54 protein-coding genes (1 of these 54 only partly in view) are annotated in these 55,202 nt (G+C 72.4%); 24 read left to right on the top strand and 30 right to left on the bottom strand.

The window, feature by feature from the left end:
• The 3 genes from ACFWPQ_RS24760 to ACFWPQ_RS24750 form a co-directional block, all read right to left on the bottom strand.
• Positions 1-3,093 carry the start of an SDR family NAD(P)-dependent oxidoreductase gene (locus ACFWPQ_RS24760; RefSeq protein WP_384038652.1) on the bottom strand. Its footprint begins 3,897 nt before the window's first position, so the window shows 3,093 of its 6,990 coding nt (coding positions 1-3,093); its start codon is at positions 3,091-3,093; the stop codon falls past the left edge of the window.
• A 529-nt stretch (positions 3,094-3,622) separates the two neighbouring features.
• Positions 3,623-6,103: a beta-glucosidase gene (locus ACFWPQ_RS24755; RefSeq protein WP_384038649.1), complete on the bottom strand. Its 2,481-nt coding sequence runs from the start codon at positions 6,101-6,103 to the stop codon at positions 3,623-3,625.
• Between the two features lie 633 nt (positions 6,104-6,736).
• On the bottom strand, positions 6,737-8,572 hold the full coding sequence (locus tag ACFWPQ_RS24750) for a ricin-type beta-trefoil lectin domain protein (RefSeq protein ID WP_384038646.1): 1,836 nt from the start codon (positions 8,570-8,572) through the stop codon (positions 6,737-6,739).
• Between the two features lie 423 nt (positions 8,573-8,995).
• Here ACFWPQ_RS24750 and galU point away from each other — a divergent pair, with 423 nt between their 5' ends.
• Positions 8,996-9,943 (top strand): UTP--glucose-1-phosphate uridylyltransferase GalU, encoded by a 948-nt coding sequence (gene galU, locus ACFWPQ_RS24745; RefSeq protein WP_384038643.1) that lies wholly within the window; start codon positions 8,996-8,998, stop codon positions 9,941-9,943.
• Positions 9,944-10,010: 67 nt separating this feature from the next.
• Here galU and ACFWPQ_RS24740 read toward each other — a convergent pair whose 3' ends face one another.
• On the bottom strand, positions 10,011-10,448 hold the full coding sequence (locus ACFWPQ_RS24740; protein WP_384038879.1) for a DUF4442 domain-containing protein: 438 nt from the start codon (positions 10,446-10,448) through the stop codon (positions 10,011-10,013).
• Between the two features lie 157 nt (positions 10,449-10,605).
• On the opposite strand from ACFWPQ_RS24740, the gene ACFWPQ_RS24735 reads away from it, so the two are divergent.
• Together ACFWPQ_RS24735 and ACFWPQ_RS24730 are read left to right on the top strand one after the other, a co-directional pair.
• A complete protein-coding gene (locus ACFWPQ_RS24735; protein ID WP_384038640.1) occupies positions 10,606-11,631 on the top strand; it encodes a hypothetical protein in 1,026 nt (341 codons plus the stop codon).
• A gap of 99 nt (positions 11,632-11,730) precedes the next feature.
• A complete protein-coding gene (locus ACFWPQ_RS24730) occupies positions 11,731-13,041 on the top strand; it encodes an MFS transporter (protein WP_384038637.1) in 1,311 nt (436 codons plus the stop codon).
• Here the strand turns inward: ACFWPQ_RS24730 and ACFWPQ_RS24725 are convergent.
• The 3 genes from ACFWPQ_RS24725 to ACFWPQ_RS24715 all read right to left on the bottom strand — a co-directional run bounded on the left by ACFWPQ_RS24725 (position 13,003) and on the right by ACFWPQ_RS24715 (position 15,448).
• Complete coding sequence (locus tag ACFWPQ_RS24725) at positions 13,003-13,848, bottom strand: spermidine synthase (protein ID WP_384038634.1); 846 nt, start codon at positions 13,846-13,848, stop codon at positions 13,003-13,005. The two genes, ACFWPQ_RS24730 and ACFWPQ_RS24725, sit on opposite strands and share 39 nt — an antisense overlap.
• A 147-nt stretch (positions 13,849-13,995) precedes the next feature.
• A complete protein-coding gene (gene tuf, locus ACFWPQ_RS24720) occupies positions 13,996-15,165 on the bottom strand; it encodes an elongation factor Tu (protein WP_361299449.1) in 1,170 nt (389 codons plus the stop codon).
• Positions 15,166-15,280: 115 nt separating this feature from the next.
• On the bottom strand, positions 15,281-15,448 hold the full coding sequence (locus ACFWPQ_RS24715) for a hypothetical protein (protein ID WP_361299625.1): 168 nt from the start codon (positions 15,446-15,448) through the stop codon (positions 15,281-15,283).
• A gap of 51 nt (positions 15,449-15,499) precedes the next feature.
• Between ACFWPQ_RS24715 and ACFWPQ_RS24710 the strand changes: the two genes are divergently transcribed.
• Complete coding sequence (locus tag ACFWPQ_RS24710) at positions 15,500-16,261, top strand: TVP38/TMEM64 family protein (RefSeq protein WP_384038629.1); 762 nt, start codon at positions 15,500-15,502, stop codon at positions 16,259-16,261.
• A 127-nt stretch (positions 16,262-16,388) separates the two neighbouring features.
• Here the strand turns inward: ACFWPQ_RS24710 and ACFWPQ_RS24705 are convergent, their stop codons facing one another.
• On the bottom strand, positions 16,389-17,561 hold the full coding sequence (locus ACFWPQ_RS24705) for a thiolase family protein (RefSeq protein ID WP_384038623.1): 1,173 nt from the start codon (positions 17,559-17,561) through the stop codon (positions 16,389-16,391).
• 115 nt (positions 17,562-17,676) lie between these two features.
• On the opposite strand from ACFWPQ_RS24705, the gene ACFWPQ_RS24700 reads away from it, so the two are divergent.
• Positions 17,677-18,147 carry a winged helix-turn-helix transcriptional regulator gene (locus ACFWPQ_RS24700; protein WP_384038620.1) on the top strand — a complete coding sequence of 157 codons (471 nt, stop codon included), beginning with the start codon at positions 17,677-17,679 and terminating at the stop codon, positions 18,145-18,147.
• A 124-nt stretch (positions 18,148-18,271) separates the two neighbouring features.
• Here the strand turns inward: ACFWPQ_RS24700 and ACFWPQ_RS24695 are convergent, their stop codons facing one another.
• Together ACFWPQ_RS24695 and ACFWPQ_RS24690 are read right to left on the bottom strand one after the other, a co-directional pair.
• Positions 18,272-19,201, bottom strand: coding sequence for a PmoA family protein (locus ACFWPQ_RS24695; RefSeq protein ID WP_384038617.1), 930 nt, complete (start codon positions 19,199-19,201; stop codon positions 18,272-18,274).
• Entirely contained in the window at positions 19,198-20,355 is a 1,158-nt protein-coding gene (locus ACFWPQ_RS24690) for a Gfo/Idh/MocA family protein (protein WP_384038614.1), read from the bottom strand. The genes ACFWPQ_RS24695 and ACFWPQ_RS24690 overlap by 4 nt, the downstream gene beginning before the upstream one ends.
• Before the next feature lie 299 nt (positions 20,356-20,654).
• On the opposite strand from ACFWPQ_RS24690, the gene ACFWPQ_RS24685 reads away from it, so the two are divergent.
• Positions 20,655-21,530: an undecaprenyl-diphosphate phosphatase gene (locus ACFWPQ_RS24685; RefSeq protein WP_384038611.1), complete on the top strand. Its 876-nt coding sequence runs from the start codon at positions 20,655-20,657 to the stop codon at positions 21,528-21,530.
• A 33-nt stretch (positions 21,531-21,563) separates the two neighbouring features.
• Here the strand turns inward: ACFWPQ_RS24685 and ACFWPQ_RS24680 are convergent, their stop codons facing one another.
• Together ACFWPQ_RS24680 and ACFWPQ_RS24675 are read right to left on the bottom strand one after the other, a co-directional pair.
• Positions 21,564-21,986: a DUF4440 domain-containing protein gene (locus ACFWPQ_RS24680; protein ID WP_384038608.1), complete on the bottom strand. Its 423-nt coding sequence runs from the start codon at positions 21,984-21,986 to the stop codon at positions 21,564-21,566.
• A gap of 53 nt (positions 21,987-22,039) precedes the next feature.
• Complete coding sequence (locus ACFWPQ_RS24675) at positions 22,040-22,747, bottom strand: alpha/beta fold hydrolase (RefSeq protein WP_384038605.1); 708 nt, start codon at positions 22,745-22,747, stop codon at positions 22,040-22,042.
• Between the two features lie 134 nt (positions 22,748-22,881).
• Between ACFWPQ_RS24675 and ACFWPQ_RS24670 the strand changes: the two genes are divergently transcribed.
• Together ACFWPQ_RS24670 and ACFWPQ_RS24665 are read left to right on the top strand one after the other, a co-directional pair.
• On the top strand, positions 22,882-23,706 hold the full coding sequence (locus tag ACFWPQ_RS24670) for a helix-turn-helix domain-containing protein (protein ID WP_384038602.1): 825 nt from the start codon (positions 22,882-22,884) through the stop codon (positions 23,704-23,706).
• A 304-nt stretch (positions 23,707-24,010) separates the two neighbouring features.
• Complete coding sequence (locus ACFWPQ_RS24665) at positions 24,011-24,190, top strand: hypothetical protein (protein ID WP_089105573.1); 180 nt, start codon at positions 24,011-24,013, stop codon at positions 24,188-24,190.
• 11 nt (positions 24,191-24,201) lie between these two features.
• Here the strand turns inward: ACFWPQ_RS24665 and ACFWPQ_RS24660 are convergent, their stop codons facing one another.
• Both ACFWPQ_RS24660 and ACFWPQ_RS24655 read right to left on the bottom strand, forming a co-directional pair.
• The gene (locus tag ACFWPQ_RS24660; RefSeq protein ID WP_384038599.1) at positions 24,202-24,942 is read right to left on the bottom strand and encodes an SDR family oxidoreductase; all 741 of its coding nucleotides are present in this window, start codon (positions 24,940-24,942) and stop codon (positions 24,202-24,204) included.
• An 89-nt stretch (positions 24,943-25,031) separates the two neighbouring features.
• A complete protein-coding gene (locus tag ACFWPQ_RS24655) occupies positions 25,032-25,475 on the bottom strand; it encodes a DUF4291 family protein (RefSeq protein ID WP_384038597.1) in 444 nt (147 codons plus the stop codon).
• Between the two features lie 204 nt (positions 25,476-25,679).
• Here ACFWPQ_RS24655 and ACFWPQ_RS24650 point away from each other — a divergent pair, with 204 nt between their 5' ends.
• From ACFWPQ_RS24650 to lnt, 3 genes are all read left to right on the top strand, one after another.
• Positions 25,680-26,348 carry a hypothetical protein gene (locus tag ACFWPQ_RS24650; RefSeq protein ID WP_384038595.1) on the top strand — a complete coding sequence of 223 codons (669 nt, stop codon included), beginning with the start codon at positions 25,680-25,682 and terminating at the stop codon, positions 26,346-26,348.
• Between the two features lie 91 nt (positions 26,349-26,439).
• Positions 26,440-26,925, top strand: coding sequence for a nuclear transport factor 2 family protein (locus ACFWPQ_RS24645; RefSeq protein WP_361299495.1), 486 nt, complete (start codon positions 26,440-26,442; stop codon positions 26,923-26,925).
• Between the two features lie 76 nt (positions 26,926-27,001).
• Complete coding sequence (gene lnt / locus ACFWPQ_RS24640; RefSeq protein WP_384038591.1) at positions 27,002-28,576, top strand: apolipoprotein N-acyltransferase; 1,575 nt, start codon at positions 27,002-27,004, stop codon at positions 28,574-28,576.
• Here lnt and ACFWPQ_RS24635 read toward each other — a convergent pair.
• Positions 28,494-29,405 carry a Gfo/Idh/MocA family protein gene (locus ACFWPQ_RS24635; RefSeq protein WP_384038588.1) on the bottom strand — a complete coding sequence of 304 codons (912 nt, stop codon included), beginning with the start codon at positions 29,403-29,405 and terminating at the stop codon, positions 28,494-28,496. The genes lnt and ACFWPQ_RS24635 overlap by 83 nt on opposite strands.
• A 122-nt stretch (positions 29,406-29,527) precedes the next feature.
• Here ACFWPQ_RS24635 and ACFWPQ_RS24630 point away from each other — a divergent pair, with 122 nt between their 5' ends.
• Both ACFWPQ_RS24630 and ACFWPQ_RS24625 read left to right on the top strand, forming a co-directional pair.
• Complete coding sequence (locus tag ACFWPQ_RS24630; protein ID WP_384038585.1) at positions 29,528-30,040, top strand: DinB family protein; 513 nt, start codon at positions 29,528-29,530, stop codon at positions 30,038-30,040.
• A gap of 112 nt (positions 30,041-30,152) precedes the next feature.
• Positions 30,153-30,626, top strand: a complete 474-nt coding sequence (locus ACFWPQ_RS24625; RefSeq protein WP_384038582.1) for a hypothetical protein — start codon at positions 30,153-30,155, stop codon at positions 30,624-30,626.
• Positions 30,627-30,689: 63 nt separating this feature from the next.
• On the opposite strand, the gene ACFWPQ_RS24620 is transcribed toward ACFWPQ_RS24625, so the two are convergent.
• The 7 genes from ACFWPQ_RS24620 to ACFWPQ_RS24590 all read right to left on the bottom strand — a co-directional run bounded on the left by ACFWPQ_RS24620 (position 30,690) and on the right by ACFWPQ_RS24590 (position 36,927).
• A complete protein-coding gene (locus tag ACFWPQ_RS24620) occupies positions 30,690-31,211 on the bottom strand; it encodes a hypothetical protein (protein ID WP_384038579.1) in 522 nt (173 codons plus the stop codon).
• Positions 31,212-31,455: 244 nt separating this feature from the next.
• Positions 31,456-32,142 (bottom strand): uracil-DNA glycosylase, encoded by a 687-nt coding sequence (gene ung, locus ACFWPQ_RS24615; RefSeq protein ID WP_384038576.1) that lies wholly within the window; start codon positions 32,140-32,142, stop codon positions 31,456-31,458.
• A 93-nt stretch (positions 32,143-32,235) separates the two neighbouring features.
• Complete coding sequence (locus ACFWPQ_RS24610; RefSeq protein ID WP_384038573.1) at positions 32,236-33,813, bottom strand: ABC transporter substrate-binding protein; 1,578 nt, start codon at positions 33,811-33,813, stop codon at positions 32,236-32,238.
• A 211-nt stretch (positions 33,814-34,024) separates the two neighbouring features.
• Positions 34,025-34,786: an SDR family oxidoreductase gene (locus ACFWPQ_RS24605; protein WP_361299520.1), complete on the bottom strand. Its 762-nt coding sequence runs from the start codon at positions 34,784-34,786 to the stop codon at positions 34,025-34,027.
• A 31-nt stretch (positions 34,787-34,817) separates the two neighbouring features.
• Positions 34,818-35,579 carry a 3-oxoacyl-ACP reductase FabG gene (gene fabG, locus ACFWPQ_RS24600; RefSeq protein ID WP_384038570.1) on the bottom strand — a complete coding sequence of 254 codons (762 nt, stop codon included), beginning with the start codon at positions 35,577-35,579 and terminating at the stop codon, positions 34,818-34,820.
• A gap of 137 nt (positions 35,580-35,716) precedes the next feature.
• Complete coding sequence (locus ACFWPQ_RS24595; RefSeq protein ID WP_361299523.1) at positions 35,717-36,166, bottom strand: DUF3037 domain-containing protein; 450 nt, start codon at positions 36,164-36,166, stop codon at positions 35,717-35,719.
• Positions 36,163-36,927 carry a HipA family kinase gene (locus ACFWPQ_RS24590; RefSeq protein WP_384038567.1) on the bottom strand — a complete coding sequence of 255 codons (765 nt, stop codon included), beginning with the start codon at positions 36,925-36,927 and terminating at the stop codon, positions 36,163-36,165. Before ACFWPQ_RS24590 ends, ACFWPQ_RS24595 begins: the two co-directional genes overlap by 4 nt.
• 261 nt (positions 36,928-37,188) lie before the next feature.
• Between ACFWPQ_RS24590 and ACFWPQ_RS24585 the strand changes: the two genes are divergently transcribed.
• The 3 genes from ACFWPQ_RS24585 to ACFWPQ_RS24575 all read left to right on the top strand — a co-directional run bounded on the left by ACFWPQ_RS24585 (position 37,189) and on the right by ACFWPQ_RS24575 (position 39,637).
• Positions 37,189-38,118, top strand: coding sequence for an SDR family NAD(P)-dependent oxidoreductase (locus ACFWPQ_RS24585; protein WP_384038564.1), 930 nt, complete (start codon positions 37,189-37,191; stop codon positions 38,116-38,118).
• Entirely contained in the window at positions 38,115-38,915 is an 801-nt protein-coding gene (locus ACFWPQ_RS24580) for a helix-turn-helix transcriptional regulator (RefSeq protein ID WP_384038561.1), read from the top strand. The genes ACFWPQ_RS24585 and ACFWPQ_RS24580 overlap by 4 nt, the downstream gene beginning before the upstream one ends.
• A 230-nt stretch (positions 38,916-39,145) precedes the next feature.
• Positions 39,146-39,637 carry a Rieske (2Fe-2S) protein gene (locus ACFWPQ_RS24575; protein WP_384038558.1) on the top strand — a complete coding sequence of 164 codons (492 nt, stop codon included), beginning with the start codon at positions 39,146-39,148 and terminating at the stop codon, positions 39,635-39,637.
• Between the two features lie 3 nt (positions 39,638-39,640).
• Here the strand turns inward: ACFWPQ_RS24575 and ACFWPQ_RS24570 are convergent, their stop codons facing one another.
• A complete protein-coding gene (locus tag ACFWPQ_RS24570) occupies positions 39,641-40,288 on the bottom strand; it encodes a cysteine hydrolase (protein ID WP_384038555.1) in 648 nt (215 codons plus the stop codon).
• 81 nt (positions 40,289-40,369) lie between these two features.
• On the opposite strand from ACFWPQ_RS24570, the gene ACFWPQ_RS24565 reads away from it, so the two are divergent.
• On the top strand, positions 40,370-40,837 hold the full coding sequence (locus ACFWPQ_RS24565; RefSeq protein ID WP_384038552.1) for a pyridoxamine 5'-phosphate oxidase family protein: 468 nt from the start codon (positions 40,370-40,372) through the stop codon (positions 40,835-40,837).
• A gap of 31 nt (positions 40,838-40,868) precedes the next feature.
• On the opposite strand, the gene ACFWPQ_RS24560 is transcribed toward ACFWPQ_RS24565, so the two are convergent.
• Positions 40,869-41,771 carry a LysR family transcriptional regulator gene (locus ACFWPQ_RS24560; RefSeq protein WP_384038549.1) on the bottom strand — a complete coding sequence of 301 codons (903 nt, stop codon included), beginning with the start codon at positions 41,769-41,771 and terminating at the stop codon, positions 40,869-40,871.
• A gap of 74 nt (positions 41,772-41,845) precedes the next feature.
• Here ACFWPQ_RS24560 and ACFWPQ_RS24555 point away from each other — a divergent pair, with 74 nt between their 5' ends.
• Positions 41,846-42,805, top strand: a complete 960-nt coding sequence (locus ACFWPQ_RS24555; RefSeq protein WP_384038547.1) for a DMT family transporter — start codon at positions 41,846-41,848, stop codon at positions 42,803-42,805.
• Positions 42,806-42,916: 111 nt separating this feature from the next.
• On the opposite strand, the gene ACFWPQ_RS24550 is transcribed toward ACFWPQ_RS24555, so the two are convergent.
• The gene (locus ACFWPQ_RS24550; RefSeq protein ID WP_384038544.1) at positions 42,917-44,248 is read right to left on the bottom strand and encodes an aminotransferase class I/II-fold pyridoxal phosphate-dependent enzyme; all 1,332 of its coding nucleotides are present in this window, start codon (positions 44,246-44,248) and stop codon (positions 42,917-42,919) included.
• Positions 44,249-44,284: 36 nt separating this feature from the next.
• Between ACFWPQ_RS24550 and ACFWPQ_RS24545 the strand changes: the two genes are divergently transcribed.
• Complete coding sequence (locus ACFWPQ_RS24545) at positions 44,285-44,974, top strand: pyridoxamine 5'-phosphate oxidase family protein (RefSeq protein ID WP_384038541.1); 690 nt, start codon at positions 44,285-44,287, stop codon at positions 44,972-44,974.
• Between the two features lie 96 nt (positions 44,975-45,070).
• On the opposite strand, the gene ACFWPQ_RS24540 is transcribed toward ACFWPQ_RS24545, so the two are convergent.
• On the bottom strand, positions 45,071-46,057 hold the full coding sequence (locus ACFWPQ_RS24540; RefSeq protein WP_384038538.1) for a DMT family transporter: 987 nt from the start codon (positions 46,055-46,057) through the stop codon (positions 45,071-45,073).
• 52 nt (positions 46,058-46,109) lie between these two features.
• The gene (locus ACFWPQ_RS24535) at positions 46,110-46,718 is read right to left on the bottom strand and encodes a Clp protease N-terminal domain-containing protein (RefSeq protein WP_384038536.1); all 609 of its coding nucleotides are present in this window, start codon (positions 46,716-46,718) and stop codon (positions 46,110-46,112) included.
• A gap of 200 nt (positions 46,719-46,918) precedes the next feature.
• Here ACFWPQ_RS24535 and ACFWPQ_RS24530 point away from each other — a divergent pair, with 200 nt between their 5' ends.
• The gene (locus ACFWPQ_RS24530) at positions 46,919-47,113 is read left to right on the top strand and encodes a hypothetical protein (RefSeq protein ID WP_361299562.1); all 195 of its coding nucleotides are present in this window, start codon (positions 46,919-46,921) and stop codon (positions 47,111-47,113) included.
• Between the two features lie 123 nt (positions 47,114-47,236).
• Positions 47,237-47,665, top strand: coding sequence for an SRPBCC family protein (locus ACFWPQ_RS24525; protein WP_089105600.1), 429 nt, complete (start codon positions 47,237-47,239; stop codon positions 47,663-47,665).
• A 79-nt stretch (positions 47,666-47,744) separates the two neighbouring features.
• Here the strand turns inward: ACFWPQ_RS24525 and ACFWPQ_RS24520 are convergent, their stop codons facing one another.
• Positions 47,745-48,380, bottom strand: a complete 636-nt coding sequence (locus ACFWPQ_RS24520; protein ID WP_384038532.1) for a PadR family transcriptional regulator — start codon at positions 48,378-48,380, stop codon at positions 47,745-47,747.
• Between the two features lie 165 nt (positions 48,381-48,545).
• Between ACFWPQ_RS24520 and argG the strand changes: the two genes are divergently transcribed.
• Complete coding sequence (argG, locus tag ACFWPQ_RS24515; RefSeq protein ID WP_384038529.1) at positions 48,546-49,994, top strand: argininosuccinate synthase; 1,449 nt, start codon at positions 48,546-48,548, stop codon at positions 49,992-49,994.
• Between the two features lie 337 nt (positions 49,995-50,331).
• Positions 50,332-51,144 carry a PhzF family phenazine biosynthesis protein gene (locus ACFWPQ_RS24510; RefSeq protein ID WP_384038526.1) on the top strand — a complete coding sequence of 271 codons (813 nt, stop codon included), beginning with the start codon at positions 50,332-50,334 and terminating at the stop codon, positions 51,142-51,144.
• Here ACFWPQ_RS24510 and ACFWPQ_RS24505 read toward each other — a convergent pair.
• Together ACFWPQ_RS24505 and ACFWPQ_RS24500 are read right to left on the bottom strand one after the other, a co-directional pair.
• A complete protein-coding gene (locus ACFWPQ_RS24505; protein WP_384038523.1) occupies positions 51,134-51,934 on the bottom strand; it encodes a CPBP family intramembrane glutamic endopeptidase in 801 nt (266 codons plus the stop codon). The genes ACFWPQ_RS24510 and ACFWPQ_RS24505 overlap by 11 nt on opposite strands.
• Before the next feature lie 209 nt (positions 51,935-52,143).
• Positions 52,144-53,664 carry a glutamate--cysteine ligase gene (locus tag ACFWPQ_RS24500; RefSeq protein ID WP_384038520.1) on the bottom strand — a complete coding sequence of 507 codons (1,521 nt, stop codon included), beginning with the start codon at positions 53,662-53,664 and terminating at the stop codon, positions 52,144-52,146.
• 556 nt (positions 53,665-54,220) lie between these two features.
• Between ACFWPQ_RS24500 and ACFWPQ_RS24495 the strand changes: the two genes are divergently transcribed.
• Entirely contained in the window at positions 54,221-54,805 is a 585-nt protein-coding gene (locus ACFWPQ_RS24495) for a hypothetical protein (RefSeq protein WP_361299580.1), read from the top strand.
• Positions 54,806-55,202: the final 397 nt, after the last annotated feature.

The raw sequence follows: 55,202 nt of genomic DNA, 5'->3' as shown, positions 1-55,202 counted from the left end.
CCCGATCTGGGACTTGACCGACCCGAGCGCGCAACCACCGTTCTCCGCGCCCGCCTCCGCGAACACCTCGCTGAGAATACCGAGTTCGGTGCGGTCACCGACGACGGTCCCGGTGCCGTGCGCCTCGACCAGGCCGACCCGGGCCGGGGAGATCCCGGCGCTGCGGTACGCCCGCAGCAGCGCGGCCCGCTGCCCCTCGGGGCGCGGGGCGGTCAGGCCCAGGGAGCGGCCGTCGCTGGACGAACCCAGGCCCTTGATCACGCCGTAGATCCGGTCGCCGTCGCGTTCGGCGTCCGCCAGCCGCTTGAGGACGACGCAGGCCACGCCCTCGCCGAGCGCGATGCCGTCGGCGGAGCCGTCGAAGGCGCGGGAGCGGCCGGTCGGGGACAGCGCGTGGACGGAGGAGAACAGGACGTAGTCGTTGATGCCGTTGTGCAGGTCGGCGCCGCCGCACAGCACGACGTCGCTGGTGCCGGCGGTGAGCTCCTTGCAGGCGACGTCGACGGCGGCCAGCGAGGAGGCGCAGGCGGCGTCGACGGTGTAGTTGGCGCCGCCCAGGTCGAGACGGTTCGCGATCCGCCCCGAGATGACGTTGGCGAGCATGCCCGGGAAGGAGTCCTCGGTGAGCTGCGGCAGCTGGTCCTCGAGGCCGTCGGGCACCTTGCCGTAGTAGGACGGCAGGACGGCGCGCAGGGTGGCCGCGTTGGAGAGGTCGCTGCCGGCCTCGGCGCCGAAGACGACGGAGGTGCGCGAGCGGTCGAACTCCCGCCCCCGCTCGCCGTATCCGGCGTTGTCCAGGGCGCGCCGGGCGGCCTCGAGGGCGAGCAGCTGGACGGGCTCGATGTGGCCGAGGGAGGCGGGCGGGATGCCGTAGCCCAGCGGGTCGAAGGGGATCGGCGGCAGGAAGCCGCCCCACTTGGACGTCGTGGTGCCGTCGGCGTGGTGCACGGCGGGATCCCAGCGCTCCACCGGTACCTCGGTGACCGCGTCGTGCCCGGCGACCACGTTCCCCCAGAAGGTGGCGAGGTCGGGGGCCTGCGGGAACATGCAGGCCATGCCCACGATCGCGATGTCGAGCGGGGCCGGGGCGGGGGGCTCGACCGGGCTCGCCGCCGCCGTCCGCCGCGCGAGGAAGTCGGCGGCCCCGTCGGTCACGGCGTGGTGCAGGGCGGCCACGGTGGTGGTCGCCGAGCGCAGGACGGCGACCTCTCCGGCCATGAACATCCCGTCGGAGAACTGCCGTTCCTCCTCCACGGGCGTCAACTCACCGTCACCCGACCGGTCGACGCCTTTGCTGGCGATGCGCAGCCGGCCGACGTTGAGCCGTTCCAGCTCCTCCCACACCCGCCGGTCGGGCACCCCGCTCTCCCGCAACTCCGCCTCGCGCTCGCGGTAGTTGTAGGTGAACGGGCTGGGGACACAGCGGGTGGCGTGGCCGGGAGCGGTCTCCAGGAGGGCCGTCGATGCGGCCGCCACGACCTGGCGCTGGAACAGGGGCTGGATCGCGCCCCGGTCCACGGCCTCCTCGGTGAAGAGGTAGGCGGTGCCCATGAGCAGGCCGACGGCCGCGCCCCGGGCGGTGAGCGGCGCGGCGAGCGCGGCGACCATCGCCGCCGAGCGTTCGTCGTGGATGCCGCCCGCGAAGAACACCTCCACGTTCGCCGCGTCCGGGAAGTCCTCCAGTACGGCGAGCTGGGCCTCCCAGAGCGGGAAGCTCGCGCGCGGTCCGACGTGGCCGCCGCACTCGGAGCCCTCGAACACGAACTTCCGGGCCCCGGCGTCCAGGAACTGCCGCAGCAGCCCCGGCGAGGGCACGTGCAGGAAGGTGCTGATCCCGGCCCGCTCCAGGGCCTCCGCCTGGGCGGGCCGGCCGCCGGCGACGATCGCGTGGCTGGGCCGCAGCTCGCGCACTGCTTCGAGCTGGGCGTTCCGGAGTTCCTCGGGCGCGAAGCCCAGCACGCCGACACCCCAGGGGCGTCCGTCGAGCGCGGCCTTGGCCTCGGTCAGCATCTCCCGGGTGCGGGCGCCGTCGGCGAGGGCCAGCGCCAGGAAGGGCAGCGCCCCGTCGTCGGCGACGGCCGCGGCGAAGGCGGCCCGGTCGCTCACCCGGGTCATCGGGCCCTGGGCGACGGGCAGCCGGGTGCCGAGGGCTCGGCTCATGGCGGAGGTGGCGGGCCGCAGCGCGTCGGCGGCCGGGCTCGGCGCGTCGACTGCACCGCTCCCCCGGATGGCTGCCGTCAACTCCCGTACGGTCCGGCGTACATCCCCCCACCGCTCGGCGAACCGGGCGGCGAGGAAGCCGTCCTGGCCCACCGGGAGCAGTTGGGTGCGCAGGTCCTCGGCGCCGAGCAGCGCGGCGACCGCGGCCGGGTCGTCGGCGGGCGGGCGCACGGCGTCCGGGCCGCGGCGGTGCAGGACCCGGTGTCCGGCCACGACGGCGGTCTCGGAGCCGTCCAGGGAGCGCAGTGCGGCCGCCGTCGCCTCGGGCAGCCGGGACTCGGCGAGCAGTGCCAGTTGGCTGTCGAGGACCACCCCGGCCGCGCCGCCGGCCACCGCGGCCGCCGCCGTGTGCGGTCCGATGCCGCCGGCGGCCCACACCGGAACGTCCAACTCGTCGGCTGTCAGCAGTTGTTGGAGGAGGACGAAGGTGCTGAGCTCGCCGACCCGGCCGCCGCTCTCGGCGCCCCGGGCGATCAGCCCGTGCGCGCCGGCCGCGACCGCGGCACGCGCCCCGGCCAGGTCGGTCACCTCGGCCAGCACCCTGGTGTGCGGGGCGAGTTCGGCGATGGTCCAGGGTGCGTCGGCGGCCCGGACCACGGTGTCCGGGCCCGGGCCGGGATCGTCCGGACCGGATTCGTCCGGGACGAGTTCGTGCGGGGTGAGGGCGCAGCCGGCGGCTATTCGCACGCCGTACGGCCCCGGCGCCGCCCGTCTCAGCCGGGCCAGTGCCTCCCGGGTTCTTCGGTCGCCGCGGCCCAGGTCGAGGACGCCGAGTCCGCCGGCGGCACAGACCGCTGTGGCGAGCCTGGCATCGGGTTCTCCGAAAGGGGTGATGCACATGATCAGGTCGACGGCACGCACAGGGGACGTCATGACGCTCCGAATAATCGGGAGGACAGCACGGTGGGGGATGTGTGCGGCGGAAAGCTCGTGGTGAGGCCACCGGAAACTAGCGAGTTCGTTACTCGCGGGTCAATAACGGAGCGTGCCGGTCGCGTCCGGTAGCATTGATTCGGCCAGCGGGTGGAATTCACCGCAAGAGCCGAAAATCCGAGCAATCCACTTCGGGGCGGCCGTCGGACGGCGCGGGGAACGCTGGCGGCACACCGCCACAAGCCCGTCAAAGCGCCCTGGCCATTCACCCGGCACTCACCGCGGCGCAACGCGGCGTGCGGCCGCGCCGAGCTCTGTAAATTCGGGATGACTTCGGTCCGCTGGCTCGATCGTGGCACACCGGAAACCCAGGCTGAACGCCTCCGCGTCAACCCTCACCCAATCCTGACAAAAACCTGCCGTCAACCGCATTGCTGCAAATGAAACACACAGCGGGGAAAATTCTTGTAAACCCTTGAAGTAAAGGGCCGGAGAGCCACGGGCTCCCCGGCCGCTCATTGACAGGAATTCAGCGGTGGCCGTCACCCACCCGCGCGCCGGTGCGCAGCCTCAGGTCGCCCGACGAGGCGCCGATCCAGACGGTCCGCCGCCCGGTGCCCAGTGTCCAGCGGTGGTGCCGCACGTCCCAGGACGACAGGGTCCGCGCGGCCACCCGCACGGTCACCCGCCGCCGCTCCCCGGCCCGCAGGGCGAGCCGCCGGTAGCCGCCCAACACCCGTACCGCCTGGTCGAGTCGGAGCTCCGGGGAGGGTCCGACGTACACCTGCGGCACGTCGGTCCCGGCGCGGCGCCCGGTGTTGTGCACGGTGAACGTCACCTCCAGCCCGTCGTGCGTCCAGCGTGCCCGGGGGTCGGAGTACGCGAAAGAGGTGTACGACAGTCCGTGCCCGAAGGGGAAGAGAGGCCGCACGCCCTGCCCGTCGTACCAGCGGTAGCCGGCGTGGATGCCCTCGGAGTACTCCTCCACACCGTCGGCGCCCGGGTAGCGGCGCGGGTCGCCGGCGACCGGGTGATGGTCGTCGTCTGCCGGGAAGGACTGGGTGAGGCGGCCGCCCGGGTCGCTGTCGCCGTAGAGGACGGCCGTGGTGGCGGCCGCGCCCTTCTGGCCCGGGTAGTACATCTGGAGCACGGCCCCGGTCTGCGCCAGCCACGGCATCGAGGTGCACGAGGAGGTGTTGAGGACGACGGTGGTGCGCGGGTTGGCCGCGGTCACCGCCCGGATCAGCGCCTCCTGGTGGCCGGGCAGGGCGACGGTCGTACGGTCGAGGCCCTCGGTGGCGTCCTCGTAGGCGAACAGCACGGCGTGCCGGGCGGCCCGGGCGGCGGCCACGGCGTCGGCGACGTCCTGCGCCCGGGTCGCGCCGGTGCTGCGCCGCAGCCGGAACAGCAGACCTGCGTCGCCGCCGTCCGCCGTGATCTTCAACGTGTGGGCGCCACGGGCGAGTTGAAGCGTCTTCCGGCGGACGCCGAGGCCGTCGGGGGCGACGGCGACCAAGCCGCCGGAGAAGTACTCGCCGTATCCGGCCGCGAGCGGGAAGAGCTCCTCGCCGTCGAGCAGGACCTTGGGGCGGGCGGTGGCCGCGGAGGAGAAGTGGAGCACGAAGGTCCACTCGTCGTCCTCGGTGGCGGTGAGCGTACCGTCGTACGCCCATGACTTTCCGGCGCCCACCTGCTGTCCCTCCGTGGTGAGGCCGGGGCTGAGGGCGTCGGCCGGCAGGGCCTTGCCGAACAGGTCCTCGCCGAGGGCGTAGGTGACCGTGGCACGGGTCCGGGCCCTGATGGCGTCGAGGGGGCTGTCGGCGTGGTCGGGGACGACATGGGCGCTGCCGCCGCCGCTGACGAAGGGCAGTGAGCCGGTCGGTCCGATCACCGCGACGCTGCCGCCGTCCAGGGGCAGGGTGCGGTGCTCGTTGCGCAGCAGGGTCGCGCCGGCCTTGGCGACCTCCAGGGCCACGGCCGCGCCCGCCCGGGCGTCGCGGTCGGGGCGGGGAGGGGCGCTGCCGTCGAGGAGACCGAAGCGGTCCATCACCGCGAGGATCCGCCGTACCGCCCGGTCGACGTACTTCTCGGGCACGCTGCCGTTCTGCACCGCCGACTTGAGGGCCGTACCGAAGTAGGTGCCGTCGGGCATCTCCATGTCGAGGCCGGCGGTGAGTGCGGCGGCGGTGCTGTGGGCGGCGAACCAGTCGGTCATCACCCAGCCCCCGAAGCCCCACTGGTCGCGGAGGATGTCGGTGAGCAGCGTCTTGTTCTCGCAGGCGAAGGTGGAGTTGACCTTGTTGTAGGAGCCCATGACCGCGCCGGTGCCGGCACCCACCGCCGCCTCGAAGCCGCGGAGTTCGAGTTCGTGCATGGTCTGTTCGCCGGCGTGCACGTCGATCGTGTTGCGGTCCCGCTCCTGGTTGTTGAGGGCGAAGTGCTTGACGGTCGCGATCAGGCCCTCGCCCTGGATTCCCCCGATCTCGGCGGCGACCAGGTCGGAGGCGAGCAGCGGGTCCTCGCTGAACGTCTCGAAGTTACGGCCTGCGTAGGGGGTGCGGATGAGGTTGACCATCGGAGAGAGCAGCACGTCCTGGCCGAGGGCGCGGCCCTCGCGGCCGATCACCTGGCCGTAGCGGCGGGCCAGTTCGGGGTCGAAGGCGGAGGCGAGCAGGACGGGGGCGGGCAGGGCGGTGGCGTGCTCGGTGATCCGGACACCGGCCGGGCCGTCGGCGAGCCTGAGGGGCGGGATGTCCAGCCGGGGGACGCCGGGCACGTAGCCGGCCTGGCCGAGGGAGCCGGGGTCGTCGGCCCCGTGCAGCAGGGAGATCTTCTCGTCGAGGGTGAGCCGGGCGAGCAGCCCCTCGACGCGGGGACCGGCCCCGGCCTCGGGTCTGTCCGCCGCCGCGGCGGGCATGGACGGGAGAAGTCCGCCGGTGGCCGCGGCGGCGACCGCGACGGCGCCGGCCGTCAGTCGTAGGGCGGATCGTCGGGAGACGGTTGCGGACATGAGCCGTCACTCCTTCGGTGTGCGGGCACGACGGTGTGGACCGCGAAGACGCCGGGGCCGCCCGGACCGCGTTCGGCCTGTGAACGCATCGACCGCCACAGGACCTTGACGACAGGTCAGCCGTACCACCGGCGCTCCGGAAACGTAGATCCGGTGGTGACTCGTGTCAATGATCTGAACAGAAGACCGTCCGAAGCCGACAAGAACCGAAAGCGGAGAGCCCGCAGACGTGGACGTGGGCGTGGGCGTGGGCGTGGGCGTCGTGCCAGACGCCGCTGCTGTTGCGGGAGCGGACGTGCCGGCGCCGGCATCAACCTGATGCCCGGCGGAGCCCGCACCCTGTCCCGGTTGCTGCCGCCGCGTGCCGCCGGCTGCCGCCGGGTGCGTCATCGCCGACCTCGGCTGTTTCCGGGGCTCCCGCGTCCTCGCCCGCCGGCGGCACTCGTCCTGTGGGCCGCGGGCTCCGCGGCCCTGTCGACGTTCCGCACCTCCGGGCAGGGCCCGGCGTCCACCGTTCCGCAGAGGGCGCCGCACGTGATCGCCGGCGGTTCTGTCCGACGCCCGGCGGGCGGCAGGCCGACACCTGGCGGGCGGCAGGCCGGCGTCCGACGGACGGTGAGCGCCGCGCGGGCGCTAGCCGAGCAGGCCGGTCACCTCGCTCACGACGTCCGGGACGGAACCGGGTACGTCCGTCACGGCGGCCGGTACCGAGTCCAGGACGTCGCCGACCGCCTCGGTGACCGGAGCCGCGGGCTCGCGGGGCGCGGTCGGGGTGACGGCGACGGGACGCTCACGGGATCCGGCCTGCGCGACCCGCGTGCCGTACGGCTCCCGCGGTTCACCCGTCCGTTCCTCCGGAGCGGGCGGGGGCGGGGGGATGTCCGTCGGCGCGGCCTTCCCCGGCGCCGGGGGTGCGGAGGGCGTGGCCCCCGGAGTCACCGCCGCACCGCCGCTCCCGGACTCCAGGTCCCAGCGCTGCCGCACCGCCCCGCTGCGCCGGGCCACGACCACCCGTGTGCCGTCGGCGGCCAGCGCGAGGTCCTTGTCCCAGCGCAGCAGGAGTTCGCCGCGCACCGTCAGGTCGTACGACACCTCCCCCGCGTGCACCAGACAGCCGGAGACCACGACGCTGTGCGCACCGGGGTCGGCGGCGAGGCAGAGGGTGGGGTCGAGCGCGCTGCGCAGCAGGCCGTCGTCCTGGTACGACCACTGCTGGGACCCGCTGTCCGAGCAGCGGCCGAGCCGCAGTTCCGCCCCGGTCCGCACCTGGCCCCCGCGCACGTCCACGCAGAGCCCGGCGTCGAGGCTGCGCAGCCTGCCGTGGGCGATCTCGACGGGCTCGCCCACCGAGGCCGGGGACGGGGAGGCCGCGGAGGGCGGGTTCGCGGCGGGGCCGGACCGGGTGGTGGTGCCGCCGCTGGGGGCTCCCCAGGTGGTGGTGCCGGGACGCGGGACAGCGTTGTCATCGGACCAGCTCTTGGCCACGAGCACGGTGGCGAGCAGTGCGAGGGAGACCAGGCCCGCACCGGCCAGCACGGCCTTGCGCCGTCCGCTCTCGGACCCGATGCGGTGCCGTCCGCCGGGCACCGCCCCCGGTGCGGGTCCGCCGTCGGCCGGCCAGGCCTCGACGACCGCGCCGTGGCCGGGCCGCGTGTCGAGATAGCGTCGGGCGCCCCAGCCGAGCACGGTCTCGGCGAGCAGCACCTCCAGGCCGCCGTCGAAATGGCTGAGCTGTTCGGCGGCGTGCCGGCAGTACCGGCATTCGGTCAGATGCCGTTGCACATCGGGGAGCAGAGAGCCGCCCCGGCGAATGGGAACGTCGAGCAGCCGGTTGTAGAAGCGGCATTCCTGCGAAGGCGCGAGTTCCCGGTGGGCGCGTACCAATCCGATCCCGAATTGTTCGCGGGCCTGGTCCAGGGCGGCCGTGGCGGTTGCGGTGTCGACACCCAGCAGACCAGCGGGTATGTTTATGGGTTCGGCTTCGACCTCGGAGTGCCAGAGGAGGCATTGCGAGGCTCCCGGAAGAGCCTGGAAAGCGCGCTCGGCCAGTTGCCGTCTTTCGGGGGTGCCGCGCCTTGAGGCGCTGAGTCCGCGGCCGCCGGTGGTCTTGCGCAGTTCCGGTGCGATCACCGATATGGCCTCGTCCGCGGCCCAGGCGCGGACGGTCTCCCGTACCGCCACGAGGAGCTGGGGGCGCAGGGCGCCGCCCACCGCGCCGCCGGCCAGTCTGCCGAGGACCCGCTCGAAGGCGGCGCTGGCGACGAGCTGGGCGGTGGGCGTGGCGGAGGCGAGACAGACGACGGCGTAGTCGCAGGTGGCGCGCCAGTGCCGGGCGAGCAGCAGGGCGACGGCATGGTGCCTGGCCGCGGGGGTCCCGGTGAGTTGGGCGATGAGATTGCGGTCGGACTCCCCCGGGGTCGAACCGGGGCGAGGCGGGTAAGGCGGGCGTGGGGGGTAGGGGGATTGCACTGAACCATTTCCTTCCGAGCCGCAGGACGGCATGCGAAATGGCGCCCTGACGGAATGCAGTGCTGATCGGTGCGATTGGTGCGTACCTTTGGGGTCCATAACGGCCGGCCTGGCGGCCGTACCGTTGCGTGGACCCCTCCCGCGGGGTGGCTCACCTTTGCACACAGGTCTCACAGGAAACAAGAAGTTGAGGTGACCTAAGTTCAAAGAGACGGGAATTCAGATAAGTTACCGGCGGTATCAGCGCCCGGCCGGGATTCAGCGGTCGCACAGGTTCAACTTGTGTGCACCACGGACCCGATGGCACACGAAATCTTCAACTCCCGGACGGCCGGGGTCACCCGCGGCGGAACGGGGAGTTCCACAGCCGCCTCCCACGTTTCTCCCGGCCCTCTCTCATCCCGGCGGGTCAGCATGTGCCGCATGATCGCCCCCCACTCCCCCGCCCCCACGTCCCCCCGGCCGGTCCGCAAGGCCGTCGTCCCGGCCGCCGGGCTCGGCACCCGGTTCCTGCCTGCCACCAAGGCGACGCCGAAGGAGATGCTGCCGGTCGTCGACAAGCCGGCCATCCAGTACGTCGTCGAGGAGGCCGCCAAGGCCGGGCTCGACGACATCCTCATGGTCACCGGCCGGCACAAGCGGGCCATCGAGGACCACTTCGACAACGCCTTCGAGCTGGAGCAGGCGCTGGCCGCCAAGGGCGACACCGTGCGCCTGGACGCCGTACGCGATCCCGCGCGGCTCGCCGACATCCACCACATCCGCCAAGGCGACCCGCTCGGCCTCGGCCATGCGGTGCTCTGCGCCAAGCACCACGTGGGCGACCAGCCCTTCGCGGTACTCCTCGGCGACGACCTGATCGACGCCCGCGAGACCCTGCTCAGCCAGATGCTGGACGTCCGCGACCGCTACCAGGGCAGTGTCGTCGCGCTGATGGAGGTCGACCCGTCCCAGGTGCACCTCTACGGTTGCGCCGCCGTGGCGCCGACCGGCGAGGACGGCGTGGTGAGGGTGACCGGCCTGGTGGAGAAGCCGTCCCCGGAGAAAGCGCCCAGCAACTACGCGGTCATCGGCCGCTACGTCCTGGACCCGGAGGTGTTCGACGTCCTGGAACGGACCGCACCCGGCCGCGGCGGCGAGATCCAGCTGACCGACGCGCTGCAGGACCTGGCGGCGGCCGGCACGGTCCACGGGGTGGTCTTCGACGGGCTGCGCTACGACACCGGCGACAAGGCCGACTACCTGCGCACGGTGGTCCGGCTCGCCTGCGAACGTCCGGACCTGGGGCCCGAGTTCACGGCGTGGCTCAAGGAGTTCGTGGCGGGCCTGGAAGAGGACGGGGCCGGGCGCGAGGAGAGCCGCGCCGCCTGAGCGGCCCCTGCTCAGGACGGGGTGGGGGCTCGGCGGCCCTCACCCCGTCCGGCGTTCGCGGCGCCGGTCAGCCGTTGGGACGCAGCGTCCAGACGACGGTCATCTCACCCGTGACGGCCCCGTCCTCGCGCGTGATGGCGACGGCGACCGGGAACTCGGGGCGTTTGCCCTCGTCGAGCTCGGCGACGACCTCGGCGATCGGACGGCCCAGCGTCGCGGTGGCCCTGACCGGGCCGAGGGCGACCTTCTTGTAGGCGATCTCGGCGCTGACGGCGAGCGGTACGGCCCGGGACAGCTGGTCACCGAAGGCCGCCAGCACGATCGCACCGCTCGCCGACTCGGCGAGGGTGAACATCGCACCCGCGTGCGGTCCGCCGATGTGGTTGTGGAATTCCCCCTGGTCCGGCAGGGACAGCACGGCCCGCTCCGGAGTGGTCTCCAGGTACTCCAGGTTGAGGGTCCGCACCATCGGGACCGTGGCGGCGAGCATCTCGCCTATCGACATCTGGTCAGTGCTCATGACGAGCACGTTACTCACGAGTAGCAGAGTCTGGCCAGAGCCGACGCCATGACCGTTGTCACGCCTCTCGCCGTCGGGGGTTCGGGCGGCGACCTCCGCGGCAGGCTGTACGACGTCCCGGGCGGCACTAGGGTTACGAGCCATGTGGCCAGAACAGCAGCCGCCAGGGGGCGAGCAGTACCCGCAGAACAACCCGTACCAGCAACCGGGTTACCAGCAGCCGAATCCGTATCAGCAGCCCGGCTACCAGCAGTATCCGCAGCAGGGCGGGTACGGGCAGCAGCCGCAGTGGGGGCCGGCCGGGCCCGCCGGGGCTCCGCAGGCGCCGCAGGGCGGCGGGGGTGGAGGCGGTGATCGCACGAAGCTGGTCGCGATCATCGCGGCGACGGCCGTCGTGGTGGCGGCCGGGGTGACCGGGTTCCTGGTCCTCGGCGGCAAGAAGGACGACAAGGCGGACACCGGCAGGAACCAGCGGGCGACCCAGTCGCCGGCCGTCTCCGCCTCGGCCTCCGCGTCCGCGTCCGCGTCCGCGTCGACGGACGACGATCCGCGCGGTGACGACGGCACCGAGAAGCCGACGGTCGCCGGCTGGAAGACCGTCGTGAATCCCAAGTGGGGCACGGCCTTCGACGTGCCGGCCGACTGGGAGGTGCTGACCTCCGGGACGTCCGTCGGCTTCGAGGACAAGGACGGCAAGCCGATCATCACGATGTCGGCGCCCGCCCAGTACAAGTCGAAGTGGTGCACGAGCGACGACGACAAGGACGGCAGGACCGAGGACACGGCCCTGGCGGCGGTCGGCACCAAGGGCGAGAGCGGCGCGAAGACCCCGGGCGACGCGGCCGTCCGGGAGGTCCCCTGGTGGGTGTACGGCGGTTACACGTACCCGGACAGGAAGAGCATCACCTACGACGAGAAGGCCACCGCCTACACCACCGCCTCGGGCCTCAAGGGCGCCTACGCCTGGGCGCGTTCGACGAACAGTCCGCAGAAGGGCAAGTGCGCCGGCGACGGCAAGGCGATCACCTTCGGCTTCGAGAACTCGGCCGGCGACCTGGTGTCGTGGGACTTCTACGGCGCCAGGGGAGTGAACGGCGAGGTCCCGACCGCGACGATCATGAAGATCCTCAGCACGGTGCGGCTGCACGGCACCCCGACCGGGGGCTGACACCGGCCGCCGACCGGATTCCCGGGCTTCCGGCGCCCGCGCACCGGATGCCCGGGAATCGGATTGGCAAGGCGGGCTCCCGGCGGGGATAGTCGGGCGGTGACCTCCGCCTCCGACTCCCCCGGCACCCGTTCCCGGCTGCGCAGACCCGCCTGGGCGGGGCGCAACTACAGCCTGCTGACCGCGGCGACGATCGTGACCAGCCTGGGCGCCAACGGCTCGCTGATCGCCGCCGCGTTCGCGGTGCTGGACGCGGGCGGCGACGGCGGGGACGTCGGCCTGGTGGCCGCCGCCCGCACCTTCCCGCTGGTGCTGTTCCTGCTCGTCGGCGGCGCGGTGGCGGACCGTTTCCCCCGTCATCGCGTGATGGTCTCGGCCAACGCCCTCAACTTCCTCTCCCAGGGCACCTTCGCCGTCCTCGTGCTCACCGGCGAGCCCCGCCTGTGGCAGATGATGCTGCTCACCGCGTTGGGCGGTACCGGCCAGGCGTTCTTCAGCCCGGCGTCGGAGGGCATGCTGCTGTCCTCGGTGAGCGGCGAACAGGCGGGCCGTGCGTTCGCCGTGTTCCGGATGGCGATGCAGAGCGCGGCCCTCGGGGGTGCGGCCCTGGGCGGCGCGCTGGTGGCGGCGGTGGGCCCCGGCTGGGTGCTGGCGGTGGACGCGGCGGCGTTCGCGGTCGCCGGTGCGCTGCGCTCGTTCCTCGACGTCAGTCATGTCCCGCCGCGCACGCCGGGCGAGGGGATGCTGGCCGATCTCCGGGAGGGCTGGCGGGAGTTCGCGGGCCGTCCCTGGCTGTGGGGGATCGTCGTCCAGTTCTCGGTCGCGAACGCGATGGTGGGCGCCACCGACGCGGTGTACGGCCCGCTCGTCGCCCGCGACAGCCTCGGCGGCGCGGGACCCTGGGGCCTCGCCCTCGCCTGTTTCGGCGCGGGCACGGTGGCCGGCGCCCTCCTGATGACCCGCTGGAAACCCCGCCGGCTCCTGTTCGTCGGCACCCTCTGCATCTTCCCGCTGGCGCTCCCCTCGGCGGCGCTGGCGGTACCCGTCCCGGTGGGAGCCCTCTGCGCGGTGATGTTCCTGGCCGGGGCCACGGTCGAGGTCTTCGGCGTCTCCTGGATGACCGCCCTGCACCAGGAGATCCCCGAGGAGAAGCTCTCCCGGGTCTCGGCCTACGACTGGTTCGGCTCCGTCTCCCTGCTGCCCCTGGCGACGGCGCTGGCGGGCCCCGCCGAGCAGGCCTTCGGCCGGGGCCCGGCCCTGTGGGGCTGCGCGGGCGTGGTCGTCGCCGTGACGGCCGCGGTGCTGCTCGTCCCGGACGTCCGCAACCTCACCCGCCGGACGGTGCCGGTCACCACACAGCCGTCGGCCGCCTCACCCGATCCCGAACGTTCCACCGGGGGGCTCGGGTGACGGTACGGCGTCCGCGTCCCCGACCGGCCGGGCCGTGCCGATGAACTCCCGCAGCGCGGGCCCGTGTTCGACCCGCGCCGGGAAGGCGTCGGCGGCCGTACGACGGGCCAGCGCGCCGGCGTCGAGCGGCCGGTGCGAGGCGATGAGCACCGCGTTCCCGAACCGGCGCCCGCGCAGCACGCCCGGCTCGGCGATCAGCGCCAGCTCCTCGAAGACGGCGGCGAACGTGGCGAGTTGGGCACGCAGGAAGCCGAAGGGCGCGGCGTCCGCGAGGTTGGCCAGGTAGACCCCGTCGCCCCTCAGCACCCGCTCGGCCTCGCGCGCATACCCCAGCGAGGTGAGATGCGCGGGGATCCGGGACCCCCCGAAGACATCGGCGACGATCACGTCGGCGGAGTCCCCGGGCGCCGCTTCCAGCCAGCCCCGCGCGTCGGCGGTGTGCAGGGCGATCCCGGTGCCGTCCGTCAACGGCAGATGCTCGGTGACCAGCTCCAGCAGCTCCCGGTCGGCGTCCACGACATCCTGCCGGGACCCCGGCCGGGTCGCCGCCACATACCGGGGCAGCGTGCAGGCGCCCCCGCCGAGATGCAGCACCTCCAGGGGCGCGCCGGCCTCCGCCACGGCGTCCAGCACATACCCCAGCCGCCGGGCGTACTCGAACTCGAGATGCGTCGGCTCGTCGAGATCCACATACGACTGCGGCGCCCCGTCGACGGTCAGCAACCAGGCCCGCTCCCGATCGACGTCGGGCATCAGCTTGGCGGTCCCGTGCTCGGTGACACGCACGACGGGTATGGCTTCGTTCACTCCTCCATTGTGCGGTGCCGGTACCGACTCGGGGGCGCGGGGCTGCATCGCCCCGCAAGGGGCGCTGGGGGTACCCCCGGCCGAAAGCCGGGGGAGGAACTGCGCGACCGGCCCCCACCGGCCCGCAGTCCCCCACACACCGCGACCTCACTCCACCGAGGTCACGGTCCCCGCCCCCACGGTCCGGCCACCCTCGCGGATGGCGAACCCGAGCCCCGCCTCCAGCGGCACCTCCCGTCCCAGCTCCACGGTCATCTCCACCGTGTCCCCGGGCCGGGCGACCGCCGCCTCGCCGAGGTCGACGTCCCCGACCACATCCGCCGTACGGATGTAGAACTGCGGCCGGTACCCCGTCGAGACGGGAGTCGTACGACCCCCTTCGCGCCCCGACAGGACGTACACCCGCGCCGAGAACCGCCGCGCCGGCACCACACTCCCCGGCGCCGCCACCACGTGCCCCCGCCGCACCGCGTCCCGGGGCACGCCCCGCAACAGCAGCGCCACGTTGTCCCCGGCCTGCGCCTCGTCCATCGGCTTCCCGAAGGTCTCAAGCCCGGTGACGACGGACTCGACGTCCGCGCCGAGCACCTCGACCCGGTCCCCGACCCGCACGGTCCCCCGCTCCACGGCCCCGGTCACCACGGTGCCTCGCCCGGTGATGGTGAGCACGTTCTCCACCGGCAGCAGGAACGGCGCGTCCAGATACCGCTCCGGCATCGGCACGTACGTGTCCACCGCGTCGAGCAGCGCCTCGACGGACGCCGTCCAACGCGGGTCCCCCTCCAGGGCCTTGAGCCCCGAGACCCGTACGACGGGCACGGAGTCGCCGCCGTACCCCTGCGCGGTGAGCAGTTCACGGACCTCCAACTCCACGAGTTCCGCGAGCTCCTCGTCGGCCCTGTCGGCCATCGTCAGCGCGACGACGATGTGGTCGACGCCCACCTGCCGGGCGAGCAGCACGTGTTCGGCGGTCTGCGGCATGATCCCGTCGAGCGCGGAGACGACGAGGATCGCCCCGTCCAGCTGCGCGGCCCCGGTGACCATGTTCTTGACGTAGTCGGCATGGCCCGGCATGTCCACGTGGGCGTAGTGCCGGGTGTCGGTCTCGTACTCGACGTGCGCGATGTTGATGGTGATGCCGCGGGCGGCCTCCTCCGGGGCCCGGTCGATGCGGTCGAACGGCACGAACGTGCCGGTGCCGCGCTCGGCGAGGACCTTGGTGATGGCGGCGGTCAGGGTGGTCTTGCCGTGGTCGACGTGGCCCATTGTGCCGATGTTGAGATGCGGTTTGGTGCGGACGTATGCCGTCTTGGGCATGGCTGTACCTCGAAGCCTGGTCAGCGGTGATGCGTCTCGTCAGGGCGGGACGCGGGGACCCCGGGGAACCGGCCGACCCTCCCCCTGCGGGGTCCGCCGGACTTTCCGGGGAGGGTCAGCTTCGGGCGCCGTCGACAGCGGCCGCGAGAACGGGAACGGCAGCCTTCGGCGCATCCGCGACTGCGGATGCTGCGACGAGGAAGGCGAACCGGAACATGACACAGATCATGTCCGACGCGTCGCCCCACGTCGAACGGTTTTCCGCGGCGCCGATTTCACCCAAGGGACGGGAACCATACGGCGATCACACATCCGCTTCGGTTAGTGTCGCCGAATGCTCGATGCCAACCGCTCTGGCACCGCCACGGCCCCTCCCCGGGTCGCCGCCGAGGAGCTGACCATCGCCGTGCCCGCCCCGGTGAGCTTCGGCGCGCGCTGCACGCGCGTGCTGCTGTCGCCGTGGTCCCGGCTGTCCCTGCTCGTCGCCCTGCTGGCGGCGGCCGCGTCGTCGGTGCTGCTCTTCGAGCCCCAGAAACTGATGACGCGGGGCTGGCCGCCACAGGTGGCGGGCGCCACCGCGGTGGTGATCTTCGCCGTGGCGTACGGGCTGATCACGGTGGCGTTCGTGCCCCGGCCGATCCTGAACTTCGCGGCCGGCGCGCTGTTCGGCTCGGCGACGGGCATGGGCGCGGCCATGGTGGGCACCGTGCTCGGGGCGTGGATCTCCTTCGCGCTCGGCCGGATGCTCGGCCAGGAGGCGCTGCGCCCGCTGCTGCGCGGCCGGCTGCTGAAGGCGGCGGACAACCAGTTCAGCAAGCACGGCTTCCGCTCGATGCTGGCGGTACGCCTGTTCCCCGGCGTCCCGTTCTGGGCCGCGAACTACGCCGCCGCCGTCTCCCGCATGCGGTACACCCCGTTCCTGGTCGCCACCGCCCTCGGCTCCATCCCGAACGTGGCCGCGTACGTGGTGGCAGGCGCCCGAGCCTCGACCCCGACGTCCCCGGTCTTCCTGATCTCGGTGGCGGCCATCGTCGTACCGGCGGTGGCGGGCGCGGTGGTGGCCTGGCGGAAACGCCACCACTTTCGCGCGAAATGAGCCCCTAGGGCAGAGCGCCCCGTAACTACAGCGCCCCATAAGGGGCGCGGGGAACTGCGCGACCAGCCCCCACGGCGCGTCGGCCGCCCAACGACACCACGCGGCACCCCCCTAGGCGCACCGCCCCCTACCGAACCGCTTCCAAAATCATCGCGTTCGCCAGCCCACCCGCCTCACACATGGTCTGCAGGCCGAAGCGAGCGCCGCTTTGCCGCATCGCATGCACCAGCGTCGTCGTCAGCCGAGTCCCGCTCGCCCCCAGCGGATGCCCGAGGGCGATCGCCCCGCCGTTCACGTTCACCTTGGCGAGATCCGCCCCCGTCTCCTGCCGCCAGGCCAGCACCACGCTGGAGAACGCCTCGTTCACCTCGAACAGGTCGATGTCCTCGATGCCCAGCCCGGCCCGCCGCAGCACCTTCTCCGTCGCCGGGATCACGCCGGTCAGCATCAGCAACGGGTCGGACCCGGTCACGGCGAACGAGTGCAGCCGGGCCAGCGGCCGTAGCCCGAGCCTCGCCGCGGTCTCGCCGGAGGTGATGAGCACGGCGGACGCGCCGTCGTTGATCGGGCTCGCGTTGCCCGCCGTGACGTTCCACTCGATCTGCGGGAACCGCTCGGCGAACCCGGGGTCGTAGTAGGCGGGCTTGAGCCCGGCGAGGACCTCGGCGGTGGTGCCGGGCCGTACCGACTCGTCCCGGGCGACGCCGTCCAGCGGCGCGACCTGCGCGTCGAACAGCCCCGCCGCCCACGCGGCCGCCGCCTTCCGGTGCGAGGAGACCGCGAAGGCGTCCATCTCCTCCCGTCCGATGGACCACTTCGCGGCGATCAGCTCGGCGCTGATGCCCTGCGGCACCAGCCCCTCCGGGTAGCGCGCGGCGACTCCGGGGCCGAAGGGGTCCTTGCCGGCCGGCACGTTGGACCACATGGGTACCCGGCTCATCGACTCGACGCCACAGGCGACGACGATGTCGTAGGCGCCGGACATGACCCCCTGCGCGGCGAAGTGCACGGCCTGCTGGGAGGAGCCGCACTGACGGTCCACCGTGGTCGCCGGGACCGTCTCGGGGAGGCCGGCGGACAGGACGGCGTACCGGGTGGTGTTCATGGCCTGCTCGCCGACCTGGTCGACGGTGCCGCCGATCACGTCGTCGATGAGGGCGGGGTCGACGCCGGAGCGCTCGACGAGGGTGCGCAGGGTGTGGGCGAGGAGTTCTACGGGGTGGACGTGCGCCAGGGACCCGTTCGGCTTGCCCTTGCCGACAGGGGTGCGCACGGCTTCGACGATGACTGCGTCACGCATCACGGGGACCTCGATTGCCAGTCTCGACCACCGGCTCGATTACCGGTGAGTAGGAAATCCGAACCCACCATAACTCCGAGAGTTTGGAAATCCAACCCTCTACTAGACTGATCCCATGGCCGCCCCCAAGGACCCCCGCCCGTGCTCGATCGCCGACGCCCTCGCGCTCGTCGGCGAGAAGTACTCCCTGCTGGTCCTGCGGGAGGTGTGTCTGGGCAACGGCCGCTTCGACCGGCTGGTGCGCAACATCGGCGCCCCGCGCGACATCCTGGCCACCCGGCTGCGCCGGCTCGTCGACGCCGGGATCCTCACCAAGCGCGTCTACAGCGAGCGGCCGCAGCGCTTCGAGTACCGGGCCACCCCGGCGGGCCTCGAACTGGAACCGGTCCTGATGACCCTGATGGCCTGGGGCGACCGCCATCTCCACCCGGACGGCGACCGCCCCATGGTGATCGAGCACAACTGCGGCAAGACCCTCGCCCCGGTCGTCGTCTGCACGGCCTGCGGCGACCCGGTACGGCACGAGGACCTGACGGCCCACCCCCAGTCACCGGGCTGGACCGTCACCGGGCCGGAGGCCGGCTGAGCGGCCCGCTCCACGCGGCGGTCCAGCTCAAGCCGCCCACTCCCCCAGCGGTCCACGTCGGGCCGCCACCCAGCGGTCCACATCGGGTCGCCCCGCGGCCCCACTACCGTGACCGCCCCGTCGCTCACCAGGGATGCGCGTCCAGGTACTTGGCGATGTCCGCACGCTCCCAGGCCCCGTCGGCGACGACGACCCGGTAGCGGCGCCGGAGGGTGTCGCCGGGGGCCAGTTCCAGCTCGTCGTGGAAGGCCCAGGAGGGGGCGATGCCGGCGAACGGGTCGTTGCGCACGAACCAGTGCGCGGGGTGCCCGCCATGGGTGCCCGAGTGGTCGTTCTCCGGGGCGTGTTCGAAGACGACGGTGGCATGGCCGTCGGTGCCGTCGTGCTCGCCGGACAGGGCCAGCCAGACGGACTGGGACCCCATGGACTCCGGGCCCTCCCCCTCGGGGCCGATGATCCTGCCGTCCCGGAAGGCGCGCGGGCCGCGCCAGAACAGGCCGGTGTAGCCCGCCTGTTCGCGCCCCGCCGTGGTCGGGCTGCCGAACAGCAGGGGCTCGGCACGGCGGTTGGTGATCGCGCTGGTCCAGGTGAGCGCCCAGGAACCCACCCCGGGGTCCACGTCGTGGACCTCGACGCGGCGCCGTTCCTCCGCCCACAGCGTCCCGTCGTACGGATGCCAGGTCAGCCGCTCCGCGACGACCAGGCGGCCGTCGGCCGAGGACAGTTCGTCGAAGCCGGTGTGCCGCATCGAGCCGACGCGTTCCGGGATGGCGAGGTAACCCTGGCCGTGGACATAGGAGTTGCCGCCCCACAGGTTCGCGCCCGACAGGTGCGAGGCGGTCAGGGAGAGACCCTTGTGCCAACGGTGGTCGTTGGGGCGGTAGTCGGTGACGACGTCCCCGGCAAGGGTACGGATCGGGTGCAGGTAGGGCCTCGGTGCCTCCCAGGCCGCCTCGGGCCGGTAGACGTACGAGAAGAGCTGCACTCCGGTGACCGGCTCGGTCACGGTGATCCGGTCGCCGTGGGTGTGCGTGATCCGCAGCTCGCCGCTCACGCGGACACCTCCTCGCGCTCGGCCGGCGCCCAGCCCGGGGCGCCCCCGTGCAGGGCCGTGTAGTAGGGATCACCCGGACCGATCTCGCCCGCGCGGACGGTCGTGTCGGTGAACGCCGCCTTGTACAGCGCGGTGACCAGCTCCAGGCTGGTGCGCCCGTCCGCGCCACTGCTGCGCGGCCGCTCCCCCGCGCGCATGGCGGCGACCAGTTCGCGCAGCTGGGCCAGGTGCGAGCTGGGCACGTCCGGGCCGAAGTCCTGCCAGGCCGCCGCCTCGTCGGCGGGGACGCCCGGTGCCGGGGTGATGCGCCAGTTCTCGTTGGCGTGCCCGTACAGATGGGTCAGTTCGACCGTCGCGCGCTCGCAGTCGATGCGGATGCGGCTGACCTCGTCGGGGCTGAGCACGCTGTTCACGACCGTGGCCAGGGCGCCGTTCGCGAACCGGACCAGGGCGGTGGAGACGTCCTCGGTCTCCACGTCGTGCACCAGCCGGCCGGCCATCGCCCGCACCTCGCTCCACGGCCCGAGCAGGTCGAGGAGGAGATCCGTCTGGTGGATGCCGTGGCCCATCGCCGGGCCGCCGCCCTCGGTCGCCCAGCGGCCCCGCCAGGGCACCGCGTAGTAAGCGGTGTCCCGGTACCAGGTGGTCTGGCAGTGGGCGACCAGCGGACGGCCCAGTGCCCCCTCGGCCAGCAGCCGCCGTACGTGGGCGGCCCCGGAGCCGAACCGGTGCTGGAAGACGATGGAGGCGTACGGCCCGCCGTCCGTGCCCTCCTCCGCCTCGACCGCGTCGAAGTCGGCGAGGCTCGGCACCGGCGGCTTCTCGCACCACACCCAGGCGCCGGCCCGCAGCGCGGCCACCGTCTGGTCCCGGTGCAGGGTCGGCGGGGTGCCGATGGTCACCAGGTCGGGCCGCTGTTCGGCGAGCATCCGGTCCAGGTCGGTGTAGGCGTGCGGGATGCCGGCCTCGGCGCAGAACTCCTCGACGGCGGTGGCATCGATGTCGACGGCGGCGACGACCTCGGTCTCACCCTCCTCGGCCAGCCGGGCGAGGGCGGGCAGATGGGAGCCGCGCCCGATGGCGCCGGCGCCGACGACGGCGGCTCGGATGCGCCGCCCGGCGAAGGGGGCTGTCGAGCGGGGGGAGCGGGGCATGGACGTGATCAGCACTCCTCGGGCGTGTACCGGCGATGGGCGAAGTCCCGCCCGACGTGCGCCGCACACGCACCCCGATGTGCGGGAGCAAGCGCTTTCTCCTGCAGAAACGTAAGCGGCGGCACCTTGACCGGTCAACACCCCGTGGCCAGGCGTCCATCTGCCGAACCCCTGTGTCCCCGCTGTCACCCCGGCCCGCTACGCTGCCGTTGCACGCGCATGATCACGTGCGCCCGTGCGATGCACGTGCGCCCGCGCGACCGCCAGCCCCTTCCTCACCCCTGGGACGCCGTACCTTCATGTCTTGGTTTGAATCGCTGGTCCTCGGCCTCGTCCAGGGGCTGACCGAGTTCCTGCCCGTCTCCTCCAGCGCGCATCTGCGGCTGACCGCGGCCTTCTCCGGCTGGGAGGATCCGGGCGCCGCCTTCACGGCGATCACCCAGATCGGCACGGAGACCGCGGTGCTGATCTACTTCCGCAAGGACATCGGGCGGATCGTCTCGGCCTGGTTCCGGTCGCTGTACACCAAGGCGATGCGGGGGAACCACGACGCCCAGATGGGCTGGCTGGTGATCGTCGGCTCGATACCGATCGGTGTGCTGGGCGTGACGCTCAAGGACCAGATCGAGGGCCCGTTCCGCGATCTGCGGATCACCGCGACCATGCTCATCGTCGTCGGCATCGTCATCGGCGTCGCCGACCGGCTCGCGGCCCGCGACGAGACGGGCGGCAAGCACCGGGCGCCCAAGCAGCGCAAGACGCTGGAGAACCTCGGGGTCAAAGACGGCCTGATCTTCGGCCTCTGCCAGGCCTGCGCCCTGATCCCCGGCGTCTCCCGCTCCGGCGCCACCATCAGCGGCGGCCTGTTCATGGGCTACCGGCGCGAGGCCGCGGCCCGCTACTCCTTCCTGCTGGCCGTCCCGGCGGTGCTGGCCTCCGGCGCCTTCGAGGTCAAGGACTCGGTGGGCGCGGGCGAGGTGGCCTGGGGCCCGACCCTGTTCGCCACGGTGATCGCGTTCGCGTCCGGATACGCGGTGATCGCGTGGTTCATGAAGTGGATCTCCAACAAGAGCTTCATGCCGTTCGTCTGGTACCGCATCGCGCTCGGCATCGTCATCATCACCCTGGTCTCGGCGGACGTCCTCAGCCCGCACGCGGCCGAGTCGGCGAGCTAGGCGCTCCGCCGGGAAGGGCCGCGCCGGGTCCCGTCAGCGCGCTGTCGGCCGCGCGGCCGGGGTCCCCTGGTGGTAGTACATGCGCCACCCCGTCTCCGTGAGCCGCCACAGGGAACTGCGCCAGGCCCGGCGGCCACGGTTGTCGGCGAAGTACGTCAGGTGCACGATGCCCGGGGCCAGTACGGTCCCGGACATCTCGGTCACCTCGACCGGTGACTCCGGGGACACCGACCCGCCGCCGGTCACCGTCAGGATCGACGCCGCGTCCCAGCGACGGCCGGACACCCCGACCTCGGTGAACCCCGGGTCGAGCAGTTCCAGGACGAGGTCCGGGCGGGCACGCACCTCGGGATCGAGCAGCCGCAGCTCCGCGTCGACGGCTGCCTGTACCGCCCGCTGGTTCCCATCCGCAGCCCGCTGGTTCCCGTCCGCGGCCTGCAGGTTCTCGTCCGTCATACGCCGACCCTATGGACAGGCCGCTGCCGGGCCCAGCGAATATCCGCCCGGGGTCAGCCCAGCTCGAGCAGCAGCTCCGCGAGTTCGGCCGGCATGGTGATCATGCAGTCGTGGCCGGTGGGCAGTTCCCACACCCGCTCGGCCGCGGGGACCGGACGGCGCACGACGCCCTCCGGGATGTTCGCCACGCAGTGGATGTGGGTCCGGGGGATGGTACGAACGGCCGGATCGTCCAGGCGGACCGGCTGCTGGAGGCTGCGCACCGACTGGTCGGAGAGCATGGTGCGCAGCCACGCCACGTCCGCCGCCTCGGTCACCCCGAACAGCCCGTGGGGCGGCGGCAGTTCGGGCAGCGGCGGAACCCGCCAGCCGCTGTCGGAGGCGAGGGCCCGCTCGATCAGGGTCCGGCTCACGGGCTGGACGTCCGCCGCGGTCTCGCCGTGCTCCGGGACCATCGCGTCGAGATAGACCAAGTGGCCGACGCGGTCCGGGACTTCGTTGGCGGCGGACGAGACGACCAGCCCCGCGTAACTGTGTCCGACGAGGACGACGTCGGTGAGGTCCTCGTCCCTGATCAGCCCGACGACGTCGGCCACATGGGTGTCGAGGCCGATGTCCGGGCCGAGCAGCGAGGTCTTCTCGCCGTGCCCGGTCAGGGACGGCGCGTACACCCGGTGCCCGGCCGCCGCCAGCAGGGGGACCACCCGCTCCCAGCACTCCCCGCTGTGCCAGGCGCCGTGCACCAGCAGATAGGTCGACATGATCGTGCTCCTCGGCTTGCCTCGTCGCTGTCACCGACCACGCTTCCGGGGCGGCTCCGGACCGGGCAGAGCCCCGGTGATCCTGGGGGTGACAGGACCAGGCACGGGCACGGGGACCGCATTACGGTGGCGGGATGACCGACGAACCGAACCTGCTGGGCGCCTACGTGCGCGCCCGCCGCGAGCTGGTCACGCCGGAGCAGGTCGGCATTCCCGTGCTGGGCGTACGGCGGGTGCCGGGCCTGCGCCGGGAGGAGGTCGCGATGCTGGCCGGCATCAGCGCCGACTACTACCTGCGCCTGGAGCAGGGCCGCGACCGCAACCCCTCCGTACAGGTCCTGGAGTCCCTCGCCCGCGTCCTGCGGCTCGACGAGGACGCGACGGCCTATCTGCTCCGCCTCGGCGCCGACCGGCCCCGCCGGCGCCGGCGCCGGGTCCGGCGGGAGACCGTTCCGCCGGGCGTCGCCCAGCTCGTCGCCGGCCTGCCGCTGCCCGCCCTCGTCGAGGGCCGCTACTTCGACGTCCTCGCCGTCAACGCCCTGGCGACGGCGCTGTCGCCGCGCTTCTCGGTCGGCGCCAACCGGCTGCGGGACACCTTCCTCGACCCCGCCGAGCAGGCCCTCCACCCCGGCTGGGAGGAGGCCGGTGCCGGGATGGTCGCCGGCTTCCGCAGTTCCGTCGGGGCGGACACGGACGACCCCCGCGTCGTCGACCTCGTCGGCGAACTCTCCCTCGCCAGCCCGCACTTCAGCCGGCTCTGGGCCCGGCACGACGTGGCTTCCTGCGACGGCGCGGCCAAGGTCATCGACCACCCCCGGGTCGGCCGGCTGCGACTGAACCGGGAGCGGCTGAGGGTCAGCGGCACGGCGGGGCAGACGCTCGTCGTCTACCACCCGGACCCGGGCAGCGGCAGCGCCGAGAAGCTCGCGCTGCTCGCCTCGGAGCTGCCGACGGGATGAGGACGGTCGAGGAGGGGGTGAAGACGGGCCGAGGACGGTCGAGGACGGCCGGGCGCCGCATCTCGGCCAACCCCCGACTCGGGTCGTCCTCCGGCGGTTCGGGGGCAGCGCACCGGCTCCGGCGAGGGCGAAGGCCGGTACAAGGCCTGTACACGGGCGCGGGGCCCGGTCCGGAGCCCGGCCGGCGGCCCGGCAAATGCCAGGACTCGGCGGTCCGCCCGCCGTACCGCCCGTGACCAACCCCATACGGTCTGCGTAGTGGCCCGGTGGCGCAGGGTCAGTTCTTGCCCCTACGCTGTTCGGTATGTCCCCCGATTCCCGAACCCCTGGTTCCGTGCGGTCTGCTGCCGAGGTCAACGAGCACATCCGGGCGCTGTGGCTGCGTGCGGGCGGAACACTGTCGGCCCAGGAGCGGACGGAGTACGAACTGCTGGTGGTCGAGTGGGCCGCGGCGATCCGCGAGCAGATCATCGAGGCGGCCTGACGGCCGAGGGTTCAGCGGCCGCCGGCGACCCGCAGCACCGTGCCCGTCGTGTAGGAGGCATCGGGCGACAGCAGCCAGGCGATCGCGGCGGCGATCTCCTCGGCCCGGCCGGCGCGGCCCAACGGCGTGGTGGCACCGACCCGGTCGGCCCGGCCGGGGTCGCCCATCGCCGCGTGGATCTCCGTGTCGATCACACCGGGCGCCACCGCGTTGACCCGCACACCGTCCGGGCCCAGTTCCTTGGCGAGGCCCACGGTGAGGGCGTCGACGGCCGCCTTGGTCGCCGCGTAGTGGACGTACTCGCCGGGGCTGCCGAGAGTGGCCGCCGCCGAGGACACGTTCACGATCGCCCCGCTGCCGCGCGGTGCCATCAGCCGGGCCGCCCGGCGTGAACACAGCAGCGTGCCCAGCAGGTTGACCTCCACGACCCGGCGCAGATCCGCGGTCTCCGCGTCGGCCAGCCGCCCGAACGGCCCGGTCACGGCGGCGTTGTTCACCAGCCCGGTGACGGCGCCCAGTTCCCGCTCCGCCGTGTCGAACAGCCGCTCCACGTCGGCCTCCACGGCCGTGTCCACCCGGACGACAGCACAGCGGGCCCCGCCCTTGCGCACCCCCTCCGCGACCGCTTCGGCGGCGTCGGCGTCCCGGACGTAACCGATCACCACGTCGTGCCCGTCGGCCGCGAGCCGCAGACAGGCGGCGGCACCGATACCCCGGCTGCCGCCGGTGACCACCGTGACGGGACGTGCCATCGCGAACCTCCTCGAACCGACCGGACGGCGATCTTACGACCGCGGACGCGCGGGCATCCCGTCGGCCACGGGGTACGCCTGCTCCTCGGTCAACAGCCCGACCGATCGGCCGCCTCACCCGGGAGGCCCAACCGAAGGGACCGGTGCGGCAGCGCGTCGAAGCGCAGCGCCCGCTCGACATCCCACCGCACCCGCGCGGGCGCGCGCCGCAACTCCCGTTGCCAGGGGGCCCGGTACTCATGCGGTCCGGAGACACAGGGGGACGGGCACGCGTGCCGCAGCACCCACGCGAAGCCGTCCGGCCGGATCCCGTCCGGCCGGATCTTGACGGCGAGGACCGTCCCCCGCCCTCCCCGGTGCCCCGGTGCCCCGGTGCCCCGGCCACAGCCGTACGTCCTCGATCGCCCTGTGCCGTCGGCGGAGTCCCGGCGGCTGTCGGGACGCTGGACCGTGCCCGCCGGCTGGCGGAGGTGGCCGGTCTCGTCATGGGCATGGCCTTCGCGGGCCACGACCCCGGTTCCGCGGTCCCTCATGCCCCGTCGCAGCCCCAAAACCCGTACCGCGTCCCGATCCGACGATCTACGCTGCTGCTCGGCGTCCGAGCCGGGGCGGAGGGCCCGGGCGGGCGGGGCTTCTGGGCCGGCGGGGAGCCTGCGCGAGCTCATCGAGTCGAACGGGTGGGGAAGACAGTGATTCGCGAAGCACGGGTCGGGCGGGCTCACGGGCTCACTTTCGCCATGCTCATGACCCTCTCGGCGCTCGCCGCGTGCGCGGAGACCAGCACGGCCGGCGCGGAGGACAGGCCCTTGGGCAAGGCGGACCTGGAGCGGGTCGCGGTCACCGGCGCGGATCTCGACGGCTACGAGGTCGAACGGATCCTGGCCGGTACCGCGGCGTCCCACCGGACCGCGGATCCCGCGGAATGCGCACCCGTCGTCCAGGCACTCGGCGGAAGCAGCGGCTTCGCGGCCACCGCGCGCACCGGCCGGATGATCACCTCGAAGGACCACGGCCCCGGAGCGTCCGTGATCCTCTCGTCGCACGACTCCGGGGATGCCGCACGGGTGATCGACGCACTCCGCACGGCCGCCGAGCGGTGCGGGACCTTCAAGGACATCGGGGTGGGCTTCCGGTACGACGGGACCGCGCTCCAGCCCGATCCCGGCTACGGGGACGAATCCGTCTCCCTGCGGCTCACCCAGCTCGCGGCGGACAGCGAGGACGACGAGCCCGTCCGCGTTCCCCACGCGGTGGTGGCCGTTCGGCAGGGGGCCACGGTCGCCATGTTCTACGCGTTCCACCTCCCCCGAGGGGCGAGGGGCAAGGACCCGGCCGTCGTACCGGAAGAGATCATCACGGCGCAGTTGGACAAGCTCCGCGAGCCGGCGGCCTCCCAACGTCCGTAGCCAGGCGCTTGTTCGGGAATCTGCATTCGAACACCACCGAATATCGCCCGTTCCTCTTGGCTCCGCCCGCCGCGTGCCCAACACTGAGCCGATGACGCAGCGTGTGGAGCTCGCGACCGTGATGGACCGGCTGGCCGTGGACGAGGTGGTCACCGAGTACGCGGCGGCCGTCGACGACGGTGACTGGACGGCGTACCGGGAGCTGTTCGCGGCGGGCGGACGGGCCGACTACCGCTCCGCCGGCGGGATCGAGGGCGATGCCGGGCAGGTGGCCGGGTGGCTCGCGGAGAACCTGACGCTCTTCTCGATGCGGCAGCATCTGATCGTCAACCGCCGGGTGCGGTTCGGGATCCTGGACCACGACACCGGCGACACCGCCCACCTGCGGGCCGACTACGTCAACCCGATGCGTTTCGCCGGCGGCGACGGCACCTCCACCGCCCCGGACTTCGTGTGCGGCGGCCGCTACTCCTTCGCGTTCCTGCGCACCCGGGACGGCTGGCGGCTGCGTCAGGTGGTCGTCGAGGAGAGGTGGCGCCGACTGCCGGACCCGCGTGCGGTGGCCGTCCCCGACTGAGCCCGCTCCCGTACCCCCTGTCGGAGATCCCGCCCGGTCCCGCACACTGGAAGGACCCGCGGGCAGGAGGCGATGGATGAGGACCGTCGAACGCTGGCTCACCTCCCCGTGGCGGCGTTCCTGCGTCGGGGCGCTGGCCGGCGCCCTGCCGGTGCTGGCCTTCCCGGCGCCGTCGCTGTGGTGGCTCGCCTATGTCGCGCTGGTCCCCTGGCTGCTGCTGGCACGCTCGGCGCCGACCGGGCGGCGGGCGGCGTTCGACGGCTGGTGCGGCGGGTTCGGGTTCATGGTCGCCGTGCACCACTGGCTGCTGCCGAGCCTGCACGTCTTCATCTTCCTGATCGCCGGGCTGCTGAGCGTGGTCTGGGCGCCCTGGGGCTGGGTGACCCGCCGGCTGCTGGGCGGGGTGCCGTCGCCGGGGCGGGCCGCGGTCGCGGTGCTGGTGCTGCCGTCGGGCTGGCTGATGGTGGAGCTGGCGCGGTCCTGGCAGGGGCTCGGCGGGCCGTGGGGCATGCTCGGCGCGACTCAATGGCAGGTGACGCCGGCGCTGCGGCTGGCCTCGGTCGGCGGGGTGTGGCTGCTGAGCTTCCTGGTGGTGGCCGTCAATGTCGCGGTCGCCGTGCTCATATCCGTGCGGGAGGCACGCGTGCCCGCGGTGGCCTCGCTGGTGGCCACGGCCGCCGCGACCTCCGCGGCCTGGGTGTGGTCGCCGCGCCCGGACGTCGACGGCCACGTCCGGATCGCGATCGTGCAACCCGGCATCGTCGACGGCGGCGACAGCGGCGACCGGCGCTTCGCCCGGGAGGAGCAGCTGACCCGGCAGCTGGCCGGGCAGCACCCGGACCTGATCGTCTGGGGCGAGAGCAGCGTGGGGTACGACCTCGGGGACCGGCCCGACCTCGCGCGGCGGATCGCGGCCCTCTCGCGGGAGACCGGAGCTGACATCCTGGTCAACGTCGACGCCCGGCGCTCCGACCGGCCCGGCATCTACAAGAGCTCCCTCCTGGTGGGCGCCGACGGCCCGACCGGGCAGCGGTACGACAAGATGCGCCTGGTCCCGTTCGGCGAGTACATACCGGCGCGCTCCCTGCTCGGCTGGGCCACCTCGGTCGGCAAGGCGGCCGGCGAGGACCGGCGGCGCGGCACCGAGCAGGTGGTGATGGACGTCGGCCACGGCCTGCGGGTCGGCCCGATGGTCTGCTTCGAGACGGCGTTCCCCGACATGAGCCGGCATCTCGCCCAGGACGGCGCGCAGGTGCTGATCGGCCAGTCGTCGACCTCTACCTTCCAGGACAGCTGGGCCCCCGAGCAGCACGCCTCGCTGGCCGCGCTCCGGGCCGCCGAGACCGGCCGCACCATGGTCCACGCCACGCTCACCGGGGTCTCCGCCGTCTACGGCCCGGGCGGCGAGCGCATCGGGCCCTGGCTCGGCACCGACGCGAGCACCGCCCGGGTCTACGAGGTGCCGGTCGCCCGCGGTGTCACGCCGTTCGTGCGGTACGGCGACTGGCCGGTGGACGGCGCGCTGCTGGTGCTGGCCGCCTACTGCCTGACCGAGGGGCTGCGGACGGTCAGGCTGCGCCGGGGTGCCGGAGAACCTCTCGTACCACCTGCTCGCACAGCTCATGGGTCGCCAGTGCGTCACGGGCGCTGAGCACCTTCCCGGCGCGGGCGGCGTCGAGGAAGGCGAGGACGGCCTGCTCGATGCCGCGCTGCCGGGCGACCGGCACCCAGTCGCCGCGCCGCCGCACCGTCGGCTGCCCCTTGTGGTCGATCACCTCGGCGAGGTTGAGGACCTGGCGCTTGGTGTCCTGCCCGGAGACCTCCAGGATCTCCTCGGCCGAGCCGCTGAGCCTGTTCATCACGCCGAGCGCGGTGAAGCCGTCCCCGGCGAGCTGGAGCACCACGTGGTGCAGCAGGCCGTCGACGACCCGGGCGCGGACGGTCACGTCCTCGACCGGGCCGGGGGCGAGGAAGCGCAGGGTGTCGACGACGTGGATGAAGTCGTCGAGGATCATGGTGCGGGGTTCCTCGGGCAGCCCGATGCGGTTCTTCTGCATCAGGATCAGCTCGCGCGGGTGGTCGGCGCACTGCACGTAGCCGGGGGCGTGGCGCCGGTTGAAGCCGACGGACAGCGACACGTTCCGCGCCTCGGCCAGGCTCACGAGGCGCTCGGAGTCTTCCAGTCGGTAGGCGAGGGGCTTGTCGACGTACGTCGGTACGCCCGCCTCCAGCAGCCGGGTGACGATCTCGGGGTGGGCGACGGTGGCCGCGTGCACGAAGGCGGCGTCGAGATCCTGGGCGAGGAGGTCGTCGAGGGTCGCGTGCCGGTGGCCGGCGGGCAGGCGGAGGCTGTCGGCGACCCTGGCGAGGGTGGCGGGGGTACGGGTCTGCAGGTGGAGTTCGAGTCCCGGCTGGGTGGCCAGCACCGGCAGGTACGCCTTCTGCGCGATGTCGCCGAGTCCGATGCAGCCGACCTTCACTGGCGCTCCCCTAGCGGTTGCCTACGCGTGCCTGTGCGGAAGCATACGGGCCGATAATCCGTGGAAGCCTACGGGCCGATAATCCGTGGTGGCATCGGCCGGGGTGGGCCAGGATGCCGGGCATGACGACCGAACGCCGTGCACCCGACGTCTACGCCGACGAACGCACCATGCTGGAGGGCTGGTTGGAGTTCCACCGGCAGACCCTGGCGGTGAAGTGCGAGGGCCTGACCGACGCCCAGCTGCGGACCGCCTCCGTGGAGCCCTCCCCGCTGTCCCTGATGGGGCTGGTACGGCACATGGCGGACGTGGAGCGGCACTGGTACCGCAGGATCCTCACCGGTGAGGAGGCGCCGCCGCGCTACTGGAGCGACGAGGACCCGGACGGCGATTTCCACCTCACCGAGGCGGACACCTGGCAGGAGGCGTACGCGGCCTGGCAGGCCGAGATCGAGACCGCCCGGCGCGCCGCGGCCGACTTCGGTCTCGACGACCTCTCCAAGGGTCGCCACCGCCGTACCGGCGAGCAGTTCAACCTGCGCTGGATCCACACCCACATGATCGAGGAGTACGCCCGGCACAACGGTCACGCCGATCTGATCCGGGAGCGGATCGACGGCGCGACCGGCGACTGACGTCAGCCTCGCACCCGCCTGCCCCTCGTACGGGGCAGGAGATCACCCGTGCGGGGCACCAAAGTCCTGTCGACGGTGTCAACGCCCGCGCCGAGCCAGCAGAGTTGCGCGGGTGCATCGAACGACGACCACCGCAGCGCTTCTGGTCACCGTGACCGTCTCGGCCCTCTCCGGCTGTGTGACGGTCCAGCGTCCGGCGGCGCCCGGCCCGCCCCCGGGTGCGGCGCCCTCGCTGCCGTCGGGGCCCCGCCCGGACGGCAGCGCAAAGCCGCGGGTGGTGCAGGCGCCGGCCAAGGAGGCCCTGGAGATGGTCGGCCCGTCCCGTCCGGCCCACCGGGCCGCACCGGCCGCTCCGCACGCCCCCGCGACCCCTCCCCCGGCCCATCACCGCGCCCCGGCGGGCCCGCGCGCCGCCACCTCGCATCCGCACAGCGCACACCGGCCGCAGCGCTCGGAGAGCGGCCTCCCCGACCTCTCCCACTCCGTCCCGAAGGCCCCGGACGTGTGCGCCCTCGGCAAGCAGTACGGCGGCTGGACCGCGGACAGCCCGCAGGCCCGGATCTGCGAGCAGACGTACGGGCGGTGAGACGTCGGCCGGTGCCGGGCCGGGTGTCCGGGTCCGGGTCCGGGTCCGGGTCCGGCACGGCTCCTACTCCGGGCGCTGTCGCGGCGGGCCCCAGGATCCGCCGCCCGGGCCGCCCGGCCCGCCCTCGTCGCCGACGTCGTCGCCGAGTCGCAGCTCCAGGCGGCTGATCGCGGCCCGGACCCCGTCGCCGTACCCGTCGTCGCCGAGTGCGGCGGCCGCGCCGCGGGCCCGCCGCAGATGGCTGCGGGCGGCCTCGGTGCGGCCGAGCTTCACGTAGTCGGCTGCGAGGTTCAGATGCAGCGAGGGGTAGAAGCCGCGCAGTCCCACGGCTCCCTCCGCCTCGTCCGCCGCCGACAACGCCCTCAGGTCCCAGGCGAGTTCGTCGGAAGGGTCGTCCTGGGTGTCGGCCAGGTAGTGGGCCAGGGTGCAGCGGTGCAGCGGCCGACCGTGCTCGCCGATCTCCGTCCACAGGTCGAGCAGGCGCCGGCGGGCCTCCTCACGGTCCCCGGCGTGGTGCAGCATCACGACCTGCCCGATCCGCGTGAGCACGGCATCGGGCGCCGTACGCTCCTGTCGCTCCGCCACGGGGTCCTCCGGGCTGTAAGCCGTTGTGTGGTGCCGACGCTAGACGGCGCCGCCGGATTTCCTCGTCAGGCGGCGCCGTGGGACCGCGGGCCGGCGGCGGACCGCCGACCGGTGGGGGCTCGGCGGTGGACCGCCGGCCGGTGGGGGCTGGTGGCGCCCACGCGGCGGAGTCGCACATCGGCACGGCCCCGAGCGCCCCTGGGGGGGTGCCCCCGGTCGGCTTCGAGGCGCCCTCTGTATGTGCTCAGCCCAGGTCGGGGATCGTCCAGTCGATCGCCTCGTGGCCCTGTGCCGCGACCGCCTCGTTGATCTTGGTGAACGGGCGGGTGCCGAAGAACTTCGCGGCGGAGAGCGGGGACGGGTGCGCGCTCTGGATGACCACGTGCCGGGTCTCGTCGATCAGCCGGGCCTTCTTCTGCGCGTAGCCGCCCCAGAGGACGAAGACCGCCGGGTCGGACCGGTCGGCGACGGCGCGGATCACCGCGTCCGTGAACTTCTCCCAGCCCTTGTTCTTGTGCGAGTTGGCCTCACCGGCGCGGACCGTGAGGACCGCGTTGAGCAGCAGCACGCCCTGCCGGGCCCACGGCATCAGATAGCCGTTGTCCGGCGCCTTCTCCCAGCCCAGCTCCTCGCGCATCTCCTTGTAGATGTTCCGCAGGGACGGCGGGATCTTCACCCCGGGACGGACGGAGAAGCACAGGCCGTGGCCCTGGCCCTCGCCGTGGTAGGGGTCCTGGCCGAGGATGAACACCTTGACCTGGTCGTACGGCGTGGCCTCCAGCGCGGCGAAGACCTCCTCGCGCGGCGGGTAGACGGGGCCCTTCGCCCGCTCCTCCTCGACGAACTCGGTCAGCTCCTTGAAGTAGGGCTGCTGCAGCTCGTCGCCCAGAACCCCGCGCCAGGACTCGGGCAGCATGGCGGTGTCGGTCACGTCAACGTCCTCACGAATTGCGGTCACTTGCAGATCCTGCTGGTACCGAAAAACCTACAGGCGACCACTGACAACCGGTGCCGGACGGCGGTTTCACCAGCTGGTCTTGCGGTGCAGCTCCCACATCATCATGATCGTCGACGGGTCGAGGGCCTTTTCGCCGCCGGAGACGTCGTCGCTGGCCGCGACGTACTGCCGCCCCTGCCACAGCGGGATCAGCCGGGCGTCGTTGACGAGGATCTGCTGGGCCTCCTCGAAGTCCTTGACGACCTCGCCGCGGTCGCTCTCGCTGCGGGAGTGCGGCAGCAGCTTGCCGGTGATCACGGGTGACGGGTAGGGCGTGCCGAGGGCGTTCTGCTCGCCGACGAAGGGGGCGATGAAGTTGTCGGCGTCGGGGAAGTCCGGGAACCAGCCGCGGCCGAACACCGGGTACTCGCCCTTCTGGTAGCCGACGACGTAGGTCTTCCAGGGCCGGCTCTTCAGGGTGATCGTGAACAGCCCGGAGTCGTCCAGCTGCTGCTTGAGCTCCTGGAACATCTGGCCGGTCTCGGACCCGTAGCGGTCGGTGGTGTACCAGAAGGTGAGCGGGACGCGCTGGGTGATGCCGGCGTCGGCGAGGATCTTGCGGGCCTTGGAGGTGCTGGGGTCGCCGTAGTCGTCGAAGAAGCCGGTGGTGTGGCCGGTCAGGCCCGCCGGGACCATGGAGTACAGCGGGTCGACGGTGTCCTTGTAGACGGTGTGGGCGATCGCGGAGCGGTCGACGAGCTGGGCGACGGCCTTGCGCACGGCGGGCAGCTTGGCCCACGGGTCCGCGGGGTTGAACACCAGGTAGCTGATGTCGGTGCCGGTGCCGTCGATCAGCTGCAGGCCGGAGGTGTTGGTGTGCGCCTGCAGGGCGACGATGTCGGAGGCGGCGAGTCCGCGGTAGGTGACGTCGATGTCCCCGGAGCGCAGCGCCTTGACCATGGTGGCCGAGTCCTGGAAGTAGCGGATGGTCACCGCGTCGTTCTGCCGGTCGGCGTAGCCCTGGTAGTTGTCGTTGCGGACCAGTTCGGCCCGCTTGCCGTCGTCGTAGGACTTGAGGGTGTACGGCCCGGAGCCGTGCACGGATTCGTCCTTGCGCAGCGAGTGGGCGGGGTAGTCGTCGGGGTCGACGATCGACATGGCCGGGGTCGCGAGCACGAACGGGAAGGTGGTGTCGGCCTTGTTGAGGTGGAAGACCACCTCGTGGTCGCCGATGGCCTGCACCCGGTCGAGGCTGCCGAGCAGTCCGGCCGGGCCGCTGGGCGCGTTGATGTTCCGGATCCGGTCGATGGAGTACTTGACGGCCTCGGCGTCGAGTGTGTCGCCGTCGGCGAACTTCAGGCCGGAGCGCAGTTCGCAGCGGTAGGTGCGGTCGCCGGAGTCCGTGAAGGCGCAGTTCCGGGCGGCGTCGGGCTGGGGGGTGGTGGCGCCGTCGGGGTAGGCGAGCAGGGTCTGGTAGACGTTCCGGAACAGCTCCCAGGAACCGTCCCACGATCCCGCGGGGTCAAGGGTGCTGGGGGCGCTGGTCGTTCCGACGACGATCGGCCCGCTGTTGGCCGTGCTGCTGGAGAACACACCGCACCCGGCCACCAGGGATATGGACGCGACCGCGGCAACTCTTCGCAGGCCTCGGTTCCGGTTGAACACGCGCGCACTCCTCGATCCGCCATACCAGGGGTCGGCGGCAGACCTTACCGCAGCGTTGCGCGCCTTGAAGCACCCCGGAAACACGGGCGTTGATCGAATGTGCTATGACGACGTTGTCAAATGGCTGTGCGGATCCCGTACGACCGCGCGGGCGCCGTTTTCCTCACACATGTGGCAAATATCTGTGACGAAAACGACGCCCGAGGGTCTGTCAGGCCATGCCGGCGTTGAGGAAGATGCCGCCGTCGACGACGAGCGTCTGGCCGGTGATCCAGTCGGACTGCTCCGAGGTGAGGAACGCGGCGGCGCCACCGATGTCGGAGGGCACGCCGAGCCGCTTGAGCGGGTAGCCCGCGGCGGCCTCCGCCTCCCGGCCCTCGTACAGGGCCTCGGCGAACTTGGTCTTGACGACCGCGGGGGCTATCGCGTTGACCCGGACGCCGGGGGCGAACTCGTGCGCCAGCTGCTGGGTCAGGTTGATCATCGCGGCCTTGCTGATGCCGTACGCGCCGATGAACGGCGAGGCCGACAGACCGGCGACGGAGGCGATGTTGACGATGGCGCCGCCGTTGTCCTTCTGCCAGGCGTGCCAGGTCTTCTGGGCGAAGCCGAGGGCCGAGACCACGTTGGTCTCGAACACCTTGCGGGCCACGTCCAGGTCGACGTCGGCGATCGGGCCGAACACCGGGTTGGTACCGGCGTTGTTGACCAGGTAGTCGACGCGGCCGAAGGCCGCCATGGTGCGCTCGACGACCTCGCTCTGGTGGGCCAGGTCGTGCGCCTTGCCTGCGATGCCGATGACGCGCTCGGCGCCGAGGCTCTCGACGGCCTCCTTGAGGGCGTCCTCGTTGCGGCCGGTGATGGCGACCCGGTCGCCGCGGGCGACGAGCGCCTCGGCGACGCCGTAGCCGATGCCGCGGCTCGCGCCGGTGATGACGGCGACCTTGCCGGACAGCTCGGGCAGTTCAGTCATGTCAGTGTTCCTCAGGTTCCCCGGTGGTCTTCTAGTCGAGCGGTCCGCCGGCCACGTACAGGACCTGGCCGGAGACGAAGCCGGCCGCCTCGTTCGTGAAGAAGGCGATGGCGTTGGCGATGTCCTCGGGCTCGCCGACGCGCTGCACGGGGATCTGGGTGGCGGCGGCGGCCTTGAACTCCTCGAAGCCCATCTTGACGCGGTCGGCGGTGGCCTTGGTCATCTCGGTGGCGATGAAGCCGGGGGCGACGGCGTTGGCGGTGATGCCGAACTTGCCGAGCTCGATGGCGAGGGTCTTGGTGAAGCCCTGCAGACCGGCCTTGGCGGCGGAGTAGTTGGCCTGGCCCCGGTTGCCGAGCGCCGAGGAGGAGGACAGGTTGACCACGCGCCCCCAGCCGGCCTCGACCATGTGCTGCTGGACGGCCTTGGTCATCAGGAAGGAGCCGCGCAGGTGCACGTTCAGGACCGTGTCCCAGTCCGACGCGGACATCTTGAACAGCAGGTTGTCGCGGAGCACGCCGGCGTTGTTGACCAGGATGGTCGGGGCGCCCAGCTCCTCGACGACCCGCGCGATCGCGGCGGCGACCTGGGCCTCGTCGGAGACGTCGGCGCCGACGGCGATCGCCCTGCCGCCGGCCGCGGTGATCTTCTCGACGGTGTCCTTGCAGGCGACCTCGTCGAGATCGATCACGGCGACCGCGCGCCCCTCGGCGGCCAGTCGTACGGCGGTGGCGGCGCCGATACCCCGCGCGGCACCGGTGACGACGGCCACCCGCTGCTCAGTGCTGGACATTGCTGTTTCTCCTCGCCCTTGAGAACACCTGATCGAGAACCCGGCCGGACAGTGAGCGACCGCTTAGTACCTTCGACAGACGTGACGCTAGAAGCCCTGGCACGCGGTGTCAACGCTGCACCGCGCGGTGTGATCCATTACCTCACCAGGAGGTCCAGCAACCGCTCCGTCTCGGCGGCCGGATCGAGGGTGAGCCCGGTGTGCACGGGGCCCGGCTGTACGACGGTGGAGCGGGGCGCGACCAGCCAGCGGAAGCGCCGCCCAGGGTCGTCGCCGGCCGCGTGCCCCGCCGCCGCCCCGCCCGCGCAGACGTCCTCCACCGCCCCGAGCGCGGCCCGCACCCCGGCCACGTCCGCGTCCGGGTCCAGGGCCAGCAGCCGGGCCTCGTCGAGATGGGTGCGGGCGCCGACGTAGGTCTTGGCCCGGCAGTACACGATCACGCCGGCGTTGATGCGCTCGCCGCGCTCCACTCGGGGTACGACGTGCAGCAGGGCGTACTCGAAGACGTCCCGGTCGCCGCCCTGGCCGGCCCGGGTGATGTGGCGCTCGGTCACATGTCCGGCCATGTAGATATGGGTCTCGCTCACTTGGCCCCCTCGATGCCGGTGATGCGTTCGTGGATGACGGCGGCCCGGGCGAGCAGCGGCCGCGCGTAGGTGCGCCGCAGCTCGTCGGGGGTGTCGAAGCCCGGCTCGGCGGCGAGCCAGACGTCCGGGATCTCGGCGGTGACCTCGGCGAGCAGGTCCTCGGTGACCCGGGGCGCCAACTCGGCGGCGGCCGCCCGGACATCGGGGCCGAACCGGCTCAGCGCGTGGTCGGCGGCGTCGTACGGGCGGGCGGCGGAGGCCTCGGCCGACGGCCAGTTGTGCTGCCAGATCATGGTGGCGCCGTGGTCGATGAGCCACAGGTCGCCGCGGTGGACCAGCAGGTTGGGGTTGCGCCAGGAGCGGTCGACGTTGTTGATCAGCGCGTCGAACCAGACGATCCGCCCGGCCTCCTCCGGGGTCACCGCGAAGGCGAGCGGGTCGAACCCGAGGGCGCCGGACAGGAAGTCCATGCCGAGGTTGGTGCCGCCGCTGCCCCGCAGCAGGTCCTGCACCTGCTGCTCGGGTTCGCCGAGCCCCAGCACCGGATCCAGTGCGACGGTGACCAGCCGGGGCATCCGGAACCCGAGCCGGCGCGCGAGTTCACCGCAGACGACCTCGGCGACCAGCGTCTTGCGGCCCTGCCCCGCGCCCGTGAACTTCAGGACGTACGTCCCGAGGTCGTCGGCCTCGACGAGCCCCGGCAGCGAGCCACCCTCGCGCAGGGGCGTGATGTAGCGGGTCGCGGTGACTTCTCGCAGCATTTTCCCAAGCCATCCAGCTTCTCAACCAGGCAGTCGGCGACCGGGGTGTTCTCCGGTCCGAAGTGAGCATAGTGACCGAGCGTGACAGCAGGCCGGGAACCCCCGGTCCACGCCGTGCGGGCGGCCGCACACAACCGGTGGTCGCGCGAGTCCCGTCCATGACGTCAGCGCATACCACCTGTTCCCAAGTCTCGTTGGCGTCATGGTCATCGGGGCTCCTACGGTGAGTGGGTGGAACCACCGCTTCAAGAGGAGTTCGGCATGATCACCACCGCCTTCGGCTTCTCCAGCACCGCGGCCGAGGTGGCCGCCGGCACCGACCTCTCCGGGCGCCGGGCACTGGTCACCGGGGCGTCCTCCGGGCTCGGGGCGGAGACGGCGCGGGTACTGGCCTCGCGGGGTGCGGAGGTCACCCTCGCCGTGCGGGACACCGCGGCCGGTGAGCGGGTGGCCAAGGACATCGGGTCCACGACCGGCAGTGAGGCGCTTCGGGTCGCGCGCCTGGACCTGGCCGACCCCGCGTCCGTGGCCGCGTTCACCGCGGCCTGGCACGGCCCGCTGGACATCCTGGTCAACAACGCGGGCGTCATGGCCTGCCCGGAGCGGTACACGCCTGAGGGCTGGGAGCTGCAGTTCGCCACCAACCACCTCGGCCACTTCGCCCTGGCGACCGGTCTGCACGGGGCGCTGGCCGCGGCGGACGCCGCCCGTGTCGTCGTCGTGAGCTCGACCGGCCACCAGCGTTCCCCCGTGGTCTTCGACGACCTGCACTTCGGCTTCCGGGCCTACGAACCCTGGGCCGCGTACGCACAGTCCAAGACCGCGAACGTGCTCTTCGCGGTCGAGGCCACCCGGCGCTGGGCGGCCGACGGCATCACCGCCAACGCCCTCATGCCGGGGGCCGTCGTGACCAACCTCCAGCGGCACATCGGGGGCAGCAGCGGGCGGGTGGCCGCCGATCGGATGAAGACGGTGGAGCAGGGCGCCGCCACCTCGGTGCTCCTCGCGGTCTCGCCGCTGCTGGACGGGGTGGGCGGGCGCTACTTCGACGACTGCGCCGAGGCCGAGGTGGTCGACCGGCGCACCGGCACACTGCACGGCGTCGCCCGGTACGCCGTCGACCCGGAGAACGCCCGCCGGCTGTGGGACGTGTCCGAGGCCCTGCTGGCCGACGCCGCCGGTGCCTCATGACCGACCTGGTCCAGCGCGACGAACTCGGCGCCTTCCTCCGCGCCCGCCGGGAGGCGACCGACCCGGCGGCGGCGGGCTTCCGGTCCGGTCCCCGGCGCCGCACCCCGGGACTGCGCCGCGAGGAGCTGGCTCAGCTCGCCGGGCTGAGCGTCACCTGGTACACGTGGCTGGAACAGGGCCGCGACATCAGCGTGAGCAGGCAGGTCATCGAAAGCCTGGCCCGTGCGCTGCGACTCTCCGGGCCGCAGCGCACGCACCTGTTCACCCTGGCCGCCCTGGTGCCGCCGCCGACGGGTCCGGCGCCCGCGAAGGTCGATCCCCTCCTGGAGCGACTGGTGCGGGAGCTTTCCCCGAAGCCCGCCTACGTGATGAACCCGTGGGGGGACCTGCTGGCGTACAACGACGCGTACGCCGAACTGCTCGGCGGCCTCGACCAGCGGACGGCGGACGAGCGGAACATCCTCTGGATCACCTTCGCCGAGTCGCGCGGTCCGGGGCTGTTCGTCGACTGGCCCGGCGAGGCGCGGTCCCTCGTCGGCCAGTTCCGGGTGGCCCTCGCCCGCTATCCCGACGATCCGCGCGGCCCCGCGCTCCTCGAATCGATGCTGGACTCCTCCGAGGCGTTCCGCGAACTGTGGGACGAGCGGAGCGTCAGCGGATTCACCGCCGCCCGCAAGGAGCTGCGGCACCCGCGGCTCGGCCGCATCGACCTGGACTGTCTGAAACTGACGGACGCCCATGACGAGAAGCTGTCCCTGATGGTCCTCCTGCCCGTCCGGGAGAGCGGCTCCGAGTGACCGAACGCGGCAGCGACGGCGGACTTGTCGGCGGACGGGTCGGCGGACGGTGCCGTGGCGCGCCTGTCCCGCTGCGCCGCAGGTCAAGACCGACAGCGAACCGACAGCGCCGTTTTACCGAAGCCTCATGTCCAGGTGGTCACTATCAGGATGCCGTCTGAACAGGTGGTGCTCGAAGACCGTACCCCTGGACAGATCAACGAGAAGCTCCGCGGAAGGGAACCCCTCACATGACCAGCGCACCGCTCAACCCCTCAGCCGGACCGGGCCGCCGTACCGTCATGGCGGCGGCCGGAGCGGCGGGGCTCGCCGCCGCGCTGACCGCCTGCGGGTCGTCCGACGACTCGTCGAGCACCACCACGAACAACAACGCGGGTGGCTCCACCACCCAGGACAGCAACGGCTCGGCGGGCGGCTCCACGGCCGCGGCCGGCGGCACCGCGCTCGCCAAGACCACGGACATCCCCGAGGGCGGCGGCACGATCTACAAGGACCAGGCCGTGGTCGTGACCCAGCCGACGTCGGGCACGTACAAGGCGTTCTCGACGAAGTGCCCGCACGCCGGCTGCGCGGTGACGAGCATCGCGAGCGGCGAGATCGTCTGCCCCTGTCACGGCAGCAAGTTCGCCATCGCGGACGGCAGCGTGAAGCAGGGCCCGGCGACCACGGGTCTGACGGCCGCGAACATCACGGTCTCCGGCGACCAGATAACGCTGGCCTGATCCTCAGGACCGCCGGCGCGGTTGTTTGAGGCAGCCGAGCACCTCGTCCGTGGTCGCGACCGTGGCGACCAATGCGAGGGTGTTGCGGACCATCGCGGGGGTGTACTCGGAGGGCACTCCCGCGATGGCGTCGGCCGGGACGACGGCCGTGTAGCCCAGATTGACCGCGTCGAACACCGCGTTCGGAATGGCCACGTTGGCCGAGACGCCGGTGACGACCAGGGTGCGGCAGCCGAGGTTGCGCAGCAGTGGGTCGACGTCGGTGCCCTGGATCGGCGACAGGCCGTGCAGCCGTCGTACGACGAGGTCCTCCTCCGAGACCTCGATGGGGGGCGCGACGCGGACCGCGGCCGTGCCGGACAGCTGCTGGACGGGCAGCCGTTCGGCGGCGCGGAACAGGCGGGCGTTGCGGTTCGCGCCCCGGCCGTCCGGGCGGCGTTCGGCGATCGCGTGGATCACCTGGACACCGGTGTCGTGCGCGGCGGCGACGAGGCGGGCGATGTTGCCCAGCGCCCCCGACGTCCGCGCCTCACGGGCGAGTTCGGGCAGCGCGCTGTCCGGGCCCACCACACCCTGCTGGCACTCGACGGTGAGCAGCACGGTGCTCACGGGGTCGAGGAGTTCCGAGAGCCGTTCGGACGACGACGGCATGACGCCCCCTTCCGCCTTGGTGCGGGGCGGGTGACACTAACCGCCATCGCGCGGGAACGGAAGAAGAGACGAGGGGGCCGCATGACCGTCACTCAGCGCCGGGGCCGGAAGATCATGATGACGCCCGGTGAGCTGGACGAGTTCCTCAGCACACAACGCACCTGCCGGGTCGCGACCGTATCGGCGTCCGGTGCCCCGCACGTCAGCGCCCTGTGGTTCGCCTGGGACGGCACGTCCCTGTGGCTCTACTCGGTGGTGCGCAGCCAGCGCTGGAAGGACCTCAGCCGCGATCCGCGGGTGGCCGTCGTGGTCGACTCCGGGGAGGAGTACGACCAGTTGCGCGGCGTGGAGCTGAGAGGGACCGTCGAGTTCGTGGGCGAGGTCCCGCGCACCGGCGAACTGGTCGCCGAACTCGACTACGTCGAGACGGTGTTCGCCCGTAAGAACTTCGGCCTGGACGAGATGCCGCACGACGGCCGGCACGCCTGGGCGCGGCTGACCCCGACGAAGATCGCCTCCTGGGACTTCCGCAAGCTGGGCTCCGCGTAAGGCGGTTCGGGGGGCAGGTCCGGGGGCCGGTTCAGGCGATCGCCTCGGCCGCGCCGCGCAGGGCCTCCACCGCCGCCCGGATCGACGGGCGGCGGTCGGCGTCGGCCCGCCAGACGACGTACACGTGCCGGCGCACCCGCTGCTTCAGCGGCACCATGACAATGCCGTCCGGCACCGGGTGGCGGCCCAGCAGCGGGGCGATGCAGACCCCCAACCCGGCCGCGACCAGGTTGAGCTGGGTGTGGGTCTCGGCCGCGCGGTGTCCGACGATGGGTTCGATGCCGCGCGAGCGGAGCGTGAACATCAGCCACTCGTGGCAGAACTCGCCCTCGCCCCAGGTGATCCACTCGTCCTCGGCGAACTCCCCCAGGTCCACCTCCTCGCGGTCGGCGAGCCGGTGCCCGGCCGGCAGCGCCACCTCGGCGGGGTCGTCCAGGAGGGGCGCCTTGACCAGCCCGTCGGGCACCGGCATCGGCTTGTTGTACCAGTCCAGGACGACGGCGAGGTCGAGGTCGCCGCGGACGACCCCGGAGATGCCGTGCTCCGGTTCCAGTTCGCTGGAGCGGACGCGCAGCGCCGGGTGCCGGGTGCGCAGGGCGGAGAGTGCGGTCGGGAACAGGCCGCGGGCGGCCGTCGGGAACGCGGACAGCCTGAGCTCGCCGACGACCTGGCCCCGGTGTGCCTCCAGGTCGGACTGGGCCAGCTCGACCTGGGAGAGGATCCGGGCCGCGTGCTCGGCGAGCAGCCGGCCGGCGTCGGTGAGCCGGATGCCCCGGCCGTTCTTCGCGAGGAGCTGCTGGTCCACCTCGCGTTCCAGCTTGCCCATCTGCTGCGACACCGCCGACGTCGTGACGTGCAGGGCCTCGGCGGCGCCGCTGACCGAGCCGTGCCGGGCGAGGGCGTCGAGGGTGCGCAGGCGCTCCAGGTTCAACATGTAAGCGATTCTAAGAGGTACCCGGGGGGAAGTCTCGATTGCGCTACGAGGTCGGCTCCTGCATGGTGGAGGGCATGAGCACCGTCACCACCACCGCGACCAGCGAGCCGGCCCTGGCCGCCGGCCCCGCCCGCCCCCGCCTCGACTGGCGCCTGCGCTTCGGCGCCCTGTCGCTGATCTGGGGCTTCAGCTTCCTCTTCATCAAGGTGGGGACGGAGGGCTACGCGCCCTTCCAGGTCACCCTGGGACGCCTGGTGTTCGGTACGGCGGTCCTCGCGGCGGCGATGGCCGTGAAGCGGCAGCGGCTGCCGCGCGGGGCCCGTACCTGGGGGCACCTGGCGGTCGCCGCGTTCCTGCTCAACGCGCTGCCCTTCTCCCTCTTCGCCTACTCCGAACTGACGATCCCGTCCACACTCGCGGGGATCTGCAACGCGACCTCGCCGCTGTGGGGGATGGTGCTGTCGCTGGTGGCCCTGTCGGAGGACCGCCCGACGAGGGTACGGTTCGCCGGACTCGGACTGGGGTTCATCGGGGTGCTGACGGTACTGGGAGCCTGGGAGGGTTTCCACGGCCTGGACGTCACAGGGACCGCGATGGCGCTCCTGGCCTCGCTGAGCTATCCGATCGGGTGGATCTACGTCCGGCGGACGCTGGCCGGCACGGGTGACTCGCATCTGGCGATGACCGGGGCGCAGCTGCTGCTGGCGACGGTTCAACTGGCCGTGGTGACACCGTTGTTCACGTCCTTCCCGGCGCACTTCGCGCTGGTCCCGCTGCTGGCGATCGCCGCCCTGGGTGCGCTGGGGACGGGGCTGGCGGTGCTCGTCCAGTACGGCCTGGTGGCGGAGGTGGGGCCGACCACCGCCCAGATGGTCACGTACTTCATCCCGGTCATCGCCGCCGCGGCGGGGGTCGCAGTGCTGGGCGAGTCGCTGCGCTGGAGCACGCCGGTCGGAGCGGTGATCGTCCTCGCGGGAGCGGCCCTCACCCAGGTCGGGCCGCGCCCCAGGAGGGTGCAAGCTACAGCTGACTGAGCGGACCTGGTGAAGTCGGGTGCGGAACCACGCCCCGTCAGGGGCGCGGGGAACCGCGCGACCAGCCCCCACCGGCCCGCGGTGAACGAACGGGTATCACCAGCGGAGCGCTCAGGCCTGGACGCGTCCTTTCACCGGCGTCACCGCCCTCGCCACCGCCGCCGCCAGCGGACCGGCCTCCTCGGGTGTCAGCGTCGAGACGGTGATGCGGATGCCCGGCGGGGTCGCCAGGCGGTAGCGCGCGCCCGGGGCCACCGCCCAGCCCTCGTGCAGCAGCCGGGACACCGCGCCCGTCTCGTCCGGGACCGGGACCCAGACGTTCATGCCGCTGCGGCCGTGGGCCTCGACGCCGTGGTCCGCCAGCGCGTCGATGAGGAGTTCACGGCGGGCCCGGTACGCCGCCGCCACCTCGGGGCCGTCCACCGCGCCGTCGGCCCACATCCGCACCACCGTGCGCTGCAGCAGCCGGCTCACCCAGCCGGGGCCCAGGCGCTGGCGCCCCCGCACCCGGTCGACCGTGACCTCGTCGCCGGTCAGGGTGGCCAGGCGCAGGTCGGGGCCGTAGGCCTTGGCCACCGAACGGACGAAGGCCCAGTGGTGGGTGACGCCCGCCAGGGGATGCAGCGGGAGGTCGACGATGCCGTGGCCGTGGTCGTCCTCGATCAGCAGGGTGTGCGGGTGGGCGCGCAGGACGGCCCGCAGGGCACGCGCGCGGGCGGCGGTCACCGCGGCACCGGTCGGGTTGTGCGCCCGGGCCGTGACGATCAGGGCGCGCGCCCCGGACTCCAGGGCCCGGCGCAGGGCGTCGGCCCGCGGCCCCTCGTCGTCGACGGCCACCGGGACGGTGCGCAGACCCAGCGCGGGGATCAGGTCGAGGGTGCGGCCCCAGCCGGGGTCCTCGACGGCCACCGGGTCGCCGGGCTTGAGGTGCGCCAGCAGGACACGTTCTGCGGCGTCCAGGGAGCCCGAGGTGACGGTGAGCGGTCCCTCGGGCACGCCGTCGGCGGCCAGTTCGGCGCGCGCCATCCGCTCCAGCTCCGGCTCGACGGGGTCCGCGCCGTAGAGGACCGGGTCGCGGTCGCCCTCGGCCGCCACCGCCGCCAGGGCCGCCGCGAGGCCGGGCAGCAGTGCGGGGTCCGGGTTGCCGGAGGACAGGTCGCGCACCCCGGCCGGGACGTCGACGCGGATCCCCTCCCGCCCGGTCGTGGCGGGCTTCGGCCGGACACGGCTGCCGCGGCGGCCGGCGGTCTCGATGACCCCGCGCTCGCGCAGGGTGCGGTACGCGGCCGCGACCGTATTGGGATTCACCCCGAGCCTGCTCGCCAACTCCCGCATCGGGGGCAGCAGTTGCCCCGGCTCCAGCTTCCCGGAACCCACCGCGCGCTCGACGCTGGCCGCAATCTCGGCTGCGCCGCGCCCTTCGATCGGATATTCTCCTAGCACAAACAACATTATGCACTAGTGCAATGGAGAAAAGCAATGGAGACAGCCGTACAGGGGACCGTCCCGGCCCAGTCCGCCGCCTACCCGAAGACCGACCGCACCGTTCCCACCCGCTCCGCCGACCGGGCGTCGTACGACAGGGAAGTGGTGCACGCGATCCTCGACGAGGGCTACCTCTGCCACCTCGGCTTCGTGCGCGACGGCGCGCCGGTGGTGCTGCCGACGCTGTACGGACGGGTCGGCGAGGTCCTGTACCTGCACGGCTCGACGGGCTCGCGGCCGCTGCGGATGACCGGCCAGGCCGACCCCGGACTCGCGGTGTGCGTGACGGTCACCCACGTCGACGGCCTGGTGCTGGCCCGCTCGGCCTTCCACCACTCGGTCAACTACCGTTCCGTGGTGGTGCACGGCATCGCCCACCAGGTCACCGACCCCGAGGAGAAGTGCCGCGCGCTGGACGCCCTGGTCGACCACGTGGTGCCGGGCCGGGCCGCCGACTCCCGGCCCGCCGACAAGAAGGAACTGGCCGCGACCGCGGTGATCCGCCTCGACCTGAACGAGGTCTCCGCCAAGACCCGCACGGGCGGCGCCAACGACGAGCCGGAGGACATGGACCTCCCCTACTGGGCGGGCGTGCTGCCGCTGCGGAAGGGGTACGACGCCCCGGTCGCGAACGGGGACCTGGCGGCGGACGTCGCGGTGCCGCAGTACTTGAAGACCCGCTGATGTGCGGCGCCCCCCTCGGGGGCGCTGGGCCGTATCCGATGTGCGGCTCCGCCGCACGGGCACGACCGGCCACCACCGACCGGCGGCCGACGGCGCTCAGACCGCCGGCTCCCGGACCACACCCTCACCACGCGCCAAGGGTTCGGCGGAGCCCTTGGCGGGCGCGGAGGACTGTGCGATGAACGCCCCGGCCAGTACGACAACCCCGCCCACCACCTGCGGCACACCCAGCCGCTCCCCCAGCAGCACCCACGCCAGCACGGTGGCCACCACCGCCTCCAGACAGGCCACCACGCCTGCCACCTGCGGAGACAACCGCCGTACCGACACCACACCCGTGACGTACGCGACGACCGTCGCGACCAGCACGATCCACCCCAGCAGGGCCACCGCCGGCACGGCCGCCCCGTTCATCCGCGCCGAGCCGGCCAGCACCGACCAGTCCATCTCCCACGGCCGGGCCACCAAGGTGAGCAGGCCCGCCCCGACCAGCAGCCCGTAGGCGATCACCCCCAGCGGGTCCGCCCCCTCGCCGCCGTGGTCCCCGTCGCCCCCGCCGTGGTCGGCGAGCACGAAGTACCCCACCTGGCAGCACGCCGCCCCCAGCGCCAGCACCAGCCCCAGGGCGTCGAACCGCAGCCCCGACCAGACCTCCACCACAGACGCGAGGCCGCCCGCCGCGAGGACCACACCGAGCGCGGCGGCGCGGGTGACCGGCCGGCGCTGCACGAACCGGACCCAGCCGAGCACCAGCGCGGGAGCGAGGTACTCCACGAGCAGCGCCACGCCCACCGGTATCCGGGAGATGGCGGCGAAGTAGCAGGCCTGGACGCCGGCCACGGCGAGCAGGCCGAACCCGGCGAGCAGCGCCGGTCGGCGGCGCGGCAGGTCACGGTGGCGGACGGCGAGCGGGAGCATCACCAGCGCGGCGCCGGCGACCCGCAGCCACACCACGTCCAGCGGCGCGAGCCCGGCCTCGATCAGGGGCTTGGCCGCGACGCCGGAGCCGCCGAAGGCGAGCGCCGACCCGAGGGCGAGCGAGAGCCCGAGGCTCTTTCCGTGGCTGCTGTCAGTGGTGTGCACCGGGACATGATGCCAGCAGGCGACATGAGCGTCACCCCCTATGACACCTGTCTCAACGGCTGGACGTGCGGCGTTCCGCCCCCGGGTTCCGCCCCGGCGTCCCGGTGTCCCGGATCGCCCCGTCCCCGTCTATCCGCACGGCCAGCGCCCGGGCGGCCACCCCGGCCCGCTCCAGCACCTCCACGGCCCGGGACTCCGGGTCGAGGACCAGGCCCGCGAGCAGGTCGATGCCGTCGGCGTGGACCTCGCCACGGCGCCGGGCGCGGCTGCGGGCGTACTCCAGGGCGGCGGCGGCCACCGGCGACCAGGCGCCGTCGCCCCTGCCCTCGGCCCTTCCCGCTGCCTGCGGGAGGACCGGCAGCGCGCCGGAGTCCTCGACCCCGCCCTGCCAGCGCAGGCCGTAGCCGATGCTGCGCTGCACGAGGTAGCCGAGCAGCCGGGCGAGCTGCGGGGCATCGCCGATGGCGGCCCGCACCTCGGGGTCGTACTCGATCAGCGAGTGCAGCAGATGGGCGGTGTCGACCTGACGGTCCCCGTCCCGTACGGCCCGGCGGCGGGCACCGGCGACCACCGCCGCCAGCTCGGCTCCGAGCCCGGCGTCGTCGTCCGCGTGGATACCGCCCTGGTCCTGGGCGGGCTGGCGGGGAATACGGGGTTGCACATCCCCTACCTCATCAATCCCAGGGACCCGAGTCATCGGCGGGGGGAAGCATTTTCGCGTCCCACGCAGAGTGGACGCGGATGGCCGGAATCTCCTCCTTACGGATGAGATCAGACCGATTCCGGCCACAGCGGCGCGCGCCGTCTTGCCGTGCGCCCCACGCGCAACCGTCGCGCACCCGTCGTACGTCCCCCACTGACGTGGAGAGCGCGTGCTGTTGCTGGCTGGTCGCCCTGCCGGCGGTCGACGGCAGGCAGTACGTGTACCGGGTGTACGCACCACCGGACGCGCTGCCCGCGGACCTGTTCTGGGACGCCTGGCACTGCCACGACGAGAGCGCGCTCCCGCGCGCGTGGGACCTGTTCGACGCGGCGCTGATACGGCGGGTCGGCTGACCGGCCGGGGCGGCCCTCACCGCCCTGGATCCACACATTTCCTGACGGTTCATCAGTATTGAATGTTCGAGGCCCTGCGGCTACGTTCCGCGACACCGTAGCCCGACACGAAGGGGTGGCCCGATGGCCGAAGTCAGCGCGGAGGCACGCATCCAGGCACCGGCCGAGAAGGTGTGGGCACAGCTCACCGACTGGTCGGCGTACGGCGAGTGGAACGCGACCCACACCAACTTTCCCAAGGGCGGCCCCGAGACCCTGGCCGTGGGCGGCACCTTCCAGGAGAACATGAAGCTGATGGGCTTCCCCGCGGAGGTCGAGTGGACCATCGAGGAGCTGGAGCCGGCGCGGGTGCTGGCGATCCGCGGCAAGGGGCCGATGGCGGTGACCGTCGCCACCCGCTACACACTCACCCCGGACGGGGACGCGACGGGCGTGCGGATCGACGGCGAGTTCACGGGCGCGGCCGTGTCGCTGATGGCGGGCAAGCTCAAGGACTCGGCGACGGCGGCCCTGAACGAGTCGCTGCGCAAGCTGGGCGGACTGGTGGCCTGAGCCGCCCGGCCCGCCGGACGCACCGGGGCGCCCCGCGGATCGTTCCGCGGGGCGCCCGGTCTCACCTCGTGCCCGAGGGTCAGTCCTCGTCGGCGAGGATGAGGTACAGCTTCTTGCGGGTCTCGTTGATGACGGCCAGCGCCTTCTCGCGCTGTTCCTTGCTGCCGGTCTTCCAGACCTGCCCGAAGGCCTCCATCAGACCGAAGCCGGCCTGCCGGATCTCGCTCAGGGCCTCGAAGTCGACGCCGCGGGAAGCCTCTTCCCAGGGGGCGTCCGGCCCCTCGTCGGCGGCGGTGCGGCCGCCGTCGGTGAGGGAGAACAGCTTCTTGCCGCCCTCGCTCTCGCTGGCGATCAGGCCCTCGTCCTCCAGCAGCTGAAGGGTGGGGTAGACCGAGCCGGGGCTGGGCTTCCACGCGCCGCCGCTGCGCTCGGCGATCTCCTGGATCATCTCGTAACCGTGCATCGGGCGGTCCTTCAGCAGGGCCAGGATCGAGGCCCGTACGTCACCGCGCCGCGCCCTTCCCCTGGGACCACCGCGCCCTCGCGGCCCCCAGGGCCCCGGTCCGAAACCGGGTCCGCCGGGACCGAAGCCGGGGCCACCCGGGCCGAAGGGCCCGAACGCCGCACGCCTGCCGTCACGTCCACCGAAGCCGCCCCGCCCGTGCGGGCGAGAGCCGCTCTGACCATGTCCACGCTCGAATCCGTGGGTACGCATGGCAATCACTCCATTCATCGTTGATCGGTCGCGTATCATTCGCGATGCCTCGACGATATATCGGAAGCGTTCGGATGGCAAGCCCCTTCGGCCGCCATCGCGGCCGAGTTCACGCGGCCGTACAGGGACGTTGCATGACCATGCGTTCTCATGCATAATCTTCCTATGTCCAAGGTCCTCACCTCCCTTCCCGCCGGCGAGCGCGTCGGCATCGCCTTCTCCGGCGGGCTCGACACCTCGGTGGCGGTCGCGTGGATGCGCGACAAGGGCGCCGTCCCGTGCACCTACACCGCCGACATCGGCCAGTACGACGAGCCCGACATCGCCTCGGTGCCCGGCCGTGCGCACACCTACGGTGCCGAGATCGCGCGCCTGGTCGACTGCCGGGCCGCGCTGGTCGAGGAGGGCCTGGCCGCGCTCACCTGCGGTGCGTTCCACATCCGCTCGGGCGGGAGGGCGTACTTCAACACCACCCCGCTCGGCCGGGCCGTCACCGGCACGCTGCTGGTGCGGGCCATGCTGGAGGACGACGTCCAGATCTGGGGCGACGGGTCGACCTTCAAGGGCAACGACATCGAGCGGTTCTACCGGTACGGGCTGCTCGCCAACCCGCACCTGCGCATCTACAAGCCGTGGCTGGACGCGGACTTCGTGACCGAGCTCGGCGGCCGCAAGGAGATGTCCGAGTGGCTGGTGGCCCACGGGCTGCCGTACCGGGACAGCACGGAGAAGGCGTACTCCACCGACGCCAACATCTGGGGTGCCACGCACGAGGCGAAGACCCTGGAGCACCTGGACAACGGCATCGAGACCGTCGAGCCGATCATGGGTGTGCGGTTCTGGGACCCCGAGGTCGAGATCCTCCCCGAGGACGTGACGATCGGCTTCGACCAGGGCCGCCCGGTCACGATCAACGGCAAGAACTTCGAGACCGCCGTCGAGCTGGTCATGGAGGCCAACGCGATCGGCGGCAGGCACGGACTCGGCATGTCCGACCAGATCGAGAACCGGATCATCGAGGCCAAGAGCCGGGGCATCTACGAGGCACCGGGCATGGCGCTGCTGCACGCGGCGTACGAGCGCCTCGTCAACGCGATCCACAACGAGGACACGGTCGCGCAGTACCACAACGAGGGCCGGCGGCTCGGCCGGCTGATGTACGAGGGCCGGTGGCTGGACCCCCAGGCGCTGATGATCCGCGAGTCGCTGCAGCGGTGGGTCGGCACGGCCGTCACCGGCGAGGTGACGCTGCGGCTGCGGCGCGGCGAGGACTACTCGATCCTCGACACGACGGGGCCGGCGTTCAGCTACCACCCGGACAAGCTGTCGATGGAGCGCACCGAGGACGCGGCGTTCGGTCCGGTGGACCGGATCGGCCAGCTCACCATGCGGAACCTCGACATCGCCGACTCCCGCGCGAAGCTGGAGCAGTACGCGGGGCTGGGCCTGATCGGGTCCGCCAACCCGGCGATCGGTGCGGCGCAGGCGGCGGCGACCGGTCTGATCGGCAGCATGCCGGAGGGGGGCGCCGAGGCGATCGCGTCCCGCGGGGAGGCCGCGGCGGACGCCGACGAGCTGCTGGACCGGGCGGCGATGGAACTCGGCACGGACTGAGCGTTCCGCTCAGGGGGGCCGACTCGGTGACGGGTCGGCCCCCCTTTTTTTCGTTGCCGGGGCGCGAAGGGGCATCGGAGCCGTGGGAGCTGACGGTCGGTCGGCCGGTGCGGCTGCGTCGTGGTTGCTCGCGCAGTTCCCCGCGCCCCGGACGGGGGGCGGGCCCACGTACCACGAGCGGGCAGGCGTGCCGCAGGGCGGGACGGGTGGGCGCAGCGGCACAAGCTCCGGTAAGCGACACCCCGGTCCCCCGTTCGGCCGCATCTCGCGGAAATCGGGCCAGGGTTCCGGGATTGGCCTTGGGCGGGGGCGGAGTGGACGGCCTAGCGTCTGGTTCATGCGGATTCGAATCGTTGATGCCTTCGCCGAGCGGCCCTTCGCCGGGAATCCGGCCGGAGTCGTGCTGCTGGACGGCTTTCCCGAGGACGGGTGGATGCAGAACGTCGCCATGGAGGTGAACCACGCCGAGACCGCGTTCGCGCACCCGCTGCCCCAGGGCGGCGACGCCGACTGGGCGTTGCGGTGGTTCACGCCGGTCACGGAGGTCGCGATGTGCGGGCATGCCACCCTCGCCACGGCTCACGTGCTGCACACCACGGGGGCGCACCCGGGACCCGTGCGGTTCGCCACCCGGAGCGGGGTGCTGATCGCCTCGACCGGTCCGGACGGGGCCATCACCCTGGACTTCCCGACCGCACCGCTCACCCGGGTCGACGCGCCCGACGGCGTCGCCGAGGCGCTCGGGGCGGAGCCCGTCGCCGTGTTCGACACCGGGGCGAACATCGGCGACCTGCTCGTCGAAGTCGCCGACGAGAAGACGGTCCTCGGCCTCTCCCCGGACCACAGGAAGCTCGGCGCCCACTCCGCGCGCGGGATCATCGCCACCGCCCGCGCCGAGGACCCGGCCGAGGGGTACGACTACGTCTCCCGCTGCTTCTTCCCGAACGTCGGCATCGACGAGGACCCGGTGACGGGGAGCGCGCACACCGCCCTCGCGCCGCACTGGTCCGGGCGGCTGGGCCGGCCCGATCTCACAGGGCTCCAGGCCTCCCGTCGTACCGGGTTCGTCCGCACCGCGCTGCGCGGCGACCGCGTCCTGCTGACCGGGCGCGCGGTCACCGTCATCGACGGCGAACTGCTCACGCCGTAGGCAGCCAGCCCACCTTGCCGGCGAGCAGCGCGTAGCCGACGAACGCGCCGATGTCGAGCAGGGAGTGCGCAACCACCAGGGGACCGACCCGGCCCCACCGCCGGTACAGGTAGACGAAGACGACGCCCATCACCATGTTGCCGACGAAGCCGCCGATCCCCTGGTAGAGGTGGTACGAGCCGCGCAGCACGGAGCTGGCCACCAGCGCCGTGCCGGCGGTCCAGCCCAGCTGGTCAAGACGGCGCAGCAGGTAACCAACGACGATGACCTCTTCGAGGATCGCGTTCTGCATCGCGGAGAGGATCAGCACGGGGTACTTCCACCACACGTCCGGCAGCGCCTCGGGGACCACCGTGAGGTTGAAGCCGAGGCCGCGGGCGGCCAGGTAGAAGGCGATTCCCGCGCTGCCGATCACCGAGGCGATCGCCGCGCCGCGCCCGAGGTCGGGCCAGGGGCGGGTGCGGTCGAAGCCGAGGCTGCGCAGGCTCGCGCCCTCACGCAGCAGGAGGTGGGCGACGAGGAGGACGGGGACGAGCGCCGTCGCGATGCCGAAGAGCTGCCAGGCCAGGTCCAGCCAGGGGCGGCCGGGCGCGGCCGACGCGTTGAGGGTCGCGGCCTGGTCCTTGAGGCCGCCCGGTTTGGTGACCGAGCCGACGAAGCTGATCAGGGCGGACACTCCGCTCGCACCGAGCGACAGCCCCAGCACGAGCAGCGTCTCGTCCCTGAACACGCGCTGCGAGGGCCGCTCCACCGGGTAAGCACCGGCCACCTGATCCGCCTCCACCTGCACCCCTGCCTCCAGTCGAGCAATCCCGCCCCATGCCCATGGGACACCACAGCTTGCCCGATCAACCCGGAACAGACACGACCGACCCCCGTGGAAGACGAAGCCCCACTGCAGCGCCCCGTAGGGGGCGCGGGGAACTGCGCGACCAGCCACAACGAACCGGCACCCGGCACCCCACCGCACCCCCCCCCACGGCGCGACCCCGTCGGCCCTCACCCCATCGGCACCGGCTCCAATAACCCCACCGGCCACGTATGCACCGGCTCCCCCTCATTCATCAGCTCCGCATAACGCCGCGTCATCGCCGCCAGCGCCGCATCCCTCGGCAGCCCCCGCTCCAGGGCCCGGTGGAACGTGGCCGCCTGCCAGGACGCCCCGTTGACCCGCCTGCGGCACCGCTCCTCGATCACGCCGAGGTAGAAGTCCCGGTCGGCGGGCTCCACCCCCCACGCGTCCAGCCCGGCCTCCGCCAGCGGCAGCAGCTCGTCGCGAACCAGGGTGACCGCGTCGACCTCCGCCGTACCGCCGCCGTAGCGCGCCCGCCTCGGCCAGACCAGACGTGCGTCGATCCCGTACCGGCACGCCGTGTCGAAGTTCGCCTCGGCCGCGGCGAACGGCAGCCGCGTCCACACCGGGCGGGACTCCTCCGCGAGGGCGCGGACCAGGCCGTAGTAGAAGGCCGCGTTGGCGACGACGTCGGTGACGGTGGGGCCGGCCGGCAGCACGCGGTTCTCGACGCGCAGGTGGGGGACGCCGTCGGCGATGCCGTAGACCGGCCGGTTCCAGCGGTACACCGTGCCGTTGTGCAGGACGAGTTCCGCGAGCTTCGGCACCCCGCCCGCGTCGAGGACGGACAGGGGGTCCTCCTCGTCGCAGATCGGGAGGAGGGCGGGGAAGAAGCGCAGGTTCTCCTCGAACAGCTCGTACGCCGAGCTGATCCAGCGTTCGCCGAACCAGGTGCGCGGCCGCACGCCCTGTGCCTGGAGCTCCGGCGGCCGGGTGTCGGTGGCCTGCATGAACAGCGGGGGGCGGGACTCCCGCCACAGTTCGCGGCCGAAGAGGAACGGGGAGTTGGCGCCCACGGCGATCTGCGCGGCGACCGCCGCCTGCGCCGCGTTCCACACGTCGGCGAAGCGGGCCGGGGTGACCTGGAGGTGCAGTTGCACGGAGGTGCAGGCGGCCTCCGGGACGATCGACTTCGAGGTGCAGACGAGGTGCTCGACGCCCTCGATGTCGAGCAGGAAGTCCTCGCCGCGGGCGGCCACGATCTGGTCGTTGAGCAGGGTGTACCGGTCCACCTCGGAGAGGTTCGCGGAGACCAGGTCGTCCCGCTCCAGGGTGGGCAGGATGCCGGTCATCACGATCCCGGCGTCCACCTCGCCCGCCTTCCGGTCGGCGTATGCGAGCGAGGTCCGGAGTTCCTCCGCGAGCCGGTCGAAAACCCGGCCGGCGAGCCGGTGTGGAGCTATGTTCACTTCCAGATTGAACATGGCGAGTTCTGTTTGGAAATCACGGCTCGCGATACGTTCCAGAACCTGACCGTTCAACATTCTCGGCAAGCCGTCGGCGCCGGCCAGATTCAATTCGATCTCGACGCCCATGAGGTTCTTGGGGCGGTCGAACCGCTTCTCCACCAGCAGCCGCTCCAGCCCCGCGAGACAGTCGTGGAGCTTTTCGCGGTAGCGCCGGCGATCGGACAGGTCGAACCGGCCCGCCGCGACCTTCTCCCCCATCGAAGCGTCCCTCCTCGAATGGGCGGGCCGGGCTTCCGGCCGCCGGTGTCCCGAGTCCAGGTGGGATGATGCCCAGCGGAGGCGATCGATAACGTCGCGCGGGACACCGGCACCCGCTACTCTGTTGGAATGTGTCCCGCGGCACATTCACGAGGCATGGAGCAGCATGCAACTTCGGGTTCCCCGTTCCCCTCGTGAAAAACGCCGACTACATCCGGCCTACCGCGACAGCCTCGTAATCCGAGGTCAGCGGGGTTTCGACGGGCAGGAAACCGGGAGGATTCCGCACGAATCAACGGCCGAATTGCACCTTGTTCGGTTGTATGAAACATCCCGGTGAAACACCACCTGAACAGGCGTCGTATAAACTCCGCGAACAAGGCAGAAGGCTGGCGCCCTCGGTCCTGGTTCCTGCCGCCTGAGTGACGTGCGGCGGGCAACGCCCGCACCTCTCTTCACCGAACCGGGCCCCCGCCTCTCTGACCCCCGTGAGCTGACAGCGCCGTCCGCCCCTGCCCTCGCGCCGTCGCGCCTGTCGAATGAGAGGCGACCCACCATGCCGCTGCAAGTCCCTCCTGCCCCCGCGCCCGCACTGCGATCCGTCCTCACCGCCCTCGGTTCCCCCACCGCGGTCCGCGAGGCCCGGACCCCCTCCCTGCGCACCGCCCAGGGACCCGCGACCCCCGAACTCCCGCTTCCCGTGCACGTACTGGACCGGATCACCCCGGAGGGCGTGTCCGCCACCCGGCTGGCCGGCTGGCGCTTCCTGATCCGCTGCGGCGACCGGGCGGTGGCCGCGGCCGACACGATGCTCACCCCGGACGGCTGGGCCTTCTCGCACTTCTTCGAGGGCCCCTACATCACCTCCACCGAGCGGGCCCTGCACCAGGCCGAGGCCCTGCAACAGACCTACCAGCCGCGCCTGTTGTCCCTGCCCGGCCTCTACATGCTGACCCTGTGGCTGCACGGCGACTGCACGGCGGACGGCGCCGAGGGCCACCCGGCCGCCACCGACCTGCTCGTGCCGCTGGCACCCGCACCGCCCGGCATCGCGGCCCACCGGCCGCACCTGGTCGCCGAACTGCTCCCGGTGCTGACCCACCGGATCACCCCGGCCCCCCTGCTCATCACGCCCGCCTGACAGGCACCGTCGCGCACACCCCGCCGCCACCGGTCGAGCGGCGGGGTACGCGCGCGTTGCCGGGTACGGGCGTACTTTTGTAGGGCACGACCCGGGACACCGATGTCACGCCCCGGACACCGATGTCACGGCCCGAGACAGTGATGCCATGACCGAGACACCGGATTCCGCTCGTACGAGCAATTCACCGCTCCTAAGAGCCGGAATAGCCCTCGTCTCGGTATGACGCGTCGTCCGGACTAGCCCCATCCGGCCATGTGAAACCATCCGAATCGGCAGCCCGGCCGGGATGAACCGTCCGCGCGGGTGACGCGTCTCCAATCTGTGAGAAGCGGTGCCGCGAAATCCCTGCGGAGCAACGCCCGAAAGGCAACACTGGATTCTGACCGACTCATCA

It is taken from the genome of Streptomyces sp. NPDC058464, from assembly GCF_042721035.1.
In the GTDB taxonomy this organism is placed as follows: domain Bacteria; phylum Actinomycetota; class Actinomycetes; order Streptomycetales; family Streptomycetaceae; genus Streptomyces.
This window is presented reverse-complemented; position numbering and strand designations above follow the sequence as displayed.

Bases quoted from the DNA above. Each gene is read 5' to 3' on its own strand.
- ACFWPQ_RS24525 (WP_089105600.1), top strand. From the start codon at position 47,237: ATGGCCGAAGTCAGCGCGGAGGCACGCATCCAGGCACCGGCCGAGAAG.
- ACFWPQ_RS24700 (WP_384038620.1), top strand. From the start codon at position 17,677: ATGGCCGCCCCCAAGGACCCCCGCCCGTGCTCGATCGCCGACGCCCTC.
- ACFWPQ_RS24565 (WP_384038552.1), top strand. From the start codon at position 40,370: ATGACCGTCACTCAGCGCCGGGGCCGGAAGATCATGATGACGCCCGGT.
- ACFWPQ_RS24655 (WP_384038597.1), bottom strand. From the start codon at position 25,475: ATGAGGGACCGCGGAACCGGGGTCGTGGCCCGCGAAGGCCATGCCCAT.
- ACFWPQ_RS24660 (WP_384038599.1), bottom strand. From the start codon at position 24,942: ATGGCACGTCCCGTCACGGTGGTCACCGGCGGCAGCCGGGGTATCGGT.
- ACFWPQ_RS24580 (WP_384038561.1), top strand. From the start codon at position 38,115: ATGACCGACCTGGTCCAGCGCGACGAACTCGGCGCCTTCCTCCGCGCC.
- ACFWPQ_RS24510 (WP_384038526.1), top strand. From the start codon at position 50,332: ATGCGGATTCGAATCGTTGATGCCTTCGCCGAGCGGCCCTTCGCCGGG.
- ACFWPQ_RS24675 (WP_384038605.1), bottom strand. From the start codon at position 22,747: ATGTCGACCTATCTGCTGGTGCACGGCGCCTGGCACAGCGGGGAGTGC.
- ACFWPQ_RS24690 (WP_384038614.1), bottom strand. From the start codon at position 20,355: ATGCCCCGCTCCCCCCGCTCGACAGCCCCCTTCGCCGGGCGGCGCATC.
- ACFWPQ_RS24680 (WP_384038608.1), bottom strand. From the start codon at position 21,986: ATGACGGACGAGAACCTGCAGGCCGCGGACGGGAACCAGCGGGCTGCG.
- ACFWPQ_RS24520 (WP_384038532.1), bottom strand. From the start codon at position 48,380: ATGCGTACCCACGGATTCGAGCGTGGACATGGTCAGAGCGGCTCTCGC.
- galU (WP_384038643.1), top strand. From the start codon at position 8,996: ATGATCGCCCCCCACTCCCCCGCCCCCACGTCCCCCCGGCCGGTCCGC.
- ACFWPQ_RS24685 (WP_384038611.1), top strand. From the start codon at position 20,655: ATGTCTTGGTTTGAATCGCTGGTCCTCGGCCTCGTCCAGGGGCTGACC.
- ACFWPQ_RS24650 (WP_384038595.1), top strand. From the start codon at position 25,680: ATGCTCATGACCCTCTCGGCGCTCGCCGCGTGCGCGGAGACCAGCACG.
- ACFWPQ_RS24670 (WP_384038602.1), top strand. From the start codon at position 22,882: ATGACCGACGAACCGAACCTGCTGGGCGCCTACGTGCGCGCCCGCCGC.
- ACFWPQ_RS24545 (WP_384038541.1), top strand. From the start codon at position 44,285: ATGGAGACAGCCGTACAGGGGACCGTCCCGGCCCAGTCCGCCGCCTAC.
- ACFWPQ_RS24585 (WP_384038564.1), top strand. From the start codon at position 37,189: ATGATCACCACCGCCTTCGGCTTCTCCAGCACCGCGGCCGAGGTGGCC.
- ACFWPQ_RS24570 (WP_384038555.1), bottom strand. From the start codon at position 40,288: ATGCCGTCGTCGTCCGAACGGCTCTCGGAACTCCTCGACCCCGTGAGC.
- ACFWPQ_RS24665 (WP_089105573.1), top strand. From the start codon at position 24,011: ATGTCCCCCGATTCCCGAACCCCTGGTTCCGTGCGGTCTGCTGCCGAG.
- ACFWPQ_RS24755 (WP_384038649.1), bottom strand. From the start codon at position 6,103: ATGTCCGCAACCGTCTCCCGACGATCCGCCCTACGACTGACGGCCGGC.
- argG (WP_384038529.1), top strand. From the start codon at position 48,546: ATGTCCAAGGTCCTCACCTCCCTTCCCGCCGGCGAGCGCGTCGGCATC.
- ACFWPQ_RS24740 (WP_384038879.1), bottom strand. From the start codon at position 10,448: ATGTCGATAGGCGAGATGCTCGCCGCCACGGTCCCGATGGTGCGGACC.
- ACFWPQ_RS24710 (WP_384038629.1), top strand. From the start codon at position 15,500: ATGCTCGATGCCAACCGCTCTGGCACCGCCACGGCCCCTCCCCGGGTC.
- ACFWPQ_RS24560 (WP_384038549.1), bottom strand. From the start codon at position 41,771: ATGTTGAACCTGGAGCGCCTGCGCACCCTCGACGCCCTCGCCCGGCAC.
- ACFWPQ_RS24605 (WP_361299520.1), bottom strand. From the start codon at position 34,786: ATGACTGAACTGCCCGAGCTGTCCGGCAAGGTCGCCGTCATCACCGGC.
- ACFWPQ_RS24555 (WP_384038547.1), top strand. From the start codon at position 41,846: ATGAGCACCGTCACCACCACCGCGACCAGCGAGCCGGCCCTGGCCGCC.
- ACFWPQ_RS24735 (WP_384038640.1), top strand. From the start codon at position 10,606: ATGTGGCCAGAACAGCAGCCGCCAGGGGGCGAGCAGTACCCGCAGAAC.
- ACFWPQ_RS24575 (WP_384038558.1), top strand. From the start codon at position 39,146: ATGACCAGCGCACCGCTCAACCCCTCAGCCGGACCGGGCCGCCGTACC.
- fabG (WP_384038570.1), bottom strand. From the start codon at position 35,579: ATGTCCAGCACTGAGCAGCGGGTGGCCGTCGTCACCGGTGCCGCGCGG.
- tuf (WP_361299449.1), bottom strand. From the start codon at position 15,165: ATGCCCAAGACGGCATACGTCCGCACCAAACCGCATCTCAACATCGGC.
- ACFWPQ_RS24590 (WP_384038567.1), bottom strand. From the start codon at position 36,927: ATGCTGCGAGAAGTCACCGCGACCCGCTACATCACGCCCCTGCGCGAG.
- ACFWPQ_RS24705 (WP_384038623.1), bottom strand. From the start codon at position 17,561: ATGCGTGACGCAGTCATCGTCGAAGCCGTGCGCACCCCTGTCGGCAAG.
- ACFWPQ_RS24645 (WP_361299495.1), top strand. From the start codon at position 26,440: ATGACGCAGCGTGTGGAGCTCGCGACCGTGATGGACCGGCTGGCCGTG.
- lnt (WP_384038591.1), top strand. From the start codon at position 27,002: ATGAGGACCGTCGAACGCTGGCTCACCTCCCCGTGGCGGCGTTCCTGC.
- ACFWPQ_RS24630 (WP_384038585.1), top strand. From the start codon at position 29,528: ATGACGACCGAACGCCGTGCACCCGACGTCTACGCCGACGAACGCACC.
- ACFWPQ_RS24500 (WP_384038520.1), bottom strand. From the start codon at position 53,664: ATGGGGGAGAAGGTCGCGGCGGGCCGGTTCGACCTGTCCGATCGCCGG.
- ACFWPQ_RS24495 (WP_361299580.1), top strand. From the start codon at position 54,221: ATGCCGCTGCAAGTCCCTCCTGCCCCCGCGCCCGCACTGCGATCCGTC.